This window comes from Pseudomonas sp. AC463, assembly GCF_979253585.1.
The window spans coordinates 1-42269 of sequence record NZ_CEEDDZ010000035.1 but is presented as its reverse complement, the minus strand read 5'-3'; the positions used below and the strand labels follow the sequence as shown (position 1 = coordinate 42269).

Annotated in this window: 39 protein-coding genes and 1 pseudogene; 25 read left to right on the top strand and 15 right to left on the bottom strand. The window is 61.6% G+C overall.

What is annotated here, in order from left to right:
* Window positions 1–180 precede the first annotated feature (180 nt).
* Window positions 181–297, bottom strand: coding sequence for a cytochrome c oxidase subunit CcoM (gene ccoM / locus AC0IYH_RS28345; RefSeq protein ID WP_276145525.1), 117 nt, complete (start codon window positions 295–297; stop codon window positions 181–183).
* A 143-nt stretch (window positions 298–440) separates the two neighbouring features.
* Window positions 441–602, bottom strand: a complete 162-nt coding sequence (locus AC0IYH_RS28340) for a hypothetical protein (RefSeq protein WP_003172386.1) — start codon at window positions 600–602, stop codon at window positions 441–443.
* A 133-nt stretch (window positions 603–735) separates the two neighbouring features.
* On the opposite strand from AC0IYH_RS28340, the gene AC0IYH_RS28335 reads away from it, so the two are divergent.
* From AC0IYH_RS28335 to AC0IYH_RS28325, 3 genes are all read left to right on the top strand, one after another.
* Complete coding sequence (locus tag AC0IYH_RS28335) at window positions 736–1602, top strand: LysR substrate-binding domain-containing protein (RefSeq protein WP_471837317.1); 867 nt, start codon at window positions 736–738, stop codon at window positions 1600–1602.
* A 90-nt stretch (window positions 1603–1692) separates the two neighbouring features.
* On the top strand, window positions 1693–2163 hold the full coding sequence (locus tag AC0IYH_RS28330) for a RidA family protein (protein ID WP_116628304.1): 471 nt from the start codon (window positions 1693–1695) through the stop codon (window positions 2161–2163).
* Entirely contained in the window at window positions 2160–3332 is a 1173-nt protein-coding gene (locus AC0IYH_RS28325; RefSeq protein ID WP_471837315.1) for an aminotransferase class V-fold PLP-dependent enzyme, read from the top strand. Before AC0IYH_RS28330 ends, AC0IYH_RS28325 begins: the two co-directional genes overlap by 4 nt.
* Here AC0IYH_RS28325 and AC0IYH_RS28320 read toward each other — a convergent pair.
* Window positions 3329–3670, bottom strand: coding sequence for an aspartate-semialdehyde dehydrogenase (locus AC0IYH_RS28320; RefSeq protein ID WP_116628306.1), 342 nt, complete (start codon window positions 3668–3670; stop codon window positions 3329–3331). The genes AC0IYH_RS28325 and AC0IYH_RS28320 overlap by 4 nt on opposite strands.
* A gap of 219 nt (window positions 3671–3889) precedes the next feature.
* Here AC0IYH_RS28320 and rapA point away from each other — a divergent pair, with 219 nt between their 5' ends.
* Window positions 3890–6736, top strand: a complete 2847-nt coding sequence (gene rapA, locus AC0IYH_RS28315) for an RNA polymerase-associated protein RapA (protein ID WP_471837313.1) — start codon at window positions 3890–3892, stop codon at window positions 6734–6736.
* A 152-nt stretch (window positions 6737–6888) separates the two neighbouring features.
* Here rapA and AC0IYH_RS28310 read toward each other — a convergent pair whose 3' ends face one another.
* Window positions 6889–8235, bottom strand: coding sequence for a spinster family MFS transporter (locus tag AC0IYH_RS28310; protein WP_116628308.1), 1347 nt, complete (start codon window positions 8233–8235; stop codon window positions 6889–6891).
* A gap of 264 nt (window positions 8236–8499) precedes the next feature.
* Between AC0IYH_RS28310 and AC0IYH_RS28305 the strand changes: the two genes are divergently transcribed.
* The 3 genes from AC0IYH_RS28305 to AC0IYH_RS28295 all read left to right on the top strand — a co-directional run bounded on the left by AC0IYH_RS28305 (window position 8500) and on the right by AC0IYH_RS28295 (window position 13650).
* Window positions 8500–8865: a YkgJ family cysteine cluster protein gene (locus AC0IYH_RS28305; protein WP_116628309.1), complete on the top strand. Its 366-nt coding sequence runs from the start codon at window positions 8500–8502 to the stop codon at window positions 8863–8865.
* A gap of 139 nt (window positions 8866–9004) precedes the next feature.
* Window positions 9005–11269 (top strand): putative bifunctional diguanylate cyclase/phosphodiesterase, encoded by a 2265-nt coding sequence (locus AC0IYH_RS28300; protein ID WP_471837310.1) that lies wholly within the window; start codon window positions 9005–9007, stop codon window positions 11267–11269.
* A 203-nt stretch (window positions 11270–11472) separates the two neighbouring features.
* Window positions 11473–13650 carry a hypothetical protein gene (locus AC0IYH_RS28295; protein WP_116628311.1) on the top strand — a complete coding sequence of 726 codons (2178 nt, stop codon included), beginning with the start codon at window positions 11473–11475 and terminating at the stop codon, window positions 13648–13650.
* A 246-nt stretch (window positions 13651–13896) separates the two neighbouring features.
* Here AC0IYH_RS28295 and AC0IYH_RS28290 read toward each other — a convergent pair whose 3' ends face one another.
* The gene (locus tag AC0IYH_RS28290; RefSeq protein ID WP_116628312.1) at window positions 13897–14199 is read right to left on the bottom strand and encodes a DUF2288 domain-containing protein; all 303 of its coding nucleotides are present in this window, start codon (window positions 14197–14199) and stop codon (window positions 13897–13899) included.
* Between the two features lie 341 nt (window positions 14200–14540).
* Here AC0IYH_RS28290 and AC0IYH_RS28285 point away from each other — a divergent pair, with 341 nt between their 5' ends.
* The 9 genes from AC0IYH_RS28285 to AC0IYH_RS28245 all read left to right on the top strand — a co-directional run bounded on the left by AC0IYH_RS28285 (window position 14541) and on the right by AC0IYH_RS28245 (window position 22156).
* Window positions 14541–15668, top strand: coding sequence for a branched-chain amino acid ABC transporter substrate-binding protein (locus AC0IYH_RS28285; RefSeq protein WP_116628313.1), 1128 nt, complete (start codon window positions 14541–14543; stop codon window positions 15666–15668).
* A 229-nt stretch (window positions 15669–15897) separates the two neighbouring features.
* Window positions 15898–16821, top strand: coding sequence for a high-affinity branched-chain amino acid ABC transporter permease LivH (livH, locus tag AC0IYH_RS28280; protein ID WP_028619257.1), 924 nt, complete (start codon window positions 15898–15900; stop codon window positions 16819–16821).
* The gene (locus tag AC0IYH_RS28275) at window positions 16818–18071 is read left to right on the top strand and encodes a high-affinity branched-chain amino acid ABC transporter permease LivM (RefSeq protein WP_003231103.1); all 1254 of its coding nucleotides are present in this window, start codon (window positions 16818–16820) and stop codon (window positions 18069–18071) included. The genes livH and AC0IYH_RS28275 overlap by 4 nt, the downstream gene beginning before the upstream one ends.
* Window positions 18068–18835 (top strand): high-affinity branched-chain amino acid ABC transporter ATP-binding protein LivG, encoded by a 768-nt coding sequence (livG, locus tag AC0IYH_RS28270; RefSeq protein WP_105162242.1) that lies wholly within the window; start codon window positions 18068–18070, stop codon window positions 18833–18835. Before AC0IYH_RS28275 ends, livG begins: the two co-directional genes overlap by 4 nt.
* 1 nt (window position 18836) lies before the next feature.
* Entirely contained in the window at window positions 18837–19538 is a 702-nt protein-coding gene (locus tag AC0IYH_RS28265) for an ABC transporter ATP-binding protein (protein ID WP_101267377.1), read from the top strand.
* 173 nt (window positions 19539–19711) lie between these two features.
* Window positions 19712–20008, top strand: a complete 297-nt coding sequence (locus AC0IYH_RS28260; protein ID WP_116628314.1) for a BufA1 family periplasmic bufferin-type metallophore — start codon at window positions 19712–19714, stop codon at window positions 20006–20008.
* Window positions 20009–20031: 23 nt separating this feature from the next.
* Window positions 20032–20910 (top strand): MNIO family bufferin maturase, encoded by an 879-nt coding sequence (gene bufB, locus AC0IYH_RS28255; protein ID WP_122773928.1) that lies wholly within the window; start codon window positions 20032–20034, stop codon window positions 20908–20910.
* Window positions 20907–21674 carry an HvfC/BufC N-terminal domain-containing protein gene (locus AC0IYH_RS28250; protein WP_122773929.1) on the top strand — a complete coding sequence of 256 codons (768 nt, stop codon included), beginning with the start codon at window positions 20907–20909 and terminating at the stop codon, window positions 21672–21674. Before bufB ends, AC0IYH_RS28250 begins: the two co-directional genes overlap by 4 nt.
* Window positions 21671–22156, top strand: a complete 486-nt coding sequence (locus AC0IYH_RS28245) for a DoxX family protein (RefSeq protein ID WP_116628317.1) — start codon at window positions 21671–21673, stop codon at window positions 22154–22156. The genes AC0IYH_RS28250 and AC0IYH_RS28245 overlap by 4 nt, the downstream gene beginning before the upstream one ends.
* Here AC0IYH_RS28245 and AC0IYH_RS28240 read toward each other — a convergent pair.
* Window positions 22153–23061 carry a LysR family transcriptional regulator gene (locus tag AC0IYH_RS28240; protein WP_471837305.1) on the bottom strand — a complete coding sequence of 303 codons (909 nt, stop codon included), beginning with the start codon at window positions 23059–23061 and terminating at the stop codon, window positions 22153–22155. The two genes, AC0IYH_RS28245 and AC0IYH_RS28240, sit on opposite strands and share 4 nt — an antisense overlap.
* Before the next feature lie 103 nt (window positions 23062–23164).
* Here AC0IYH_RS28240 and AC0IYH_RS28235 point away from each other — a divergent pair, with 103 nt between their 5' ends.
* The 3 genes from AC0IYH_RS28235 to AC0IYH_RS28225 all read left to right on the top strand — a co-directional run bounded on the left by AC0IYH_RS28235 (window position 23165) and on the right by AC0IYH_RS28225 (window position 26241).
* A complete protein-coding gene (locus tag AC0IYH_RS28235; protein ID WP_116628319.1) occupies window positions 23165–23764 on the top strand; it encodes a short chain dehydrogenase in 600 nt (199 codons plus the stop codon).
* Window positions 23765–23860: 96 nt separating this feature from the next.
* Entirely contained in the window at window positions 23861–24532 is a 672-nt protein-coding gene (locus tag AC0IYH_RS28230; protein WP_471837303.1) for a COG3650 family protein, read from the top strand.
* Window positions 24533–24627: 95 nt separating this feature from the next.
* Window positions 24628–26241, top strand: a complete 1614-nt coding sequence (locus tag AC0IYH_RS28225) for an NAD(P)/FAD-dependent oxidoreductase (RefSeq protein ID WP_471837301.1) — start codon at window positions 24628–24630, stop codon at window positions 26239–26241.
* 50 nt (window positions 26242–26291) lie between these two features.
* On the opposite strand, the gene AC0IYH_RS28220 is transcribed toward AC0IYH_RS28225, so the two are convergent.
* Complete coding sequence (locus AC0IYH_RS28220) at window positions 26292–27386, bottom strand: PLP-dependent cysteine synthase family protein (protein WP_471837299.1); 1095 nt, start codon at window positions 27384–27386, stop codon at window positions 26292–26294.
* Between the two features lie 215 nt (window positions 27387–27601).
* Between AC0IYH_RS28220 and nhaA the strand changes: the two genes are divergently transcribed.
* Window positions 27602–28786 carry a Na+/H+ antiporter NhaA gene (gene nhaA / locus AC0IYH_RS28215; RefSeq protein WP_122773934.1) on the top strand — a complete coding sequence of 395 codons (1185 nt, stop codon included), beginning with the start codon at window positions 27602–27604 and terminating at the stop codon, window positions 28784–28786.
* 782 nt (window positions 28787–29568) lie between these two features.
* Here nhaA and AC0IYH_RS28210 read toward each other — a convergent pair.
* From AC0IYH_RS28210 to dinG, 6 genes are all read right to left on the bottom strand, one after another.
* Complete coding sequence (locus AC0IYH_RS28210) at window positions 29569–30033, bottom strand: outer membrane lipoprotein (protein WP_003189251.1); 465 nt, start codon at window positions 30031–30033, stop codon at window positions 29569–29571.
* Window positions 30034–30296: 263 nt separating this feature from the next.
* A complete protein-coding gene (gene pdxH, locus AC0IYH_RS28205) occupies window positions 30297–30944 on the bottom strand; it encodes a pyridoxamine 5'-phosphate oxidase (RefSeq protein WP_116628324.1) in 648 nt (215 codons plus the stop codon).
* A gap of 27 nt (window positions 30945–30971) precedes the next feature.
* A complete protein-coding gene (locus AC0IYH_RS28200; protein ID WP_471837297.1) occupies window positions 30972–32120 on the bottom strand; it encodes an OmpA family protein in 1149 nt (382 codons plus the stop codon).
* A gap of 144 nt (window positions 32121–32264) precedes the next feature.
* Window positions 32265–33410: a serine hydrolase domain-containing protein gene (locus tag AC0IYH_RS28195; protein ID WP_116628540.1), complete on the bottom strand. Its 1146-nt coding sequence runs from the start codon at window positions 33408–33410 to the stop codon at window positions 32265–32267.
* A gap of 82 nt (window positions 33411–33492) precedes the next feature.
* The gene (locus AC0IYH_RS28190; RefSeq protein ID WP_471837295.1) at window positions 33493–35790 is read right to left on the bottom strand and encodes a beta-galactosidase; all 2298 of its coding nucleotides are present in this window, start codon (window positions 35788–35790) and stop codon (window positions 33493–33495) included.
* 91 nt (window positions 35791–35881) lie between these two features.
* Complete coding sequence (dinG, locus tag AC0IYH_RS28185; RefSeq protein ID WP_116628327.1) at window positions 35882–38026, bottom strand: ATP-dependent DNA helicase DinG; 2145 nt, start codon at window positions 38024–38026, stop codon at window positions 35882–35884.
* Between the two features lie 99 nt (window positions 38027–38125).
* Here dinG and AC0IYH_RS28180 point away from each other — a divergent pair, with 99 nt between their 5' ends.
* The gene (locus AC0IYH_RS28180; RefSeq protein WP_116628328.1) at window positions 38126–38590 is read left to right on the top strand and encodes a CopD family protein; all 465 of its coding nucleotides are present in this window, start codon (window positions 38126–38128) and stop codon (window positions 38588–38590) included.
* 96 nt (window positions 38591–38686) lie between these two features.
* Here the strand turns inward: AC0IYH_RS28180 and AC0IYH_RS28175 are convergent.
* Window positions 38687–39442 (bottom strand): annotated as a pseudogene (locus AC0IYH_RS28175) (collagen-like protein); the annotation flags it as partial.
* A 146-nt stretch (window positions 39443–39588) separates the two neighbouring features.
* The gene (locus AC0IYH_RS28170) at window positions 39589–40284 is read right to left on the bottom strand and encodes a PA1041 family peptidoglycan-binding anchor lipoprotein (RefSeq protein ID WP_116628330.1); all 696 of its coding nucleotides are present in this window, start codon (window positions 40282–40284) and stop codon (window positions 39589–39591) included.
* Between the two features lie 190 nt (window positions 40285–40474).
* Here AC0IYH_RS28170 and AC0IYH_RS28165 point away from each other — a divergent pair, with 190 nt between their 5' ends.
* From AC0IYH_RS28165 to AC0IYH_RS28150, 4 genes are read left to right on the top strand one after another with little or no spacing between them, the layout of a single operon-like run.
* Complete coding sequence (locus AC0IYH_RS28165) at window positions 40475–40972, top strand: DUF6231 family protein (protein ID WP_116628331.1); 498 nt, start codon at window positions 40475–40477, stop codon at window positions 40970–40972.
* A gap of 4 nt (window positions 40973–40976) precedes the next feature.
* Window positions 40977–41447: a YchJ family protein gene (locus tag AC0IYH_RS28160; RefSeq protein WP_116628332.1), complete on the top strand. Its 471-nt coding sequence runs from the start codon at window positions 40977–40979 to the stop codon at window positions 41445–41447.
* 18 nt (window positions 41448–41465) lie between these two features.
* Window positions 41466–41948 (top strand): LEA type 2 family protein, encoded by a 483-nt coding sequence (locus AC0IYH_RS28155; RefSeq protein ID WP_116628333.1) that lies wholly within the window; start codon window positions 41466–41468, stop codon window positions 41946–41948.
* Window positions 41945–42154 carry an SEC-C metal-binding domain-containing protein gene (locus AC0IYH_RS28150; protein ID WP_116628334.1) on the top strand — a complete coding sequence of 70 codons (210 nt, stop codon included), beginning with the start codon at window positions 41945–41947 and terminating at the stop codon, window positions 42152–42154. Before AC0IYH_RS28155 ends, AC0IYH_RS28150 begins: the two co-directional genes overlap by 4 nt.
* The last annotated feature ends 115 nt before the right edge of the window (window positions 42155–42269 follow it).

The following is a 42269-nucleotide window of genomic DNA, read 5'->3' as shown; positions in this document are numbered from 1 at the left end:
GAGTGGTGGGGCGAGGACCTTTTGGTTACTTTTGGGTCCTTCCAAAAGTGACCCGCTGTAAGAGCGGAACCCTAAGCGGCCGTTACCCAAACAACGGATATACACACAAAACCCAACCCAAAAAAAAGGGCGACCGAAGTCGCCCAAAATGCCTTGCGTGCTCATGTAACCCGGAAAGACTTACGGTTCTTTACGCTTATTAGCGTCCTTCCAGATAAAAATCCCGAACCCTACAAAAAACAGCACCATGAGGCTGACAGTCAGCACCCCGGCAAACACCACATTATCGATAAACATGACCGGCCTCCTGCGCTTGCCCTGTTGCGATAGGGCTAAGTTAATCGAGAAGGCGGATTGGAAAATTGACCGGGATCAATGTCGCCCGCGACGGGGCGTAAAGAAGGGTAATAACTGACCCGCATCAAGAGATGCAGGTGGTATCAACGCTTTTTAGGCTTGTTCTTCGGTTTCTTCTTGGCCTTACCCAAAGGCATCGCCTGTTCAAACGCCTGGCGCACTTCATTCAGGCGTTTGTCATTAAGGTCATGCACACGCTTGGCACGTTCGGCATTCAGGTCGATCAGCTTGTCATCATCACTCATGGCTTGGCTTACGTCGTGGCGGGAATCCCCCAATAATGCGGTCTCCCCCGCCCAACGGCAAATCAACGCGCGACAAAAGGCAGGCCCTCGCTCAAAATCGGCCCTTCCCCGCCCAACTCAGGAGGCCTCTCAGGTGGCACTGCACAAGGACCTTCCGCCGCTGCTGGCCCTGCGCGCCTTTGAAGCGGTGGCGCGGCATTTGAGCTTTATCAAGGCGGCGAACGAGTTGTCGGTGACCCAGAGCGCCCTGAGCCATCAGGTGCAGAAACTCGAGCAACATCTGGGCAAACCGTTGTTTGTCCGACGCACCCGGGCGATCGATCTGACCGCCGACGGCCAACACTACTACGACGAAATCCGCCCTGCCCTCGACGCCATCGCTGCCGCCACCCGCAACCAACGGGTCGCCCCGAGCGCCACCGTATTGCGCATCGGCCTGCTGGCGTCCTTTGCCACCTTATGGCTGGCACCACGCCTGGTCGGGTTTCTCAACCGTTACCCGCATATTCAGGTGGAGCTGTTGCCCGCGATCCAACTGGCCAACGTGGCCGCCGCCGAGGTCGACCTGGCGATTCGCTATGGCAAGGGCGACTGGCCCGATGTCCACGCCACGCGGCTGATGGCGGAAGTCATTTCCCCCGTGTGCAGCCCCGCGTTCAAGGCCTCGCAGGACAGCCCGCTGCTGATGGCCACCTCGCACCGCCCGTTCGAATGGACCGATTGGTCCGAGCACTACCAGGTCGACCTCGCCCGCCACCCGCGCGTGATGCTGCATGACTACAACATCGTGGTCGAAGCCGCCGTGGCCGGCCAGGGTATCGCCATGGGCCGCCACCGCTTGATCGAGCGCCGGCTTCAAGACGGCAGCCTGGTGCAGGCCTTCGATTGGCCGCCGTATCACAGCGACATTGGATATTGGCTGATCGAGCCCCAAGGTGCCGCCAGTGAAGCCGCCCGCTGTTTCAGCGAATGGCTGAAGGAAGCCTGTGCCGACGCGTGAGTTATTTCGATACGTCGCGTGAGATCTATCCGTTTGTCGCCCACCGCCGCCGCCAACATGCTGTTCCCTCTTGACCCAAGAGGATTGACCATGAGCGACTCCCTGCGCCAACGCGTGCAAGCCCTCGGCCTGACGCTGCCAACCCCGGCCCAGCCGGCGGCCAACTACATCAACTATGTGATCAGCCAAAACCAGCTGTTTGTCTCCGGGCAAATCCCGATGGTCGAGGGCCAACCCGCCTACCTCGGTCGGCTGGGCGAAAGTCTCAGCGACGAAGAAGGCGCCCAGGCCGCAGAACTGGCGGCACTGGGCCTGCTGGGGCAATTGAGCGATGCACTGGGTGATGACCTGACCCGCCTGGTGCGCACGCTGCGCCTGGGTGTGTTTATCGCCAGCAGCGGCGATTTCCAGCGCCAAAGCCTGGTGGCCAACGGTGCCTCGAACCTGCTGGTCAACGCCCTCGGCGACAAGGGCCGGCATGTGCGCACAGCCGTGGGGGTTGCCAGCCTGCCGGCCGGCGTGGCGGTGGAAGTTGACGCGATTTTCGAGTTGCAGCCATGAACCTCCAGCAACTGCGCGAGGGCACACCCGGCTGCCAATCCGGCATTGTGCACTTCAACCACGCCGGCGCCTCGTTGCCGAGCCAGGCAACCCTCGACGCCATCATTGAGCAACTGCACCGCGAAGCCCGCGACGGCCCGATGGAAGCCGGCGAGCACGGCGCCGTGCTGGTGGAAAAAGCCCGGCGCGCGGCTGCGCAATTACTCAACGCGCCGCCCGCCTCGATTGCCTTTGCCAGCAGCGGTTCGGCCGCCTGGAACATGGCGTTCCAAGCCCTTGGCGCGTGGCAACCCGGTGACCGCATCCTGGTCGGCCGCCACGAATGGGGCGGCAACCTGGCGAGTATGCAAGCGGCCATGCAGGCCGGCGCGCGGGTGGAAGTGATCCCCTGCGACGCAACCGGCGCCGCCTGCCCGCAGGCGCTTGAGTCAATGATCGACGCCCACGTGAAGCTCATCGACCTGACCTGGCTGCCGGCCAACGGCGGCCTGATCAACCCCGCCGAGGCCATCGGCGCCGTTGCCCGGCGCCACGGCATCGCCTACTTCATCGACGCCGGGCAAGCCATGGGCCAGCTGCCAGTGGATGTGCAGGCGCTGCAGTGCGATGTGCTCAAGTCGGCCGGTCGTAAACACCTGCGTGGGCCACGCGGCACGGCGCTGTTGTACGTGCGGCCGGATTTCCTGCAGCACCTGAACCCGGCCCAGCGCGATGTGTTTTCTGCGCCCTGGAGTGCCAACGGTTACGACCTGCGCAACGACGCCCGCCGTTTTGAAACCAGCGAAGCGTCCTACGCCTTACTGGCAGGTTTGGGCAATGCGTTGCAGGAGATGAATCACGTGGGGGTTGAGCGCGTGTGGGAGCACATCCAAAGCACCAGCGTGCGAATCCGCGAAGCGCTGTGTCAGATTCCGGGAATTACCTTGCATGACTTGGGCACCGCCCACTCCGGACTGATCGCCTTCAACCTCGCCGGCTGGGACGCCTTTGAACTCAAGAGAAGATTGGGCTTGAAGCGCATCAACATCGGCGCCAACGGCGTGGCCTACACCCCACTGGATATGCAAGCACGAAACCTTGCCAGCATCGCGCGAATATCCGTCAGCCCGCTGAACAATGCTGACGATATCGAGCGGCTGATGGCCGGCCTGCGGGAGCTGCGCGATTAAACCTCGACGTCCACCCACAAGCCCTGGCGCGGCGCGTCTTCGATCAGCGGTATCACGGGAACGGTGTTGTCGGCGTTGAGCACGTCCCCCGGAATCGCCAGGTGCTGGTCCGGATCTTCGTCCGCTTCGCGGCGACGTTTGTGCTGTTCCTGCTGGCGGCGCTGTTCTTCACGCAGCAGGAAATTCGACTGCTCGGCGTCGCCTTTTTTCAGGTCGATGGTGCTTTCGTTGGAACTCGGCTGTACCGGCACCACGGGCGGGATATCCGGTTTCTGGCGTACCGGGTCGAGTTGCGACGTAACCGGCACGACACTGACGGGCAACGTAGGTGGAAACATAATAGTTATTCTCCTGATCATCAGGCTGTCGGCGGGCTGCGTGGCGACTTGAGCCCGGGCTCGCCAACCTGTGACCCAGTCGACACTCGCAAGTGCCCGCCACCCGTCGATTCAGCGCTCTGCCCGCGCGCCAAACGGAGTAGTTTTTGTCAGAGTCCTTGGGCGTGGGGGCTTGTTCCGTTAAGATAGTCGGCTTTTTCACGGCGGGAGTCAGGCAGCATGGCGCAGCAGTATCAACCGGGGCAACGCTGGATTAGTGACAGCGAAGCAGAGCTGGGGTTAGGCACCGTTCTGGCACAGGACGGACGCTTGTTGACCGTGCTCTATCCGGCCACTGGCGACACTCGCCAGTATGCGCTACGGAATGCGCCCCTCACTCGCGTGAGGTTCTCGCCGGGTGACTCCATCACCCATTTCGAAGGCTGGAAAATGACCGTACAGGAAGTCGACGACGTCGACGGCCTGCTGGTCTACCACGGCCTCAATGGGCAGAACGAGCAGGTCACCCTGCCGGAAACCCAACTGTCGAACTTCATCCAGTTCCGCCTGGCCAGCGACCGTCTGTTCGCCGGGCAGATCGACCCGCTGGCCTGGTTCTCGCTGCGCTACCACACCCTGGAACACACCAGCCGCCAGTTGCAGTCCTCGCTGTGGGGCCTGGGCGGCGTGCGTGCGCAACCCATTGCTCACCAACTGCACATCGCCCGCGAAGTCGCTGACCGTATCGCCCCACGGGTATTGCTGGCCGACGAAGTGGGCCTGGGCAAGACCATCGAAGCCGGCCTGGTAATCCATCGCCAGCTGCTGTCGGGCCGCGCCAACCGCGTGCTGATCCTGGTACCGGAAAACCTGCAACACCAGTGGCTGGTCGAGATGCGCCGCCGCTTCAACCTGCAGGTTGCGCTGTTCGACGAAGAACGTTTTATCGAAAGCGATGCCGCCAACCCGTTCGAAGACACCCAGCTTGCGCTGGTGGCCCTGGAATGGCTGGTGGACGACGAGAAAGCCCAGGACGCGCTGTTCGCCGCCGGCTGGGACCTGCTGGTGGTCGACGAAGCTCACCACCTGGTGTGGCATGAAGAAAAAGCCAGCCCGGAGTATTCGCTGGTCGAGCAATTGGCCGAGGTCATCCCCGGCGTGCTCCTGCTGACCGCTACCCCGGAACAGCTGGGCCAGGACAGCCACTTCGCACGTCTGCGCCTGCTCGACCCGAACCGCTTCCACGACCTGCAAGCCTTCCGCGCCGAGAGCGAAAACTATCGCCCGGTGGCCGAAGCCGTGCAGGAGCTGCTGGACAAGGGCCGCCTGTCGCCGGCCGCACATAAAACCATCCAGGGTTTCCTTGGTAACGAAGGCGAAGCCCTGCTCACCGCCGTCAACGATGGCGACACCGAGGCCAGCGCGCGCCTGGTGCGTGAGCTGCTCGACCGCCACGGCACTGGCCGCGTGCTGTTCCGCAACACCCGCGCCGCCGTACAGGGTTTCCCGGAGCGCAAGCTGCATGCCTACCCGATGCCGAACCCGGACGAATACCTGGAACTGCCGCTGGGCGAACACGCCGAGCTGTACCCGGAAGTCAGCTTCCAGTCGCAGCCGGATATAGAAGAAGAAAACCGCTGGTGGCGCTTCGACCCGCGCGTTGAGTGGCTGATCGACCAGCTGAAAATGCTCAAGCGCACCAAGGTCCTGGTGATCTGCGCCCACGCCGAAACCGCCATGGACCTGGAAGACGCCCTGCGCGTGCGCTCCGGCATTCCGGCCACGGTGTTCCACGAGGGCATGAACATCCTCGAGCGTGACCGCGCCGCCGCCTACTTCGCCGATGAAGAGTTCGGCGCCCAGGTGCTGATCTGCTCGGAAATCGGCTCTGAAGGCCGCAACTTCCAGTTCTCCCACCACCTGGTGCTGTTCGACCTGCCGTCCCACCCCGACCTGCTGGAACAGCGGATCGGCCGTCTGGACCGGATCGGCCAGAAACACGTGATCGAACTGCACGTGCCGTACCTGCAAACCAGCCCGCAAGAGCGCCTGTTCCAGTGGTACCACGAAGCGCTGAACGCGTTCCTCAACACCTGCCCGACCGGCAACGCCTTGCAGCACCAGTTCGGCCCGCGCCTGCTGCCGCTGCTGGAAAACGCCGACGACGGTGAATGGCAAGCCCTGATCGACGAAGCCCGTGCCGAGCGCGAGCGCCTCGAGCAGGAGCTGCACACCGGCCGTGACCGCCTGCTGGAACTCAACTCCGGCGGCGCCGGCGAAGGCGATGCACTGGTTGAGGACATCCTTGAGCAAGACGACCAGTTCGCCCTGCCGATCTACATGGAAACCCTGTTCGATGCGTTCGGCATCGACAGCGAAGACCATTCGGAAAACGCGCTGATCCTCAAGCCCAGCGAAAAAATGCTCGACGCCAGCTTCCCCCTGGGCGACGACGAAGGTGTGACCATCACCTACGACCGTAACCAGGCACTGTCGCGCGAAGACATGCAGTTCATCACCTGGGAACACCCGATGGTGCAGGGCGGCATGGACCTGGTGCTGTCCGGCTCCATGGGCAACACCGCCGTGGCGCTGATCAAGAACAAGGCGCTCAAACCGGGCACCGTGTTGCTCGAACTGCTCTACGTCAGCGAAGTGGTTGCGCCGCGCTCGCTGCAACTGGGCCGCTACCTGCCACCGGCGGCGCTGCGCTGCTTGCTGGACGCCAACGGCAATGACTTGTCGGGCCGCGTGTCGTTTGAAACCTTGAACGACCAGCTGGAAAGCGTGCCACGCGCCAGCGCCAACAAGTTTATCCAGGCCCAGCGCGACCAGCTGACGCCACGGATCAACGCCGGCGAAGAGAAGATCTCCCCGCGTCACGCCGAGCGTGTGGCCGAGGCCAAGCGCCGCCTGGCGGCGGACACCGACGAAGAACTGGCGCGTTTGACCGCGCTGCAAGCGGTCAACCCGACTGTGCGTGACAGTGAGTTGGTGGCGTTGCGTAACCAGCGTGAGCAAGGCTTGGCGATGCTCGACAAGGCTGCGCTGCGCTTGGAAGCGATTCGGGTGCTGGTGGCGGGTTGATCAGCATTTGAAGCAAAAAAAGGCCCGCGCAATGCGGGCCTTTTTTATTGGTCTTTAGGGCCTCATCGGGGGCAAGCCCCCTTCCACACTTTGATTTGTGAATACGTTCAAAATGTGGGAGGGGGCTTGCCCCCGATGGAGTCACCTGGATATCAAGCCGTAACCGCCGAAGCCGGCACCTCCACCGCCCCCAACCCATCCTTCATCCGCTTGGCATCCCGCACAAAACTGCGCGACGCCTGAAACAGAAACAACATGGTCAAGAACAGCGCCACCGGAATCAGGTACATGGCGTCATGCAACCCCACGGCTTTATAAGCCTCGGTCATCTGCTCCGCCCCCGCCGCATACATCGCCGAATGGGCAAAGTGGTCCGACAGCCCACCCACCACAATCGGCCCCATGCCGCCGCCCAGCAAGTACAAGCCGGCAAAAAACAGCGCCATTGCCGTGGCCCGCAGGCGCGGTTCCACCACGTCCTGAATCGCCGTGTACACGCAGGTGTAGAAGTTGTAGGCAAACAACCAGCCCACACTGAACAGCGCCACAAACACGCCAATCTCAATGCGCCCGGCATGCAAGGCCCAGGCGGTGGTGACGGTGGAGATAATCAAGCTGCAGGCCGCAAACAACAGCCGGCCATTGGCGACGCGCTGATGGATCTTGTCGGCAACCCAACCGCCGAGGGTCAGGCCCACCAGGCCGGTGAGGCCAACGATTACCCCGGTGGCGACGGCCGCGTCCTGCAACGGCATCAGGAAGTAGCGCTGCAGCATCGGCACCAGGAACGAGTTGCACGCGTAGGTGGCGAAGTTGAAGCACAGCCCGGCCAGCACCAGCCACAGGAAGGTCGGCACCGCCAGTACGCGACGGATCGGGCGGTCGACGCGTTCCTGGGAGACTTGCACGGTTTCGGCGGCGCCGCGCTTGGGCTCCTTGATATAGAACATAAACACCGCGAGGATCATCCCCGGCACGGCGGCAATAAAGAACGGCGCGCGCCAGCTGTCGAACGCCTTGACCATCCAGCCGATGGTAAAGAACGCCAGCAACAGCCCCAGCGGCAGGCCGAGCATGAAAATCCCCATGGCCCGCGCGCGACGGTGCGCAGGGAACAGGTCGCCAATCAGCGAGTTGGCCGCCGGCGCATAACTGGCTTCGCCAATACCGATGCCCATGCGCACCAGCAGGAAGGTCCAGAAACTGCCGACCAGGCCATTAACCGCCGTCAGCCCGCTCCAGGCAAACAGGCCCCAGCCCATCAGTTTGCTGCGCGAGCCGGTGTCGGCCAGGCGCCCGAGCGGCAGGCCGGCGATGGCGTAGACGATGGTGAAGGCGGTACCGATGATGCCGAGCTGGAAGTCGCTCAGGTGCCATTCCATGCGGATTGGCTCGATGATGATCGCCGGAATGGTGCGATCGAAGAAGTTGAACAGGTTGGCCAGGAACAGCAGGAACAGAATGCGCCAGGCATTCGCCGCTTGGGTCGAGTTCTGCATGGGTCCGTCTCTTTTATTGTTATGAGAGCTGCGATGCCCGATGCATCCTGCCCGGTACCTGCAACATAGTCAGGCGGGGCGCGCTTGTCTGTAATGATTCGTAAAGCTGATAGGGCATGATTTGCTCGGTATTACGGGGCTTTCTCTACGGACTTTGCCTACGAAAATATAAGTCGGCGCCCCCCTTCCCAACCGCCATGGCAGGGATAGAATGGCGAGCCTTCCCGTAGCACCCCAATCCCTGCTTTCTTATCGATGACGCCCATGTCCGAAGCCAGTCCGTGTCTGAGTTGCGGTGCCTGCTGTTCATACTTTCGTGTGTCTTTCTTCTGGGGAGAGTGCGCCTCATCGGGCGGCACGGTGCCGGATGACCTGGTGGTGCAGATCAACCCCACCCGCGTGGCGATGATCGGTACCGACCAGAAACCCGCGCGCTGCTGCAGCCTCGAGGGCGAAGTGGGCAAGGGCACCCGTTGCACCATTTATGAACAACGGTCGAGCCCATGCCGCGAGTTCGAGGCCTCCTGGGACCAGGGCGTGCAGAACACCGATTGCGATGCCGCACGGGCTGCTTTCGGCCTGCCGCCCCTGGAAGCGCCGTTCGAGCTGGAGCTACCCATCAGCGCTTAGCATCAAACGCTATCGATCGCATGCCAAAATCATTCAGAGCAAAGTGCCATTACCCATGGCAAATCCTGCAAGGCTTCTATACTCGACCTCATAGGTTATTGCCGTAGGCAGTGACAATGACTCTATGACGGGAAATGCTATGGAATGGCTAGGTCTGCATTTTTTTACCGACCTCCCAGCGAACGGACACTTATTACTCAATTGCAGTCATAACCCGTTCCTGGTGTTGCTCGCCTACCTGGTCGCGTGCGCGGCGGGGTTTGGCACGCTGGATATGGCCGAACGCGTCGGCCATGTCGAGGACCCTACCGCAAGGCGCCACTGGCGCTGGCTCGGCGCCGGGTGCCTGGCGGGCGGTATCTGGTCGACCCACTTCATCAGCATGCTGGCCTTCCAGGCCCCCATTGCCATTCATTACGAACTGTTCATGACGTTCGCGTCGTTGCTGATCGCCCTGATCGCCTCGCTGTTTGCCATGCAGACCCTCAGCCACGCCCACCTGCGCTTTCATCAATACCTGCTGGCGTCAGTGTGGATGGGCCTGGGCATCGCGCTGATGCACTACGTGGGCATGTCGGCCATGCGTTCACAGGCCCAGGCGTATTTCGAGACGGAGCTGTTCATGGCTTCGATCGTCATCGCCATGGGGGCAAGCCTGGCGGCGTTGCTGCTGTCGAGCTATCTACGTAATGGCGCCGGCGTGTTCCACCAGTTGCTCAAATACGCCGCCAGCCTGGTACTGGGCGCCGGCATCCTGAGCATGCACTTCACCGGCATGGCCGCCATGCGCCTGATCGTGCCCAACGGCGCAGACCTGTCCTTGGCGGTGGACAACAACCCGATCCAGCTCGGCCTGTCCGTGGCGGTGATTACCCTGCTGGTGATCGGCAGCAGCATCAGCGCCGCCCTGGCGGACAAGAAGCTGCAACACAAGGAACGCGACCTGCGCCGGGTCAACGCCCTGCTCAGCGAACTCGACCAGGCCCGCGCCTCGCTGCAACAGGTGGCGCATTACGACGCGCTGACCACCCTGCTCAACCGCCGCGGCTTCAACCAGATCTTCGCGGAGAAAATCGCTGAAAAAACTGCAGCGCACGGCATGATGGCGGTGATCTTCCTCGATATCGACCACTTCAAACGCATCAACGACAGCCTCGGCCATGACGCCGGCGACCAGTTGCTCAGCGTGCTCGCCGCGCATATCAAAGGCTCGGTGCGCAGCCACGCCGACGTGGTCGCGCGTTTTGGCGGCGACGAGTTCTGCATCCTCATCAGCATTCACCACCGCGACGAAGCCCGGCACCTGGCCCAGCGCATCATGCAAAAGATGAAAGAACCCATCGAACTGGCCGGCCGGCGCATGGTGATGACCACCAGCATCGGCATCAGCCTGTTCCCCGAGGACGGCCAGACCTGCGAAGAGCTGCTGAAAACCGCCGACCTGGCGCTGTACCAGTCCAAGGATGCCGGGCGTAACAGCCTGAACTTCTTCAGCTCCAACCTGAAAACCCGCGCCTTTCTCGAGCTGCAGCTGGAAGAGGAACTGCGCGCCGCCCTGCGCACCCGCAATCAACTGGTGCTGTTCTACCAACCGATCTTCGACATGAAACTGGGCAAGGTCACGCGCCTGGAAGCCCTGGTGCGCTGGCAACACCCGCAGCACGGCCTGCTGGCCCCGGACCGTTTTATCGGGATCGCCGAAAGCAACGGCTTGATTGCCGAATTGGACCACTGGGTCCTGCGCCAGGCCTGTCATGACCTGAGCCTGTTGTCTGACCGGGGTTATACCGAACTGACCATGGCAGTGAATTGCTCGGCCTTGAACCTGGCCCGTGACGAGCTGGCGGACGAGATCGAAGACGCGCTGCGCTTCAGCGGGGTCGCCGCTACCCGCCTGGAACTGGAAGTCACCGAAAATGCGCTGATGGGCAACATCAGCAGCACCCTCGCGTTGCTGCGCCAAATCCGCGCGCTGGGTGTGTCGCTGGCCATCGACGACTTCGGCACCGGCTACTCCTCCCTCGCCTACCTCAAGCGCCTGCCACTCAACACCTTGAAGATCGACCGCTCGTTTATCCAGGACATCCCCAAGTCCACCGCCGATATCGAGATCGTCCAGGCGATTATCGGCATGGCCCACACCCTGCACCTGGAGGTGGTGACCGAAGGCGTGGAAACCCAGGCCCAATTCGAGCTGCTGCTCAAGCACGGCTGTGATTTCGTCCAGGGCTACCTGTTGAGCCCGGCTGTGCCTGTTGCGGACATCATCGGCGTGATCCAGGGCATCGCACTGCGCAACCCGCTTTACCCGTTCAGCGTGGCCGGCACCAGGGAAAACGCCCCGCCGAAAGAGCCCCCGCCAATTCCCTCCGGATCCACTTCCGTGGTGAGGCCAATTCGCTGACGCCCAATCTTTGGCATTTCGCCATCATTTGCCTAAAGAACCCCGACAAACGGCCGATTCATCAGAGTCCGGCCAGGTTTTGCCTGCGCGCAACGAGGTAAACCCGCTCATCCCGGACAAGGACGCACTGTAAAGTCGCGAACTCCCATACCGTGATGGCCCTTTGATGATTTTCAGCCATCCGCCCAGGCACATGGCGCACAATGACTTCTAAAAATAATTCTGCCACCGTGGTATCCGACGTGTTGCTCCCAGCTCCTGCGGACAAACCCTCAGGTTCAAAGTCATTGAGCACCGCGCGCCCGCTGGCCACCCAGCAATACCTGTACTTCACCGAAACCAATACCGACCGCATCCTCGACAACCTCGACGGCCTGCGCGACATGGTGTTCCCGCGCCCGCCCCACCTGGAAGGCGACGGCGAACAGCGCAGCGAGCAGGAATTCCCCTCGGTGTGCCTGATCGGCCTGGGCCGCTGCGGGTCGAACATTGCGCTGGATGTGGCAGAGCTGGTGTACAACGCGCGCAAGTTCTACCTCAACGAATTCAGTAACGAAGACAAGACGCTGGACAAGGGCTACAGCCCGGCCCAGTGGCTGCGCAACAACTTGCGCCTGGGCGGCGGCAAGGCCAGTAAACCGGTGTTCCTGGTGGAACCGCTGGTGATGCTCGGCGACCTCGACAAGGACATCGCCGGACGTATCCGTTTCTCGCGCAAGGGCGAAAAAAGCGGCTTCCTGCGCGACTACAGCAAGATGAAGATCATGGACCTTTCGGAAGTCCATGCCGGCGGCGCCGGTAACGCGCCGATCCTCGGCCAGTACCTGGCCAAGATCATCCTCAACAAAGACACCCAGCGTTTTTCCAGCCCCGACTGGAAGATGATCCACTCGTACCTGATCGACTCCTGCGGCATCAAGGCCAACCAGTCGCGCCTGTACTTCTCGATCTTCAGCGCCGGCGGCGGTACCGGTTCGGGCATGGCCTCGGAGTTCGGCCTGGCCCAGCAGCACTCGTACATGAACAAGACGTTCGACACCAAGCCCGCCGATGAGCACGACAGCAAGAGCGGCCACGCCTTTGTGTTCGAGCCGATCTTCACCAGCGGCATCTGCGTGCTGCCGAATATTTCCGATCACCGCAGCGAAATGTCCGAGGCGTTGCACATCAACGCCGGGCGACTGCTATGCAAGTATCTGTCGGAAGAATGGGATTTCTCGTACAACTTCGCCAATGAAGACAGCAGCGAAGCCAGCGTGAAAGGCCGCATCCGCCCGTGGAACGCGATGATGCTGATCTCCAACGACATCATGCGTTACGCCGAAGAGAGCGACGACGGCAACATCCAGAACATTGACGTCAATGCCATGGAAAAACACGCCAACCAGTACATCTCCCAGCAGATCTTCAACATCCTCACCGCCCAGGCGGTGACCACCGACTACGACCAGAACTACTTCCGGCGTGCCGGCATCGACATCGGCGAAACCATTCGCCTGGATGCCAACGACCTGTTCATGAGCCTGGCCGGCCCGGTGGCGATTGCCTACGCAGAATCCGTGGTCCCGGAAACCCCGGCGCCGTCGAATGACAAATTCAAGGTGTTCGAAAAAGAGCCGCAGCGCCTGAATATCGACGACCTGTTCTTCCGCTCCATCGACCTGCCGCACTTCAACAAGGTCACCCAGGCCATCGAAGGCATCAGCCTGTTGCCAATCGAATCCAAGCGCTACAAGGCGTCCCTGGAGCAGTACAAGAACTCCGGCTACGACGCGGCAGCGCTGCATGACCTGCACTTCTTCAAGAACTGCTCGTCGGTGGTGTCGATCGTGTCCCTGCCCAAGGACTACAAACTGTCCTACATGGACCTGAACCGGCTCAAGACCCACCTCAACAGCCTGTTCCCCAACACCACGCTCAAGCGTTATGCGCTGGTGATCGGCGCATCGGCGAACCTGTCGCTGACCACCCTGATCGCGAAAAGCCCGTGCCTGTCGGACGACTTCCTCACGCTGATCGTGGCTTTTATCAAACGCTGCTTTGCGCGCAACCCGTACCGGTTCGATGACACGCTGGACAACTCGATCCTGGACTTCATCATCCACGAGGACTTCGACGAAGACCGCATCGACGAGTTGCTCAACGAGTTCGAGAACCCGGCGAAGATCCTCGACACCAACTGGTACGCGATCAAGCCGATGTACGAGAAGAAGTACCGCGAGTTGATCAACGACAAAGACAAGTTTGTGTCGATCAATGACATTCGCCTGTCGCGCGATTGCGTGAAAAAAGCGGTCAAGTATTTGCGCGAGATCTACCGTCACCGCATCGGCAAGACCAAGGTTATTTCGTTGAATAACCATACCGGCAAGACTGCTTAGAAATGTGGGAGGGGGCAAGCCCCCTCCCACATTTGATCTCCATACATCAGAGACGAAAGCGCTCTGTATACACACGAAGAAACACTTCCCCCTCGCTCCCGACGCGACCAAAACTGTTCCCGTGACGTTTACGTCACCCTCGGCTGTGACCTTTCTCTACGGCAAGATGCCATCACGGCGCCAGCGGTTACCCCGCTACACACTTCTGCCAACGAAAATACTGCACCACTTTAGCGCAGACAATTCCTACGCCGCCCTTTCCTGGATCAGGATCCACGGCGAAACCACCACCGCCCACAAGCTCGGATCACGCTCTACCAGGTCCAATGCCCGCGTCGCAGACACTTCGCCAAGGCTCCCCGCAGCGAGCCAGGAGGCGACTTTGTCACGGTTGTCCTCGGCCATTCCCTCGGCGGCCTCGATCAAATCCAGGCCGGCGTCGACCCACAATAGGGCACCCTTGGCAAAGAACGGTTCAAGCTCCTTCCAGGAAATTTCGGCGGTTTCACCGAGCAGCTTGGCATAGAGGGTGCTAGGTTCTTGCGTCATGGGAGTTCACCTTGGGAAAAAATCGGCGCAATCATAACGTCGGGGCCTTGGTAGAAAAACCCAGTTGCAAATGAGTCATCGAAAGAAAGTGCCATGAAAGCCAAGGATTGCCCGAGAGTCTGGCATCACCCCGCCGCAATTCTGTCTTTTTCTTTCATTTAAGCGACACACCCGGGTTTTGCCCCCGGCAGCCAGCTTTTCAAGCGATCAACCGGCGCTCTACACTGTACCGGTACAGTTGCCAGGGCACTGCCGGGGGGATATCCGAGATATCTGATCCGGTTCTACAGCTCACAAGGCCGCTAGAACTATAAAAAATACAACAGCAAGAGTGGAGCACTATGAATAAGGCTACTAAGCAGATTTCCAAACTGTTTGCCGCTATGGTCCTGGCTGGGGTTGCCGGCCATTCGTTCGCAGCCGACACCATCAAGATCGGCATCGCCGGTCCTAAAACGGGTCCTGTAACGCAATACGGCGACATGCAATTCATGGGTGCCAAGCAGGCAATCGCCGACATCAACGCCAAGGGCGGCGTCGATGGCAAAATGCTCGAAGCCAAAGAATACGACGACGCTTGCGACCCTAAACAAGCCGTGGCCGTCGCCAACAAAGTGGTCAACGATGGCGTCAAGTTCGTGGTCGGCCACCTGTGCTCCAGCTCCACTCAGCCAGCGTCCGACATCTATGAAGACGAAGGCGTGATCATGATTACCCCGGCTGCCACCAGCCCGGAAATCACCGCCCGTGGCTACAAGCTGATCTTCCGTACCATCGGCCTGGACAGCGCCCAGGGCCCAGCGGCCGGCAACTACATCGCCGACCACGTGAAGCCGAAAATCGTTGCTGTGCTGCACGACAAACAGCAATACGGTGAAGGCATCGCCACCGCCGTTAAACAGACCCTCGAGAAGAAAGGCACCAAGGTTGCCGTCTTCGAAGGTCTGAACGCCGGCGACAAAGACTTCTCCTCGATCATCCAGAAGCTCAAGCAAGCCAACGTCGACTTCGTCTACTACGGCGGCTACCACCCGGAGCTGGGCCTGATCCTGCGCCAAGCCAAGGAAAAAGGCCTGAACGCCAAGTTCATGGGCCCAGAGGGCGTCGGCAACGACTCCATCTCGCAAATCGCCCAGGGCGCTTCCGAAGGCCTGCTGGTGACCCTGCCGAAATCCTTCGACACCGACCCGGCCAACAAGGCCATCGTTGAAGAGTTCGCCAAGAACAAGCAGGACCCAACCGGTCCGTTCGTGTTCCCGGCCTACTCGGCTGTTGAAGTGATCGCCGCCGGCATCACTGCCGCGAAAAGCGAAGACACCGCCAAAGTGGCCGAAGCCATCCACGCGGGCACCTTCAAGACCCCTACCGGCGAGCTGAGCTTCGACGCCAAGGGCGACCTGAAGGACTTCAAATTCGTGGTCTACGAATGGCACTTCGGCAAACCAAAAACCGAAGTTTCCCCTCAGTAAGCCAGGCGTTACTGGTCCTACAAGCCCACTGTGAGAGCAGTGGGCTTTGTTTTACGAGGTTTATGGGCCTGTCACCCGCGATCCGGGCGCTGGCTCACCTGAAAATCTTAAAACCGTCACCAGCGGTTCGCTGGCAAACGCTTTGTGCAAATGTGCTCACAGAACACAGCACGGGGCCGGAACATGACTCCACCAGTGAAATGCGTATCGGGTTTTTAGGAGCGCTGTAATGCCTGAGATCTATCATTTTTTCCAACAGCTGGTTAATGGCCTGACCATTGGCAGCACCTATGCCTTGATAGCCATTGGCTACACAATGGTTTACGGCATCATTGGAATGATCAACTTCGCCCATGGCGAGGTGTACATGATTGGTTCCTACGTGGCCTTCATCGCCCTTGCCGGGCTGGCCATGATGGGTATCCACTCACTGCCGCTGTTGATGACCGCCGCGTTTCTCGCGTCGATCGTTGTAACCAGTGCTTATGGCTACAGTATCGAGCGTGTTGCCTACCGACCCTTGCGTGGCAGCAACCGTTTGATCCCGCTGATTTCCGCCATCGGCATGTCGATTTTCCTGCAGAACACTGTATTGCTGTCCCAGGATTCCAAGGATAAGTCCATTCCCAACCTGATTCCGGGGAGCATCTCCTTCGGCCCGGGCGGCGCACAGGAAGTGCTGATTTCCTACATGCAGATCCTGGTGTTCGTCGTCACCCTGGTGGCCATGCTGGGCCTGACCCTGTTTATCTCCCGCTCCCGTCTGGGCCGCGCCTGCCGGGCTTGCGCCGAAGACATCAAGATGGCCAACCTGCTGGGCATCAATACCAACAACATCATCGCCCTGACCTTCGTGATCGGCGCCGCACTCGCAGCGGTCGCTGCCGTGTTGCTGAGCATGCAGTACGGCGTGATCAACCCCAACGCCGGTTTCCTGGTAGGCCTCAAGGCCTTCACCGCGGCGGTACTGGGCGGCATCGGCAGCATTCCGGGCGCCATGCTCGGCGGGCTGGTGCTGGGTGTGGCCGAGGCGTTTGGTGCCGATATCTTCGGCGACCAGTACAAGGACGTCGTGGCGTTCGGCCTGTTGGTTCTGGTGCTGTTGTTCCGTCCGACCGGCATCCTGGGCCGTCCGGAGGTTGAGAAAGTATGAGCAGATATCTTAAATCGGCGTTTTTCAGCGCCTTGCTGGTGTGGGCCGTGGCCTTCCCGGTACTCGGGCTCAAGCTGAGCATTGTCGGCATCAACCTGGAAGTGCATGGCACCGGTCCCGTGACCCTGACCATCATTGCCCTGTGCTCGGTGCTGATGTTCCTGCGCGTGCTGTTCACCCAGCAGGTCGGTGCCTTGTTCAAGGGCAACCGTGGCCCGCTGGTATCGCCCAAGGTCAGCCAATTCCTGACCCTGCCGCGCACCCAGCGCTACATCATCATCGGCCTGATCGTGGCCGCGTTGATCTGGCCGTTCTTCGGCTCGCGCGGTGCAGTCGACATCGCCACCCTGATCCTGATCTACGTGTTGCTGGGCCTGGGCCTGAACATCGTGGTGGGCCTCGCCGGCCTGCTTGACCTGGGTTATGTGGGTTTCTACGCCGTGGGTGCCTACACCTACGCGCTGCTCTCGCACTACCTGGGCTGGAGCTTCTGGATCTGCCTGCCATTGGCCGGCATGGCAGCCGCCACGTTCGGGTTCCTGCTGGGCTTCCCGGTCCTGCGTCTGCGCGGTGATTATCTGGCGATCGTGACGCTGGGCTTCGGCGAGATCATTCGCCTGTTCCTGCGTAACCTCACCGACATCACCGGCGGCCCCAACGGCATCAGCAGCATTCCCAAGCCGACGTTCTTCGGGCTGTCGTTCGACCGCACCGCCGCCGAAGGCATGCAGACTTTCCACGAATACTTCGGGATCGCCTACAACCCGGTGAGCAAAGTGGTGTTCCTGTACCTGGTGGCGTTGCTGCTGGCACTGGCCGCCTTGTTCGTGATCAACCGCCTGCTGCGCATGCCGATCGGCCGTGCATGGGAAGCGCTGCGCGAAGATGAAATCGCCTGTCGTGCCCTGGGCCTGAACCCGACCATCATCAAGCTCTCCGCGTTCACCCTGGGCGCCGCGTTCGCCGGTTTTGCCGGCAGCTTCTTCGCCGCGCGCCAAGGCCTGGTGACCCCGGAGTCGTTCACCTTTATCGAGTCGGCGATCATTCTCGCCATCGTGGTACTGGGTGGCATGGGCTCGCAACTGGGCGTGATCCTGGCCGCAATCGTGATGATCCTGCTGCCGGAAATGATGCGTGAGTTCAGCGAATACCGCATGTTGATGTTCGGCGCCATGATGGTGCTGATGATGATCTGGCGCCCTCAAGGCCTGCTGCCCATGCAACGTCCACACATGGAGCTGCGCAAATGAGCCGCGAGATCCTGAAAGTCGAAAACTTGAGCATGCGCTTCGGCGGCTTGCTGGCGGTCAATGGCGTGGCCCTGACCGTGAAAGAGAAACAGGTTGTGGCGCTGATCGGCCCGAACGGCGCCGGCAAGACCACGGTGTTCAACTGCCTCACCGGCTTCTACAAGCCGGCCGGCGGCAGCATCCTGCTGGACGGCCAGCCGATCCAGGGCCTGGCCGGCCACGAAATCGCCCGCAAGGGCGTGGTGCGCACCTTCCAGAACGTGCGGTTGTTCAAGGACATGACGGCGGTCGAAAACCTGCTGATCGCCCAGCACCGTCACTTGAACACCAACTTCTTCGCCGGCCTGTTCAAGACCCCCGCGTTCCGCAAAAGCGAGCGCGAGGCCATGGAATATGCGGAGTACTGGCTGGACAAGGTCAACCTGACCGAGTTCGCCAACCGCCCCGCCGGCACCCTGGCCTATGGGCAGCAACGTCGCCTGGAAATCGCCCGCTGCATGATGACCCGCCCGCGGATCCTCATGCTCGACGAACCAGCCGCCGGCCTGAACCCCAAGGAAACCGAAGACCTCAAGGCACTGATCACGGTGCTGCGTGAGGAAAACAACGCCACGGTGCTGTTGATCGAACACGACATGAAACTGGTCATGAGCATTTCCGACCATATCGTGGTGATCAACCAGGGCACGCCGTTGGCCGACGGGACGCCGGAGCAGATCCGCGACAATCCTGAAGTGATCAAAGCCTATTTGGGGGAAGCGTAAAATGCTGCAATTCGAAAACGTTTCCACTTTCTACGGCAAGATCCAGGCCTTGCACGGCGTCAACGTGGAAGTGCGCCAAGGTGAAATCGTCACGCTGATCGGTGCCAACGGCGCCGGCAAGTCGACCTTGCTGATGACCCTGTGCGGTTCGCCCCAGGCCCACAGCGGCAGCATCCGCTACATGGGTGAGGAACTGGTGGGCCAGCAGTCGTCGCAGATCATGCGTAAGAGCATCGCGGTGGTGCCGGAAGGCCGCCGCGTGTTTGCACGCCTGACCGTCGAGGAGAACCTGGCCATGGGCGGGTTCTTCACCGACAAGGGCGACTACCAGGAGCAGATGGACAAGGTGCTGCACCTGTTCCCTCGGCTCAAGGAACGCTTCAGCCAGCGCGGCGGCACCATGTCCGGCGGCGAACAGCAAATGCTCGCCATCGGCCGCGCGCTGATGAGCAAGCCCAAGCTGTTGCTGCTGGACGAGCCTTCACTGGGCCTGGCACCGATCATCATCCAGCAGATCTTCGACATCATCGAACAGCTGCGCAAGGACGGTGTGACGGTGTTCCTGGTGGAGCAGAATGCCAACCAGGCGCTGAAGATCGCCGACCGTGCCTACGTGCTGGAAAACGGCAGGGTGGTGATGCAGGGCACGGGTGAGCAATTGCTCACCGATCCGAAGGTGCGTGAGGCGTACCTGGGCGGCTGATACACAGCTGCTCTAAATGTGGGAGGGGGCAAGCCCCCTCCCACATTTTTTTTGGGTGAACAGAAATATTTAGATTATTTTCGAAGCCTTTGTAACGAAGTTCGTCGTACCGTCTCTAGTGGTGTAAGCAGGCAATCAAGCCCGCTACTTCAACCCACTGCTGGAGATTCACCATGACTACCAAACTGTCCGCCGCTACCCTCGTCCTGGCCCTCGGTTCCGCCCTGAGCCTGTCCGCCCTGACCACCACCGCCCACGCCGCCGACGACATGCAAAAGTGCTTCGGCGTCGCTGAAGCCGGCAAGAACGACTGCGCCGCGGGCGCCGGTACTTCCTGCGCCGGCACCTCGAAAGTCAAAGACCAGGCCAACGCCTGGAAACTGGTACCCGCCGGCACCTGCGCCAAAACCCCAAGCTCCACCTCGCCGACCGGCTTCGGCCAGGAAGCTGCCTTCACCGCCAAGTCCTGAAACCCTGCAAAACCTGAGTACTGATGATGACGCTTTCACCCCAACACACGGTCTCACCGGCTCAGGTGCCCGGCCTCCCCTTGCGGGCCGGGCTGGGGCTGAAGAACGAGCACTTCATCGAAGTGCTCGAGACCTCGCCCGATATCGGTTTTTTTGAAGTCCACGCCGAAAACTACATGGTCGCCGGCGGGCCGTTTCATCATTACCTGGGGTTGATCCGCGAGCATTACCCGCTGTCGCTGCATGGCGTCGGTTTGTCCATCGGCGGCGAAGGCCCACTGAACCGTGAGCACCTCGCACGGCTGGCCGCGCTGATCGAGCGCTATCAACCCCATTCCTTTTCCGAACACCTGGCCTGGTCCAGCCACGGCCCGGTGTTCCTCAATGACCTGCTGCCCCTGGCCTACGATGCCGCCACCCTGCAACGGGTTTGCGAACACATCGACCAGGTACAAAGCACCCTCAAGCGCCCGATGCTGCTGGAGAACCCCTCCACCTACCTGCAGTTTCAGCACTCCACCCTGGACGAGACCGACTTCATCAGCCAAATCATCCGCCGCACCGGCTGTGGTTTGCTGCTGGATGTGAACAACGTCTACGTGTCGTGCATCAACCACCAGCGCGACCCGCTGGCCTATATCGACGCCCTGCCGCTGTTTGCGGTGGGTGAGATTCATCTGGCCGGTTTTGCCGAAGACACCGACAGCCTTGGCGACCGCCTGCTGATCGACGACCACGGCGCGCCCATCGATAACGAGGTGTGGCAGCTGTACGAACAGGTGTTGACGCGCGTAGGCCCGGTGCCGACGTTGATCGAACGGGACAATCAGGTGCCAGCCTTCCGCGTGCTGCAAGCCGAGGCCCAGCAGGCGGAATGGCATCTGTCGCAGGTGCGCTCATGAGCCTTCAAGCAGACTTCACCAACGCCCTGCTGGCGCCGGACTCAGCCTGCCCCAAGGGGTTGTTCAGCAGCAATGGCGCCGACCCGGCCAGCCGCTTTGCGGTGTATCGCAACAATGTGCACAGCTCGCTGATCAATGCGTTGGCGGCCGCCTATCCCGTGACATTACAACTGGTGGGCGACGAATTCTTTCGCGCCATGGCCGGCGTCTATGTCCAGGACCAGCCGCCCACCAGCCCGATGATCAGTGAATATGGCAGTACATTTTCCGACTTTATCCAGGGCTTCGAACCGGCAGCGAGCGTGCCGTACCTGGCAGACATCGCCCGACTGGAACGCCTGCGTGTCCGCGCATACCACGCGGCGGACGTGCAACCGTTGGAGCCGCATGCCGTGCTCCGGCACCTGCAAAGCCCAACCGACCTGGGGCAGTTACGCCTTCAACTGCATCCGTCCCTCGCGACGTTGAGTTCCACCTACGCCATCGTGGCAGTTTGGGCGGCGCACCAGAACGCGGCCATCTGGGATCCCTGGCACCCCGAATCCGCGCTGGTGCTGCGCCACGGGCTGGCCGTCAAGGTCTTCGCCATCGACATCGGCTCGGTGGCGTTTATCAACAGCCTGAACCAGGGCACAGGGTTGGAAACTGCGGTAGAGCATGCCCTCGAAGCCTCGGCTGAATTCGACCTGAACCACTGCCTGAGCCTGCTGATCAGCCACGACGCCATCACCCATCTACACACAGAACAAAAGGTATCGCCATGAGCACATCCCCTTCGGTCCAGATCAACCGCGTCATCGCGCTGTTCGAGAAAATCCCCTACAGCCTGATCGCCTTTATCGCACGCTTCTCCATCGCGGCGGTGTTCTGGAAATCCGGGCAGACCAAGGTCGAAGGCTTTGCCATTGATCTCATCAACGGCACCTTCCAGCTCGGTGAACCCAAACTCGCGGCCTCGACCCTGCCGCTGTTTCGCAGCGAATACCATGTGCCGTTGCTGTCCCCGGAAGTGGCCGCGTACATGGCCGCGTTTGCCGAACATTTCTTCCCGGTGCTGATTCTGGTGGGCTTCGCCACGCGCTTCTCGGCGCTGGCCCTGATCGGCATGACCCTGACCATTCAGTTGTTCGTCTACCCGGACGCCTACCCCACCCACGGCACCTGGATCGCATTGCTGCTGTTGCTGGTCGCGAAGGGGCCAGGCTGCCTGTCCATCGACCACCTGATCGCCCGTCGCTACCGTTAAAGCCGGTCGAGCGCCTCGCCGCTGCGCTTGAACCAGCCCACCAGATAATCGGCCAGTACTTGCGTGCGGCGCGGCAGCCCACCCTGGTAAGGGTGAACCAGATACATCGGCTGGCTCCGCGTCTGATAATCGCGCAGGAGCCAGCGCAATCGGCCGTCAGCCAGTTCCGCAGGCAGTACGTAGGACGGCAGGCGAGCGATACCGGCGCCCACCAGCGCGGCCTTTTTCAACAGGTTGTAGTGGTTGGAGGCAAAGGTGCCGCTGACCCGCACGCGCAACAGTTCGTGCTGCTGGTGGTAGAGCCACTCCTCACGGCCGCTGTAGTGGCTGTTGAGCAGGCAACGATGGGTTGCCAGGTCTGCCGGGGTTTGGGGCTCGCCGAATTGCTCCAGATAGGCCGGGCTGGCGCAGGTCATTTCGCGCCAGGCCAGAAGCGGCTTGGCCACCAGGCGCTCATGTTCAATCGAGCCCGAGCGCACTCCCAAATCGAAGCCGTCCCGCGCCAGGTCGCGGTAGCTGTTGTTCAATTCCAGCTCGATCTGCACCTGCGGGTAGTGTTTGGAAAACTCCAGCAACAAGCCGTCGAAGAAGGTTTCACCCAGGGAAACCGGAACCGTCATACGCACCGGCCCGGCCAGATCGTCCTTGAGCCGGGCCAATGCCTGACGCGCGCGATCCACCTGTACCACAAGCGCCTGGGCCTCGGGCAACAACGCCGCGCCGGCGGCGGTGAGGCTGAGTTTGCGCGTGGTGCGGTGCAGCAGCACCACCGCGTACTGTGCCTCCAACTGGCTGATGCGCTTGGACAACTGCCCCTTGCTGCAGCCCAGTTGCTCGGCCGCCACGGTAAAGCTGCCCGCTTCGATCAATACGGCGAAGGCCGCCAGGTCATCCATCTCGCTCATGGATTGTTTCCATTTGAAAACCAAAGGTTGCCCATTAGCACGTTTATCCGCTTAAAAAGCCACTCTAGACTCAACCTTCACTTACCCCTGGAGGAACAGCACCATGAAAATCCTGTTGATTGGCGCCAGCGGCACCGTCGGCTCAGCGGTCAAGGCGGAGCTCGCCCAGCGTCATGAGGTGATCAGCATCGGTCGCAGCAGCGGCGACTTCCAAGTGGATATCAGCGACAGCGCCTCGATCCGCCAGCTGTTCGAACAGACCGGTAAATTCGATGCACTGGTCTGCGCAGCGGGCAATGTGAACTTCGTCGCACTGGGCGACATGAGCGACAGCGACTTCGAACTGGGCCTGCGAGACAAGCTGATGGGCCAGGTCAACCTGCTGCTGATCGGCCGCGAGTACGCCAACGATGGGGCGTCGTTCACCTTCACCAGCGGAATTCTCAACCGCGACCCGATCCGTACCGGCGCTTCGGCGGCGCTGGTCAATGGCGCGCTGGATGCGTTCGTCAAAGCCGCGGCGATCGAATTGCCGCGCGGCCTGCGCGTCAATTCGGTAAGCCCCACCGTGCTGCTGGAAGCCATGGGCAGCTACGCGCCGTACTTTCGCGGCTACAAGCCAGCCCCGGGTGCCGACGTGGCACTGGCCTACGCCAAAAGCGTGGAAGGCTTGCAGACCGGTCAGACCTTTATCGTAGGCTGAATGTTTTGCCTGTAAGAATTGCCTGAAGAAGGTGAGCAGGGTTGTGATGCAGCCCCAGCCTGCGTAACGTGGCGGCACTTGTCTGGAGACCCGATAATGCGCGCCGCCCGTACCCTTGCCCTGCTTGCCCTGCTTCCCCTGTTCGCCGCCTGCCAGATGTTCGAAAGCGAGCCGGCCAAGCCGTCTCTCGCCGGGCTGACCCGCATGCAGGGTGAACTCACGGCCGTCGGTGGCAAGCTGCTGTTCCAACCGTGCAACGACAAACGCAACTACGTGGTCAACGACACCGGCGCCACCAGCGTCCTGCAGGAAGCCGCCTCCCTGGCCGGCCAGCAAGGTGCGTTGTTTGCCGACCTGCGTGGCAAGTTCTCCGGCGTCGCCAGCGGTACCCAGGGCAGCGTCGACGTGCAACAGCTGTACCGCGTCGAACGTGCGACCGCAGCCTGCGACGACCCGGACTTCAAGCGCATGATCCTGCGGGCCAACGGCCACAAGCCGACCTGGGTGATGAACGTCACCGCCAAGGGCATGGTGCTGGAGCGTGAAGGCCAGCCGCCCTTGGCAGTGCCGTACGTGGAAGAACAGATGGGCGACGGCCGCTTCAACCTGATGACCGAAGCCAACAACCAACACATTGAACTGTGGGTAGCCCCGCAACGTTGTATCGACAGCGCCAGCGGCAGCCTGCAGCACATGACCGCCGAGCTGCGCGTCAACGGCCAGGTACAGCGCGGTTGCGCGTCATTCGGCGGCTCGCGCGACGATTGATTGGTTTTAACATGACGGGAAACCACGGTTGGGGCTTATAATCGCCGGTTTGCAAAACAGCCGGCCTCTTTGCCCGCCGCCTACCGGATCCCGTCATGTTACGAATCACCGAACTCAAGCTGCCCATCGACCATCCCGAAGAAGACCTGCGGCCTGCCATCTTGCAGCGCCTGGGCATCGCCAGTGATGACCTGCTCGATTTCACCCTGTTCAAACGCAGCTACGACGCCCGCAAGAAATCCTCGGAGCTGTGCTTCATCTACACCATCGACCTGGACGTGAAGGGCGAAGCCGCGCTGCTGCTCAAGTTCGCCGACGACCGCAACGTCAACCCGGCGCCGGACGTCAGCTACAGGGTGGTCGGCCAGGCACCGCAAGGCTTGACCGAGCGACCTGTCGTCGTCGGTTTCGGCCCGTGCGGCATCTTCGCCGGGTTGCTGCTGGCGCAGATGGGCTTCAAGCCGATCATCCTCGAGCGCGGCAAGGAAGTGCGCCAGCGCACCAAGGACACGTGGGGCCTGTGGCGTAAAAGCGTGCTCAACCCCGAGTCCAACGTGCAGTTCGGTGAAGGCGGCGCCGGCACCTTCTCCGACGGCAAGCTCTACAGCCAGATCAAGGACCCGAAATTCCACGGCCGCAAAGTGCTGCACGAGTTCGTCAAGGCCGGCGCGCCGGAAGAGATCCTCTACGTCAGCAAGCCGCACATCGGTACCTTCCGCCTCACCGGCGTGGTGGAAAACATGCGTGAGCAGATCATCGCCCTCGGCGGTGAGGTGCGTTTCGAACAGCGCGTTACCGACGTGCTGATCGAAGACGGCCAGCTCAACGGCGTGGTCGTCGACGGCGGCGAACAGATCCTCTCCAGGCACGTGATCCTGGCCCTGGGCCACAGCGCTCGCGACACCTTCCGCATGCTCCACGGCCGTGGCGTGTACATGGAAGCCAAGCCGTTCTCGGTGGGTTTCCGCATCGAACACCCGCAATCGCTGATCGACGCCGCGCGCCTGGGCAAATACGCCGGGCACCCGAAACTCGGCGCCGCCGACTACAAGCTGGTGCATCACGCCAAGAACGGCCGCTCGGTCTACAGCTTCTGCATGTGCCCGGGCGGCACCGTGGTGGCGGCAACGTCCGAGCCGAACCGCGTGGTCACCAACGGCATGAGCCAGTACTCGCGTAACGAGCGCAATGCCAACTCCGGCATCGTGGTCGGCATCACCCCCGAGGTGGATTACCCGGGCGGCCCGCTGGCCGGCATCGAGCTGCAGGAGCGCCTGGAGTCCCACGCCTACATCCTCGGCGGCAGCAACTACGAGGCTCCGGCGCAGCTGGTAGGCGACTTCATCGCCGGCAAGCCATCCACGGCCATCGGCAGTGTGGAACCGTCCTACAAACCGGGCGTGTCCCTGGGTGACCTGGCCCGGGCCTTGCCGGACTTCGCCATCGAGGCGATCCGTGAAGCACTGCCCGCGTTCGAGAAACAGATCAAGGGCTACTCGCTGCACGATGCGGTACTCACCGGTATCGAGACGCGCACGTCGTCGCCGCTGCGGATTACCCGCGACGAATCGATGCAGAGCTTGAACGTGAAAGGCCTGTTCCCGGCCGGTGAAGGCGCCGGTTACGCGGGCGGGATTCTGTCGGCGGGTGTGGACGGGATTCGGATTGCCGAAGCGTTGGCGCGGGATATGTTGGGCCTGAACGCCTGATTACATGTGGGAGGGGGCAAGCCCCCTCCCACATTGGTTTTTAGGGTGTGTCAGATATTGGCGCGCAGGATCCTATCCGGTAACGGCTCGCCCCGCTCCACACTGGCCGCCACGGCCGCGATCAAAACTTCCAACGCATAGCCCTGCCCGACCAGCCACGCTTGATCGTAATACGTCGTGGCATACCGCTCGCCACCATCACACAAGATCGCCACGATCGAACCCGACTCCCCCGCCGCCTTCATCTGCTGCGCCGCCACCAGCGCGCCAATCAGGTTGGTCCCGCTGGACCCACCGACCCGCCGCCCCAACCGCTCAGCCAGGTAATGCATGGCCGCCAGCGACAACGCATCCGGCACCTTGACCATCGCATCGATCACCTTGGGCAGGAACGACGCCTCGACCCGTGGCCGACCAATGCCTTCGATGCGTGAACCGCAGTCCAGGCGCAGACTGGCATCGCCACTCTGGTAGAAATCGAAAAACACCGAGCGCTCGGCATCCGCACATAACACCCGCGTAGCGTGCTGGCGATAACGCACGTACCGCCCCAGCGTGGCCGTGGTGCCGCCGGTGCCGGGGCTGGAAATCAACCAGCTCGGCTCGGGATGCCGCTCGAAGCGCATCTGCTGGAAGATCGACTCGGCGATGTTGTTATTGGCGCGCCAGTCGGTGGCGCGTTCGGCGTAGGTGAACTGGTCCATGAAGTGGCCGCCGCTTTCCTGGGCCAGGCGTTCGGATTCGGCGTAGATCTGCGTCGGGTCCTGCACCAGGTGGCTCTTGCCGCCATAGAAGGCGATCTGCGCGATCTTCTCCTGGGAGGTGGTCGCCGGCATCACCGCGATAAACGGCAAGCCGAGCAGGCGGGCAAAGTAGGCTTCGGAAATCGCCGTCGAGCCGCTGGACGCTTCGATCACCGGCGCACCCGGCTTGAGCCAGCCATTGCACAGCGCATACAGGAACAGCGAGCGCGCCAGCCGATGCTTGAGGCTGCCCGTGGGGTGGCTGGACTCATCCTTGAAGTACAGCTCGATACCCGGCAACCCTGGCAGCGGCAAGGGAATCAGGTGGGTGTCGGCGCTGCGCTGGAAGTCGGCTTCTATGATGCGAATGGCTTCGCGGGCCCAAGGACGGTGGTCGCTCATGGAGGGTTTCTCTAAGGGTTTCGCCCCCGATTTTAGGGGGTTTCCTACGCGCTACACAGATACAGTACCGACTCAATTGGTCACACAATTGCTAGGCTTGGCGACATCGCCGTCCAAGCCCGTCGCTTATAACAAATAAGAATATAACTTTTGTTTTAACAACTAACGGTACGGGTTAGGGTACCCACCTATGAACCTGGATTGGAGAGCAACCCTTGCCTCTGCGTAGCACTTTCACCCGTTTCTTCCAGCTGGAAGCCGCCAGCGGTCTGTTATTGATCGCCGCTGCCGCCCTGGCGCTGATCATCAACAATTCGCCCTTGTCGCACCTGTACGGCGCGTTTCTCGACGTGCCGGTAGTGGCGCAGATCGGCGCGCTGAAAATCGCCAAGCCGGCGCTGTTGTGGATCAATGACGGCTTGATGGCCTTGTTCTTCCTGCTGATCGGCCTGGAGGTCAAGCGCGAGTTGCTCGACGGCCACCTGTCCAAGCCGTCGCAAGTGGTGTTGCCAGGTGCAGCGGCCATCGGCGGCATGGTCGTACCGGCGCTGATCTACTGGGCGATCAACAAGGATTACCCCGCCGCACTCTCCGGCTGGGCGATCCCCATGGCCACCGACATCGCCTTTGCGCTGGGTGTGCTTGCGTTGCTGGGCAAGCGGGTGCCGGTGTCGCTGAAACTGTTCCTGATGACCCTGGCGATCATCGACGACCTGGGCGCGATCATCGTCATCGCCGTGTTCTATTCCGCCGACCTGTCCGGCGCAGCCCTGGCGGGTGCCGGCGCCTGCCTGGTGGCCTTGATTGCGATGAACCGCCTGGGGGTGATCAAGCTCGGGCCGTACCTGATCATCGGCTTGATCCTGTGGGTCTGTGTGCTCAAGAGTGGCGTGCACGCCACCCTGGCCGGCGTGACCCTGGCGTTCTGCATCCCGCTGCGCACCAAGAATGCCGAACCTTCGCCGTTGCTGACCCTGGAGCATGCCCTGCACCCGTGGGTGGCCTACGGCATCCTGCCGTTGTTCGCCTTCGCCAACGCCGGTGTTTCGCTGACCGGCGTGAGCCTTGAAAGCTTCACCCACCACGTACCCATGGGTATCGCTGCGGGCCTGCTGATCGGCAAGACTGTCGGCGTGTTCGGCCTCACCTGGCTGGCCATCAAGACCGGCCTCGCCGCCTTGCCCGCCGGCGCCAACTGGGGCCAGGTGTTCGGCGTGGCGATCCTGTGCGGCATCGGCTTTACCATGAGCCTGTTCGTCGGCTCACTGGCGTTTGTGCCGGGTGCCAGCGAATTTGCCGGTGAGGACCGCATGGGGATTCTGACCGGGTCGATCCTGGCCGCGTGCATCGGTTATGCGGTGACGGCGATGGCGAGTCGAAAGAAGGCCGCATCACTGTAAGCGTTGAAGTGACAGTTAAAAGCTAAAAAGCCGCCTCGGTTTAAACCGAGGCGGCTCCACTTCTCAGACCTTAAAGATCATCGAGGCTGTCCCGCAGGAATACCCATACGTGATAAACAAGCAGGGCATTCACTACGAGGTCCCACGTACGTCGTGCAAACTTAAACATACTCGGCCCTCCGTGAGTTGGGCCTTACCTCCAGCGCACTTACCGGAACATGTGAACCTTAGGACGCAGGTCGAATGCGTCCTTTGAGGTGGCCGGGCTAATGGTCCTCCCGCATGAATTCGGCACGGATTACTAGCCCGTGGCGGTTGGTCCAGAATTCGCGCGCATGCCCGGTTCCCCCAAAAGCGACAAACGAAGAACGGAGTGGATGCTAAACAAAATCCCGAGTGAAGGTGTGACCAACAGTGGTCAAACATCCAGTATTCCCCCACACCTTTATTGCGAGGTTTTACAGCCACACTTGGAAACCGAAAAGCTTTAGAGAAGAGCGGTACTCACCCTTGACGATATTGCATGATGAAATAGCCGGCGTTAGTATTTGCCAGCAGGTCGAATGCGTCCTTTGAGATCGCACCTCCAGCCGCAAACTGGGTTTGCAATAAAAAACCGCCCCACTAAGGCGGTTTTTTATTGCCTGCTGCTTACGCCACCCACCGTGTGCAGCCGACTGAAGCCAAAAGTACTTAACTTCATTTCTTCGCATCCGTACCCCATAAACCAAAAAACCCCAACCGGTCACCCGGTTGGGGTTTTGTGTTTCTACAGCCGGCGCTTAGCGAGTGACGCGGCTGGTGCCATCAACGGTCATGATGCGCACGCGGTCGCCGATGCGGAAGATTTCATTTTCCTGCACGGCCTGCACGTAGGCACGCATGCTGCCGTCGTCTTCACGAACGGTGATCTCCACACCTTGGGTGCGGGTCAAGCCTTCTTCGGTAGCCGAGCCCAGCAGGCCACCGGCGACGGCGCCGATCACGGCCGTCACGATGCTGCCACGGCCACCGCCGATGGCGCTGCCGCCAACACCACCGATGACTGCGCCGGCAGCGCCGCCGATTGGGGTCTTGGTGCCTTCGATTTTCACCGGACGCAGGGATTCGATGGTACCCATGCGAACGGTCTGTACACGACGCGCCTCGTCACGAGAGTACGAGTCGCCGGTCAGACTCGAGGCGCAGCCACCCAACAGCAACGACAGGGTGGTAAAGCAGGCAACCAGTAAAACGGACTTACGCATAGCATCAACTCCAAAGGACAGGTGTTCATTAGACGCTGCAGCTTGGCGCCTGTCACGGCAAGCACGGCAGAAACTTGCTTTCATTCAGCCTGAGTACAGACTGCTTGAACCCCAAAACTCGACAAATGGTAGCTCAGCAAGTGTGCCAAGAGATGTCGGGATAGTTTGGTCATTATAGCTGCAAGCCGCATGCGACCGAAGCCTCTCCCATAGAGACGTCGGCGCAGCGAACAACATTCAGGTGAGGTGACGAAAGGTGACGCTCAGGGCGCCAGGCGCTCGCGGGTCCAAACGCCTGCCTGCAGGCGATAGTTGAGGCGATCATGCAGGCGGCTGGCGCGGCCTTGCCAGAACTCGATGCGCTCGGGCAGCAGCCGGTAACCGCCCCAATGCTCGGGGCAATCGGGTTGGGTGTCGCTGAACCGCTGCTCGGTGGCCTTGAGCAATTCCTGCAGCTCTTCGCGGTCACGAATGACCTGGCTCTGCGGAGACGCCCAGGCCCCCAGGCGGCTGCCCAGCGGGCGGACCTGGTAGTAAGCGTCCGACTCCTCGGGCGTGACCTTGACCACCCGCCCTTCGATGCGCACCTGACGCTCGAGGGTCGGCCAGAAGAAGGTCATGGCCGCAAACGGCCGTGCCGCAAGCTGTTCGCCCTTGGCACTCTGATAGTTGGTGAAGAAGGTAAAGCCCTGCGCATCCAGGCCCTTGAGCAACAGGATACGGCAGTGCGGACGACCGTCCTGGTCGACCGTGGCCAGGGTCATGGCATTGGCCTCCACCGGCGGCTGCTCGGTTTTCACCGCATCGCCAAACCACTGGTGGAACAACGCAAACGGCTCGCTCGGGGCCTGGGCCTCGCTCAAACCATCCCGTGTGTAGTCACGGCGCATATCGGCCAGTGCCTGGGTCATGCAGCGTTATCCTTCTGGTTCAACGGATCAGTTTTTCGCCTGGTCGTTCGCAGCCGGTGTAGCGGCCTTGGCCTTGGCTGGCGCCGGCTTCTTCGCAGCCGGCTTGGCCGGGGCCTTTTTGGCGGCTGGCTTGGCGGCGGCTTTTTTCGCCACGGCTTTTTTCGCTGGCGCCTTGGCGGCCGCAGCGGCGACTGGCGCTGGAGCGTTCTGCACGGCAACCATTTCGGCTACAGGCGGGGTCTTGCCCGACTGGTACTTGCTCAGCAAGGCCAACATAGTTGTACGCTGAGTGAACATGATTTCCATGCGACGGTTCAGCGCACGGCCCTGGGTGCTGTCGTTGGCGGCACGCGGCATAAGGTCGCCCATGCCACGCAGCATCAGGCGGTCCTGCTTCAGGCCGCTGAGGCTGAAGATCGACGCGATGGACTGCGCGCGTTCCTTGCTCAATGCCTGGCTGGCCGGGGCGGTGCCGGTGGCATCAACGTGACCGAGCACTAGTACGGCGGTTTTCGGGTCGGCTTCAACAGCCTTGGCGACGCGGGTGAACGGGCCGAGAGTCACCGGCAGCAGCATCGCCGGGCGCTTCGGGTTGTAGGAACCGTCTACCGGGGCAATCACCACCAGCACGTTGTCGCGACGTTCCAGTTGCAGGTTGCTGTCCTTGATGGCGGCGCGCAGGCGCGGCTCGTAGTCGTCGAGCCAGGCTTGGGTGATTTTTGGATCAGGCATCGGCACGTTGGTCACGTCGACCTTGGCCAATGGCTTGGGTTTGCTTTCGAACGGCCACCACCAGTGAGTTTCGGAATCGTTCTTGGCGACCGTCGGGGCCGGCTCAGCAGCCTTGAGATCGGCTTTCAGGTCGGCCTTGGCATCCGCGGCCTTTTCGTCGGCGCTCTTGGAACCGAACGGCCACCAGCTCGAGCCGGTGTCGGCCTTGGCGGTTGGCGCTGTAGCAGCAGGCGCAGCGGCAGCGGCTACAGGGGCGGCAGGCTTGGCGCCAGCAGCAGGCTTGGCGTCCGGCTTGGCATCAGTTTGAGTTACGGCGTCCTTGGTAGCGGCCTTGTCAGATCCAAATGACCACCAATGCCCGCCTTCGGCATCATTTTGTGGTGTTTGTGCGCAACCGGTAATAGTGAGGCACAGCGCCAGTGCCAAGGACTTGTTCGATAACATGAGATATCCACAAAATGAGAAAAGAAACGGGGGTCTGGATGACCCATTAAACAGACGCTTAGAGAACATTAAAGTTACATCATTTCGTTCAGCGTCTTTCTTATAGTTGCCTTTGTAACAAAAAAACGTGAAACAGCAAGGGGTTTACAGACAACCGGCCAATATTCCGACCAACTTCTGTGCCCGTGGGTCCATAAGTACATAAGGTCCGAGTGTATTAGTCACGAAACCAAATGCTACATCATGTTCAGGGTCGGCAAACCCCACCGAACCGCCGGCGCCAGGGTGCCCGAAAGCACGCGGGCCAAGGCCGAAGGTGGCATTCGGCAGCTGCGGTTGGTCCAGCATGCAGCCCAGCCCGAAGCGGGTTTGTGTCAATAATGTTTTATCCGGCCCGATACTGTGTTCGCGGGTCAATTGTTCGAGCATGTCGGCTTCGAGCAAACTACCGTCCAACAAACCGCTATAAAAACCCGCCAGGCTGCGTGCATTACCGTGACCATTTGCCGCCGGCTGCTGCATGCGTCGCCATTCGGGTTTATTAGTGCTGGTCAGAATAGACGGTGGGTTGGCAAATGCCCGTGTGGTCATGGCCGCAGGTTCACGCATCATTACTTGCAATAACCGTTGTGCGGCTTCATCGCCCATATTGCCTTTGCTGCGCGCTATATGGGCAACACGATAAAACTCTGCATCGGCCAGGCCCACATGAAAGTCCAACCCCAATGGCCGCGCCACCCGCGCCACGATGGACTCCCCCGGCCCGCGCCCATCGGCGCGGCGCAGCAGTTCACCGACCAGCCAGCCGTAGGTGATCGCCTCGTAGCCATGGCCCTGGCCCGGCGTCCACCACGGGGCTTCGGCCGCCAGGGTGTCGACCATCAATTGCCAGTCGTACAGGGCTTCGGTGGGCAGCATCTCGCGGATCGCCGGCAGCCCGGCCTGATGGCAGAGCAACTGGCGCAGGGTGATGGATTCCTTGCCAGCGGCGGCGAATTCCGGCCAGTAGTTGGCCACCGGGGCGTCCAGCTGCAGCTTGCCCTCGGCCACCAGTTGCAGGGCGGTGACGGCGGTGAAGGTCTTGGTGCAGGAGAACAGGTTGACGATGGTGTCGCTGTGCCAGGCCTCGGTACCGTCCTTGTCGGCGGTGCCGGCCCACAGGTCGACGACGGTTTCGCCGCCGATCTGGATGCACAGCCCGGCGCCACGCTCCTGCGGGTCATCGAATAAGGCGGCGAACGCTTCACGTACCGCCTCGAACTGAAGTTCGTAATGACCCTGAATCTGCACCTGAACGCCCTCGAAAAACACGGTAAGAAGTGGCCGGCATTGTTCCAGCCCTCAGGGCTTTTGTGAACCCGTCAGGCGTTAATCAGTGACCATTTCCCGAATGCCCGCCGGCATGTCCGGCGCCCTGCCCCGGACCTTTGCCCGCCTGCCCGGCCCGGCCACCTTCGCTTTCCCGTGCGGCATTGGCGGCCTTGGCCTTTTCGGCCTCCTTGCCCAATTGGTCGATCGCCGCCAGGTTGCTTTTACGCACACTGTCGACAAAGCCCTGGAAGGGTACGTCGGTGATGCCGACCAGGCCGAAGTGGCCGTTTTCACCGTCCAGCAGCCGGCCGGTAGCCGGTTGGTCCAGGTATTGGAACCAGTGCACACCGACAATCGACGGCTCGGCCATGGCCGCCTTGAGGAAATTAGCGTACGCCGCGCCGCGATCCTCTTCCCTGGCCAACTGCGTCACACCACCCCAGAACGGGCCACGGTCGGCCGAGCCGAAGTTGAATTCGGTGATCAGCACCGGCTTGTCCAGTGCGCGCAGGGCGGCAAAGTCATACCCGTCCTGGGGTTTGAGGGTGTACATGTTAAAGCTCAGCACGTCGCAATACTGCGCGCAGGACGCCACGGCTTCCGGGGTGCTGACCGCATAGCGGCCGCCCAGCAGCAGTTGGTTCGGCGCGTGCCATTTCAACGAGTCGGAAATAGTCTTGAAGTAGGCGTCGGCAAAGGTCTTCTGGAAATATTTGAAGTCGGCTTCGATTTCCGGGTGCTCGGGGCTTGGCATCGGCGGCTCGAAGCCTGGGTCTTCCATCAGCTCCCAGCCCGCCAGCTGGATACCCCAGGCTTTCGACAGGCCTTCTTCGTTACGGTATTTGTCGCGCAGTTGCTTGAGGAACGCGCGCTTGGCCGGTACGTCGGTGGTCATGCGCAGCGTGCCGTAGGCCAGGGCAAAACGGGATTTCGGATCATCGCCGGGGCCGGCCCAGGCCAGCTCGTTGTCGGCAAAGAAGCCGATCAGCCATGGGTCATCACGGTGGTCGCGGGCGGCAATGGCCACCGCGCGCTCGGTGGCCATGGCGAAGCGTGGGTCGAACGGGTCGGGCATGCCGCCCCACCAGTCAGTGCCGGTGCTGATGCTGGCGTAGTCACCCACAATCGACAGCGGCAAGGTGTACGGCACGCGGTCGGCGCGGGCCAGGTCCGGCTCGCTCCAGTTGCCCACGGTGTTGAAACCCCAGGCTTGCAGGCGGTCGAGGGTGTGGCTCACCCAGCGTTTCTGGTCGAAGCCGTCGCCGCCATAGGTGCGCTGCAGGTTGGCGCCGTAGAAGTCGTACCAACGCCCGGCACCAAAGCTGCGCCCCTCACCCGCGCCGTTGCCGGTGCGGTTGTCGCCACTGCCGTAGTACTTGTCGAAGGGCTCGCCGGCCTTGGGTAACGCGGCAAACATCCACTCGCGGCCGGCCACGTAGGTCTGGTTGTTGTCCGGGGCCACGGTGTTGACGCCCAGGGAATAGAACGGGTGACCTTCCGGCGTCACCAGGTACCAGCGACCGTCGCGCTTCTCGGTGTGGAAGAAGCCGCTGGCCTTGAACGCCGGGCCTTTGTTCCAGCCGCCGTATTGATCCAGCGAGGATTTATCCCGCGCAGCCAGCCAACCCTTGAGCTGTTGCTGCTCCTTGGCGGCGGCGGCCTGGAGTTGCTCGTCGCTGCTGACTTTTTCCGGCCAACGCGCGCGGGTGGACTGACCATAGGCATCCACCAATTCGCTGTAGGCAGCCTTCAACACCGGCTCGCTGTCCTGCACGCCAAAGCGCTCTAGCAGGATGCTTTGGGCGGCATTGGGCTTGATCATCGACAGGGTCACCGAGGCCACCTGGCTGCGGTCGATCTCCCCGGCGCTGGCGGCCAGCAACACGCGCTGACCGTCTACGGTGATCGGCATCGGCGGGCCGGCCTTCATGCCCTGGCTCAACGAGGAATTGGCTTGCAACGGAATCAGCAACGTCTGGGCCGGGCCGGCGGGCAGGTCGATGCGGCTGACCAGGGTTTTACCGTCGGTGCTCTGCACTTTGACGTAGAGGGTCAGCGCCCAGTCCATGGCACTCTGGATGCGCAGGCTCATGGCGCCGGACTGCGACCAGTCCCACGTGCCGGTCTGCGGGCTGAGCACCAGGCTCGGCTCGGCGGCCGGGTTGAAGGTGATGCGGCGCAGCACCTCGCCTTCGGGGGTTTGTTCGGCGTTGTATTGCGGCAGGCTGGCGTCCTGGGTCGCCACCTTGACCACGTCGGCCGGCCGGACGAAGTTGAACAATGTCTGTTGCCCGGCCGGCGCGGCCATCAAGGGCGCGGCGAACAGCAGGGCAAAAAGAGCGGGCAGCGTGCGAATCATACGAACAAGGTTCTCCCAAACGGCCGGTGAATGGCCTGATGACTAACGTAGTGAGATAGACCACTAAGTGGGCGAATTCGCCCACAGTGGCTTAAGAAATTTCGCGCCGGAAAGGCGGCAGCGCATTCAAGATGGCTTTGCCATAGCGCTGGGTCACCAGGCGGCGATCCAGCAGCGTGATGGTGCCGCGGTCTTCCTCGGTACGCAGCAAGCGCCCGCAGGCCTGGACCAGCTTCAGTGAAGCATCCGGCACCGAAATTTCCATGAACGGGTTACCGCCCCGCGCTTCGATCCACTCGGCCAGCGCGGCCTCGACCGGGTCATCCGGCACCGAGAACGGGATCTTGGCGATCACCACGTGTTCGCAGTAGGCACCGGGCAAGTCCACGCCTTCGGCAAAACTGGCCAGGCCAAACAGCACGCTGGAATCCCCGCCATCGACCCGCGCCTTGTGCTTGTTGAGGGTTTCCTGCTTGGAGAGGTTGCCCTGGATAAACACTTGCTTGCGCCAGTCACGGTCGAGGCCGTCGAACACGTCCTGCATCTGTTTACGCGACGAAAACAACACCAGGGTGCCGCGCGACCCTTCTACCAGCGACGGCAGGTCGCGGATGATGGCGGCGGTGTGCGCTGGCGCGTCCCGTGGGTCGGCCTTGAGGTCGGGCACGCGCAGCACGCCGGCGTCGGCGTGGTGGAACGGGCTCGGCACCACGGCGGTGACGGCTTTTTTCGGCAGGCCGGCACGCATGCGGAAGCGGTCGAAGGTGCCCAGGGCGGTCAGCGTGGCCGACGTGACCAGGCAGCCGTAGGCCACATTCCACAGGTTGCGGCGCAACATTTCGGCAGCGAGGATCGGGCTGGCGTTGACCTCGATATCAAACAGCGCACCGCTTTCCGACAGGGTCAGCCAGCGGGCCATGGGCGGGTTGTCTTCCGGGTCTTCGACGGTAAAGGCGGTCCACAGCTCCCAGTTGCCCTGGGAACGCGACAGCAGACTGCCGAACAGCGGGTACCATTCCTCGGCCTGGTTGCTGGCGATGCCGATGTTGACCTCGCCATCCATGCCTTCCTTGAGCAAATCCGTGAGACGGGTGAACAGGTCGGTCAGGCGCGAAAAGCCCTTCTTCAACTCGATGCCCATTTCGCGCATGTGCTCGGGGATCAGCCCGCCGACAAAGCGGTGGCGTGGGCGCTCGCGGCCTTCCACATCTTCGCCGGGCTTGAAGTCGGCCACCTGCTCGCAGGCGCTGAACATGAATTGCTGCTGGGTCTTGATCTCGCGCGCCAGCTCCGGCACCTGTTCGATCAGCTTGCCCAGGTCGCCCGGCAGCGGGTGCTGGGCGAGCAATTTGGTGAGGTTCTTGGCGGTGGTTTCCAGCCAGTCGGCGGTGGAACGCAGGCGCGTGTAATGGGCGAAGTGGCCGATGGCCTTGTCCGGCAGGTGGTGGCCTTCGTCAAACACGTAGAGCGTGTCGCGCGGGTCCGGCAACACGGCGCCGCCGCCCAGGGCCAGGTCGGCGAGGACCATGTCATGGTTGGTGACGATCACGTCGACCTTGCCCATGCCTTCGCGGGCCTTATAGAAGGCGCACTGGCCGAAGTTGGGGCAATGGCGGTTGGTGCACTGGCTGTGGTCGGTGGTCAGGCGCGCCCAGTCGGCATCTTCCAGGGCGGTGGGCCAGCTGTCGCGGTCGCCGTCCCATTTATTGCCGGCGAGTTTCTCGATCATGCTGGTAAACAGCTTCTGGCTGACTTCATCAACCTCGATCTTGAAGCCCTCTTCTTCGAACAGCGAGGCCGTGGCAGTTTGCGCATGGCCTTCCTGCAACAGCACGTCGAGCTTGGACAGGCACATGTAGCGCCCACGCCCCTTGGCCAGGGCGAAGGTAAAGTTCAGGCCGCTGTTGCGCATCAGGTCGGGCAGGTCTTTGTAGACGATCTGCTCCTGCAGGGCGACGGTGGCGGTGGCGATCACCAGGCGCTTGCCGGCGGCCTTGGCGGTGGGGATCGCGGCCAGGCTGTAGGCCACGGTTTTACCCGTACCGGTGCCGGCCTCGACGGCCACGACCGCAGGCTCACCCTCGCGGCGGCCTTCGTCGTCGGTGTCGATATCCCCGAGGACCTTGGCGACTTCGGCGATCATCAGGCGTTGGCCGTAGCGCGGTTTCAAGCTCTTGGCTTCGAGAAAACGCGAATAGGCGCCCTGGATCGTGGTTTTGAGTTCAGTGCTGATCATGGATAGTCGGGCGCAAAAAACGCTGGATAAATTTTCAGTGGTTCGGATCGGCCGCTATCATACCCCGCTAATTAATCCCGCGCAGAACGGAGTACCACAATGACCGCGTTTAGCCTCGCTTACACCCTGCATGTATTGGCCGCCCTGGTATGGGTCGGCGGTATGTTTTTCGCCTGGATGATCCTGCGCCCCGCCGCCATGGCGGCACTTGAGGGCCCCGCCCGGCTCAAGCTGTGGGCAAATGTGTTTCAACGTTTTTTTGTGTGGGTATGGGTCGCGGTGCTGGTTTTGCCGATCAGCGGTGTGGGCCTGTTGCACTTGCGTTTCAGCGGGTTTGAGACCGCGCCGCGTTATGTGCAGGTGATGATGGGGTTGTATCTGGTGATGACGGCGCTGTTTATCCGCATCCAGGCGTTGAAGTTCCCGCAACTGCGCAAGGCGGTAGCGGCTGAGGACTGGCCGGCGGGTGCGGCGGCGCTGGGGCAGATTCGCAAGTTGGTGGGGATCAACTTGATTGTGGGGTTGGTGGTGGTGGCGATTGCTGCGGCGCGGCCGATGTTCTGAGCCGTGCCTTAAACCGCGATCGGGGGCAAGCCCCCTCCCACACTTGGAATGCATTCCAAATGTGGGAGGGGGCTTGCCCCCGATAGCGTCACCACACAGCCGCTGAATGGTCACAGAACCAGCAGGCCCCACCGGCCCCGGCTGCCCTTCCAGCCCTGGACGGCCCTTCTCGCCACCATCGGCGCGATACACCAGGCAACCCTTGGACTGCCCACCCTTGCCGGGCTTACCCGCCGTGCCAGCCAAACCGCCGGCACCACCGTCCACCCAGACTTTGATGTGTTCCGCCGGGAAGTCCTGCGGCAGCTCTACCCGCACCGCCGCGCCGGCAGCGCCCGGCAGGCCGTCGCCGCCGTTATCGCCATTGAAACCCCGCCCCGCCGAACCCCAGGTGCAACCCGGGTCCACGCCGTTGGCGCCATCCAGCCCGGCATAACCCTGGGCACCGGCGCCGCCACGGGCATCCACCGACAGTTCTTCAGCCGTCAGCGAATTGATCCGCAAGGTCAGGTCACGCCCGGCCTTGGCGGGTTTTTCGTGGGTACCGGGGGCGCCGCGCGAGGTGATCTGGCTGCCCTGCTCCAGTTGCGCATGGCGTACCTGCAATTGCAGCGCGGTATTACCAGGGACAATGGCGATGCGTGCGTCGCGCCCCAGATGCAGCTCGTCCACGGTGACTTGGCTGATGGTCGCCGGAATCAGCAAGGTGCCGTAGTCCGCCACGTCCAGGCGCTCCAGTTGCAACACGCTGGTGCTGCTGGGCAGGCGCATCAACGAGTTGGTTTCAACACTGACGCTCTGGGCCAGGGCAACGGGGCTGACCAACAGGGCCAACAGAAAAACCTTACGCATCATGGGGCTCCTGAATGTTTTCAAATTTTTCTTTGAGCGCACAGTAACGACTTCTACAGGCGATTTGCCAGTGAAGGATCAAAAAACTTCAGAAGAGGGGGCGATCGTCGGCAATGCCCCTGTGGATCCCACAGGGGCAACGGCTGTCAGCGGTTGATCTGGATTTCCGTACGACGGTTGAGGGCGCGGCCTTCGGCGGTTTTGTTATCGGCGACCGGATGGCTTTCGCCCGCACCGGTGACAGACACAAAGTTACTGCGCGGTACACCGGAGCCAATCAGGTACTCGGTGACCGAGTGCGCACGTTTATCCGAGAGCTTCTGGTTATAGGCATCTGCACCGACGCTGTCGGTATGCCCGGTAACCCGCAGTTGCGCGCTCGGAGCCTCTTGTTTGAGGCGCGTGGCAATGGTGTCGAGCTTGGTTTTATCCGCCGCGGTCAACTTGGCCGAATCGAACTGGAAGTGCACATCGCGAATCACGATGGTTTCTTCCTTGACCACCACCACCTCTTCAACCACGGCCGCTGGTGCCGCCGGTGGGCAGCCGTCAGCGTCAACCTGCACGCCTTTCGGAGTGCCCGGACACTTGTCGCGGCTGTCCGGCACGCCATCACCGTCTTCGTCGCCATCGCCATGCACCCAGCAATAGGCGCCGGCCATACCGCCGATCAACAGCGCGCCATAGCCTGCGTAGGCCGAGCTTTCAGTGGCACCGATCGCCGCGCCGGTCACGCCGCCAACGGCGGCGCAGGTGGGCCAATCGGTTTTTTGCAAGCCTGCGCAACCTGTCAATACTCCGGTTAGCAGAACCAAGGGTAGAGCTGTCCGCATGATGCTCATCTGATTTCTCCTGAGGGGGTCGGCGGGGGCCGACAGGTGGAGTAAAGACCGCTCTTTTCATCCGCGCCACTGCGCCACACCCCCGTATTCATTGAGGATGGCCGCCAGCGTAGGACTTTTCGCAGCCGCCCGCTCTAGGCCCGCACGCTCAGCCGCGCTAGTCTCTACGGTCCTGATGTGAGGATCTCTGATGACCGCTGGTATTTCTTCCCGTACACCGCAGCAAGCCCTGGCCGCCTTGCTGGATCTGCACCAGCCAAAACGCCTGCTGCTGTTGGGTGCCAGCCGGTTCCCGGCGCTGGATGCCTTCAAGGATGCGCATCCCGACACCCAAGTGTCCGTGGCCGCGCCCGGGCCGTTGCCCGCCGCACTCGCCGCCCAGCGTTTTGACCTGGCGCTGGTGGTGGACTGCCTGGAGCACCTGTCAAAACCGCAAGGCCTGACCCTGCTCGGCGGCATTCGCAACCTCAACGCCAGCCGCATCGCAGTGCTGGTTGACCTCGGCGCCTGCGACTGGAAGGACACCGACTTCTTCTCCCTGGCCCTGCAGGCCGGCGAACGCTTCCAGCGCGATGATCAGGTTCTGACGCTGTTTACCTACGATCTGCTTGACTATAAACAGGTGCCGGACTGGCTCAACGCCCGCTTCTGGGCCAACCCGGAAAACTTCGGAAAGTATTGGTGGTAACCCGATGAGTACATCCATTTGCCCCTGCGGCAGTGGCAACCTGCTGGATGCCTGCTGCGGCCATTATCACGCCGGTCACCCGGCCCCCTGCGCCAGCGCCCTGATGCGTTCGCGCTACAGCGCCTATGTTTTGGGCCTGGTCGACTACCTGGTGGCCACCACCCTGCCCGCACAACAGGCCGGCCTGGACTGCAACGCCATCGGCGCCTGGAGTGCGCAAAGCACCTGGCTGGGCCTGGAGGTGGAAAGTTCCGAGGTGTTCGGCGGCCAGCCGGAACACGCCTTTGTGACCTTTACCGCGCGCTGGCATGACAGCACTGGCGAACATAGCCACCGCGAGCAGTCTTCTTTCGTACAGAATGAGGGGCGCTGGTACTTCATCGACCCGACGGTGGAAGTGAAGGCCGGACGCAACGATGCGTGCCTGTGCGGCAGTGGGCAGAAATTCAAGAAGTGTTGTTCCAGCTACCTCTAACCCCCCAGGACACACGCCATGCTTCGGATTTACAGCTTGATGCTGGCGTTAACCTTCGGCCTGACCGGTTGTGCCTCGTGGTTCGAGGACGACGCGCCGCCGCCCCACGTCTCGCTGGTAAAGGTCGAAGTGGTGCGGGCCAAATTGCTCGAGCAGAAATTCAAACTGTACTTTCGCGTGGACAACCGTGACGACGCCGACCTGACGGTGCGCGGCCTCATCTACAAGGTGACCTTGGGCAACTTTGTGCTCACCGAAGGCGAGTCCGACGAATGGCTGACCGTGCCGCCACGCAGCCACAAGTTTTTCCGGGTGTCGGTGCGCACCAACCTCTGGCCGCAGATACGCGATGTGGTACAGATGCTGAAAAAACCCGACGAGCCGGTGCCCTATCGCCTGGAGGGTGAGCTGAAAACCGGATTATTCATCGGTTATGACGTGCAGGTGAATCACAATGGCGTGATAATCCCCGGCGATTTTATTCCGGAGCGACATCGATGACTCAGCAACCCCATGTCCATGGTCCTGACTGCAACCACGATCACGATCAACACGATCACCATGATCACGACCACGGCCATGTCCACGGCCCGAACTGCGGCCACGCTCACCAGGAGCCGGTGCGTAATGCGTTGAAGGATGTTGGTCGCAACGATCCTTGCCCGTGCGGCAGCGAGAAGAAATTCAAGAAGTGCCATGGCGCGTAAGCTGCACTGAAGATTTGAGTTTTAAATGTGGGAGGGGCGGTGCGACGATTCGACTTGCCCCCGATAGCGGTGTATCAGCCAGTTCATCTGTAGCTGACACACCGCTATCGGGGGC

Excerpts from the sequence above, each read along its gene's own strand:
- AC0IYH_RS28320 (WP_116628306.1), bottom strand. The coding sequence starts at position 3,670 with ATGTTTCCACCTACGTTGCCCGTCAGTGTCGTGCCGGTTACGTCGCAA.
- AC0IYH_RS28225 (WP_471837301.1), top strand. The coding sequence starts at position 24,628 with ATGTTACGAATCACCGAACTCAAGCTGCCCATCGACCATCCCGAAGAA.
- AC0IYH_RS28340 (WP_003172386.1), bottom strand. The coding sequence starts at position 602 with ATGAGTGATGATGACAAGCTGATCGACCTGAATGCCGAACGTGCCAAG.
- AC0IYH_RS28325 (WP_471837315.1), top strand. The coding sequence starts at position 2,160 with ATGAACCTCCAGCAACTGCGCGAGGGCACACCCGGCTGCCAATCCGGC.
- ccoM (WP_276145525.1), bottom strand. The coding sequence starts at position 297 with ATGTTTATCGATAATGTGGTGTTTGCCGGGGTGCTGACTGTCAGCCTC.
- bufB (WP_122773928.1), top strand. The coding sequence starts at position 20,032 with ATGATGACGCTTTCACCCCAACACACGGTCTCACCGGCTCAGGTGCCC.
- AC0IYH_RS28165 (WP_116628331.1), top strand. The coding sequence starts at position 40,475 with ATGACCGCTGGTATTTCTTCCCGTACACCGCAGCAAGCCCTGGCCGCC.
- AC0IYH_RS28310 (WP_116628308.1), bottom strand. The coding sequence starts at position 8,235 with ATGCAGAACTCGACCCAAGCGGCGAATGCCTGGCGCATTCTGTTCCTG.
- AC0IYH_RS28245 (WP_116628317.1), top strand. The coding sequence starts at position 21,671 with ATGAGCACATCCCCTTCGGTCCAGATCAACCGCGTCATCGCGCTGTTC.
- AC0IYH_RS28150 (WP_116628334.1), top strand. The coding sequence starts at position 41,945 with ATGACTCAGCAACCCCATGTCCATGGTCCTGACTGCAACCACGATCAC.
- AC0IYH_RS28285 (WP_116628313.1), top strand. The coding sequence starts at position 14,541 with ATGAATAAGGCTACTAAGCAGATTTCCAAACTGTTTGCCGCTATGGTC.
- livG (WP_105162242.1), top strand. The coding sequence starts at position 18,068 with ATGAGCCGCGAGATCCTGAAAGTCGAAAACTTGAGCATGCGCTTCGGC.
- rapA (WP_471837313.1), top strand. The coding sequence starts at position 3,890 with ATGGCGCAGCAGTATCAACCGGGGCAACGCTGGATTAGTGACAGCGAA.
- dinG (WP_116628327.1), bottom strand. The coding sequence starts at position 38,026 with ATGATCAGCACTGAACTCAAAACCACGATCCAGGGCGCCTATTCGCGT.
- AC0IYH_RS28290 (WP_116628312.1), bottom strand. The coding sequence starts at position 14,199 with ATGACGCAAGAACCTAGCACCCTCTATGCCAAGCTGCTCGGTGAAACC.
- AC0IYH_RS28230 (WP_471837303.1), top strand. The coding sequence starts at position 23,861 with ATGCGCGCCGCCCGTACCCTTGCCCTGCTTGCCCTGCTTCCCCTGTTC.
- AC0IYH_RS28295 (WP_116628311.1), top strand. The coding sequence starts at position 11,473 with ATGACTTCTAAAAATAATTCTGCCACCGTGGTATCCGACGTGTTGCTC.
- AC0IYH_RS28210 (WP_003189251.1), bottom strand. The coding sequence starts at position 30,033 with ATGCGTAAGTCCGTTTTACTGGTTGCCTGCTTTACCACCCTGTCGTTG.
- AC0IYH_RS28170 (WP_116628330.1), bottom strand. The coding sequence starts at position 40,284 with ATGAGCATCATGCGGACAGCTCTACCCTTGGTTCTGCTAACCGGAGTA.
- AC0IYH_RS28155 (WP_116628333.1), top strand. The coding sequence starts at position 41,466 with ATGCTTCGGATTTACAGCTTGATGCTGGCGTTAACCTTCGGCCTGACC.
- AC0IYH_RS28265 (WP_101267377.1), top strand. The coding sequence starts at position 18,837 with ATGCTGCAATTCGAAAACGTTTCCACTTTCTACGGCAAGATCCAGGCC.
- AC0IYH_RS28260 (WP_116628314.1), top strand. The coding sequence starts at position 19,712 with ATGACTACCAAACTGTCCGCCGCTACCCTCGTCCTGGCCCTCGGTTCC.
- AC0IYH_RS28200 (WP_471837297.1), bottom strand. The coding sequence starts at position 32,120 with ATGTTATCGAACAAGTCCTTGGCACTGGCGCTGTGCCTCACTATTACC.
- AC0IYH_RS28300 (WP_471837310.1), top strand. The coding sequence starts at position 9,005 with ATGGAATGGCTAGGTCTGCATTTTTTTACCGACCTCCCAGCGAACGGA.
- AC0IYH_RS28330 (WP_116628304.1), top strand. The coding sequence starts at position 1,693 with ATGAGCGACTCCCTGCGCCAACGCGTGCAAGCCCTCGGCCTGACGCTG.
- AC0IYH_RS28305 (WP_116628309.1), top strand. The coding sequence starts at position 8,500 with ATGTCCGAAGCCAGTCCGTGTCTGAGTTGCGGTGCCTGCTGTTCATAC.
- livH (WP_028619257.1), top strand. The coding sequence starts at position 15,898 with ATGCCTGAGATCTATCATTTTTTCCAACAGCTGGTTAATGGCCTGACC.
- AC0IYH_RS28235 (WP_116628319.1), top strand. The coding sequence starts at position 23,165 with ATGAAAATCCTGTTGATTGGCGCCAGCGGCACCGTCGGCTCAGCGGTC.
- AC0IYH_RS28275 (WP_003231103.1), top strand. The coding sequence starts at position 16,818 with ATGAGCAGATATCTTAAATCGGCGTTTTTCAGCGCCTTGCTGGTGTGG.
- AC0IYH_RS28240 (WP_471837305.1), bottom strand. The coding sequence starts at position 23,061 with ATGAGCGAGATGGATGACCTGGCGGCCTTCGCCGTATTGATCGAAGCG.
- AC0IYH_RS28160 (WP_116628332.1), top strand. The coding sequence starts at position 40,977 with ATGAGTACATCCATTTGCCCCTGCGGCAGTGGCAACCTGCTGGATGCC.
- pdxH (WP_116628324.1), bottom strand. The coding sequence starts at position 30,944 with ATGACCCAGGCACTGGCCGATATGCGCCGTGACTACACACGGGATGGT.
- AC0IYH_RS28220 (WP_471837299.1), bottom strand. The coding sequence starts at position 27,386 with ATGAGCGACCACCGTCCTTGGGCCCGCGAAGCCATTCGCATCATAGAA.
- AC0IYH_RS28180 (WP_116628328.1), top strand. The coding sequence starts at position 38,126 with ATGACCGCGTTTAGCCTCGCTTACACCCTGCATGTATTGGCCGCCCTG.
- AC0IYH_RS28250 (WP_122773929.1), top strand. The coding sequence starts at position 20,907 with ATGAGCCTTCAAGCAGACTTCACCAACGCCCTGCTGGCGCCGGACTCA.
- AC0IYH_RS28190 (WP_471837295.1), bottom strand. The coding sequence starts at position 35,790 with ATGATTCGCACGCTGCCCGCTCTTTTTGCCCTGCTGTTCGCCGCGCCC.